The sequence below is a fragment of the Agrobacterium bohemicum genome, from assembly GCF_001562555.1.
GTDB lineage: Bacteria > Pseudomonadota > Alphaproteobacteria > Rhizobiales > Rhizobiaceae > Agrobacterium > Agrobacterium bohemicum.
In genome coordinates this window covers 227254-281674 of record NZ_KQ961029.1, presented here as the reverse complement: position 1 = coordinate 281674, position 54421 = coordinate 227254, and the positions used below count along the sequence as shown (strand labels likewise).

Here is a 54421-nt window from a genome sequence, read left to right as displayed (position 1 = left end):
GTCAGGCTCATAACCTGAAGGCCGCAGGTTCAAATCCTGCCCCCGCAACCAAAAATTCCCAAAAGCCAAATAAAGCCCAATCACGTGGCTTTCTGTGTTCATGACTACCGGATTGATCAGTGCGGCATATGAGGTCTTCCAGAAAAGGTCCGCTCGCTGAGAAAATCCGGACCCCTCTTGCCAAATGCAAACGTCACGATCATCACTTTCTTATCCTGCACCAACACACGAGCAAAAAAGACTGGCCATGCGATTGATCAAAGTCATCCAGAACGTTCTGGAAAGGCGACAACGTTGGTTCAAGAAGTAACCCAATCCCGACCCGGGGCGGCTCGTGTGTGCATCGGCGAAACCTGGGCCACTATAAATATGGCCCGTACTCATGGGCTATACCGCAAAGCGAGCAGTTGCGGATGGGTTTTTCTCACGGTTGTCGCAAGACGACGACAGTGGTTGCCGGCCGACGCAATACGGGAATGGTCGCGCCACTTGTTATCGACGCATCGATCAACGGTGAATTGTTCAAGTCGTATGTCGCTCAGGTTCTGGCTCCGACATTGAAGCCGGGTGACGTCATCATCCTCGATAATCTGTCCAGCAGCAAACAATCGAGAGCAAGCAATTGATCGAAGCGGTCAGCGCGAGGATGATATTCCTTCCGTGCTACAACCCGGATTTCAATCCCATTGAGAATAGAGTTTTTCAAGCTTAGAGCTCTCCTGCGAAAAGCAGCCGAGAGAACAGTCACCGGGCCGGGCGATCACACGAGCGTTTCGGTTTATTCGTCCAGTGTTTGAAGGAGAGTTTGTAGCGACAAGCGTATGCCGCTGCCCTGTTCGGCGCGAAATTTTGCAACGTCTATATCGCAGCAGCCGATCTGATGGTGATGGTATTGAAATGCTACGGCGCTGATAATTATGCCTGATCTCAGCTCAACCTGATACCGAGTTCCGTTCGCACTTTTTTGGTCAATCCACACGCTACCAACTCATAAGACCGGCGGACATAGTGTTCTACCTCCATTGGCTCTAGCGGAGCATCATCGGAAATGGAAATCCATTTGCGCTTCGCAAAATAGGGTGCCTGACTTACTCCATGCATTTGGGTGAGAATTTCGAAGCTTTCTTCAGAGCATTTAACGACGAGACGCCAGTTCTCTCGCTCTCCTAGAACTGCGAATACCTTCCCTCCGACTTTGGCAACATGAGAATCCCATTGGTCGACAAAACTGACGCCCGGCCATTTTTCCAAGATCAAATCGAAATTTTGACGGTCGAACAGGCTCATGAGATTTTTTCCGCGATCAATGCTGCAAGGTTTCTTGCCACTTCATGTTTGTCGAGATCTGGCCAGATGTCTGTTCCGGTTCTGGAAATAATCTTCACTCTGTTCCTGTCACCGCCCATTACGCCACTGGCGGTGGACACGTCGTTGGCTACGATGATATCTGCACCCTTTCTTTCCAGCTTTAAGCGTCCATTTTTTTCAATATCCTGTGTTTCTGCCGCGAAGCCGATGACGATATTCGGCCTGTTTGCGTGATGACCGACGATTTTGAGAATATCGGGATTTTCCGTCAATTGCAGAGCCATGGGTTGGTTCATGGACTGTTTTTTAATCTTCTGATCCACAGATGTTGTCGTACGCCAATCGGCAACTGCTGCGACCATCACAGCAATGTCGGCAGGCAAATGTGACAAGACGGCGTCAAGCATTTCTTCGGCGCGCTCAACATGGATGGTCGCAACTTGTTGAGGATCATCTATCGCCACCGGGCCGGATATGAGTGTTACATTTGCACCGAGCTCGGCTAATGCTACCGCGATAGCATGGCCTTGCTTGCCTGAAGAGCGGTTGGCAATGTAGCGCACTGGGTCGATCGGCTCATAAGTGGGGCCGGAGGTAACGATGGCTTTTTTCCCCGCTAGCGGTTTGGGTCTGTCATCCAGCACTCTTTCGGCGGCCTCAACGATCTGCAGCGGCTCTCCCATGCGGCCAAGGCCAGCCTCCCCCTTTTCAGCCATCTCACCCGCCATGGGCCCGGTGAAGTGGACACCATCGGCTTTTAGCGTTTCAGTATTGCGTTTTGTCGCTTTTGCGGCCCACATTTTGGGGTTCATCGCAGGGGCAACCAGTACCGGGCGGTCCGTCGCAAGCAGGACTGTCGAAGCCAGATCGTTTGCCAATCCGTTTGCCATTTTTGCCATCAGATCGGCGGTCGCGGGCGCGACGATCACCAGATCACAATCTCGCGCCAATCTGATATGACCGACATCCTGCTCATCCTGCCGTGAAAACAAATCTGTGAAGACATGGGTGGCGGACAGAGCGCCGACGGCGAGTGGAGTGATAAATTCCTTTGCGCTCTCCGTCATCACCGGGGTGACCTTCGCGCCACGCTCTCTCAGGCGCCTGATAAGATCGAGACTCTTGTAGGCCGCGATGCCGCCGGAAATGATAAGGAGGATGTGTTTGCCTGAAAGTACCATAATGCCGGTCCGTTTCCCGTTTGAGGGCGAACCTAAGCCCTTGGCTTTCAAAGTGCAATCTCGCTATAGCTAAAGCGCTTAGCCAACACGCCCTTGTATGATGGGGGGTACTGTGACTGGGACAGGCGACATTGAGAATGCATTTAAAACGGTAACGATCGCGCGCTCGGCGTCCTGTTCTGTCGCGGCATGGACGATGGCCATTGGCTGGCCTTTTTCCACACGCTCTCCCAAGGGCAGAATGTCAGAAATACCGACCCTATGATCGATTACATCCTTCGGAAGACGTCTTCCACCGCCGAGCTCGACAATGGCCATGCCGATGTCTCGGGTTTGACAGGATGAAAGCCACCCTGTGACTGGAGCTGGAACAGGCAAGATGTGAGGCGCGCGTTGAATATACTGGCCAGGCTTTTCGACGAAATCCTTCGGCCCACCAAGAATGGCGACCATACGGCCGAAGTGCTCTATTGCCGCCCCGCTTGCCAGCGCATGCCGAACTTTTCTTTCGGCATCAACCAGATTTGAAACGACATCAGACTGAACCAGCATGTCGGCTGCGAAGGCGAGAACCAGTGTTTCGATGCGTGTACCACCCTTTTTGCCATCGAGAAAATCAAGGCAATGAATGATTTCCAGTGCGTTTCCGGCTGCATCTGCCAATGGTTGATTCATATCTGTCAGCAGAGCCGATGTTTGCACGCCCGCACCATTGGCCACATCCACCAATGAACGGGCCAGCATCTCGGCGTCCTCGGTGCTCTGCATAAATGCGCCATTGCCGAATTTGACATCCAGAACCAATGTCTCAAGTCCCGCAGCTAGCTTCTTCGACAGGATGGAGGCTGTGATCAATGGGACTGAATCGACGGTCGCCGTTACATCGCGAATGGCATAGAGACGCTTGTCGGCGGGAGCGAGATCGCCCGTCTGGCCGATAATGGCGCAGCCGACCTCAGCGACTGCGCGGCGAAACAACGTTTCGTCGGGCATAACGTTGTAGCCGGGAATCGCTTCCAGCTTATCGAGCGTACCGCCGGTGTGGCCAAGCCCCCGGCCCGAAATCATCGGCACGGCCAATCCGCAGGCTGCGACGATGGGTGCAAGCATGAGCGAGACATTATCGCCAACACCCCCTGTGGAGTGCTTATCCGCGATCGGCTTGCCGATTCCTGCCCATGAAAGAATATCGCCACTATCACGCATGGCGAGGGTTAGAGCGATCGTTTCGTCACGGGTCATCCCACGAAAGAAAACCGCCATGGAGAAAGCTGCTGCCTGTCCCTCGGAAATTGCACCGGTGGAAAGAGCTGCGATAAAGTCTCCAATTTCGCCCGCCGTCAGTATCGCGCCATCGCGTTTGCGGCGGATGATTTCCTGTGGGATCATGCGTTCAATATCCGCTGGACGCTTTTGCCGGCTCGTCCCCTGCGAGAACATTCAAGATATCGTCCAGAATTCCGGAGGCACCGAAACGGAATGTCGACGGCATCGCCCAATTGGGCTGCATGATCGTCTCAGCAAGGCGCAGATACAACGTAGCATCCGCAACCGTCCCGATACCACCAGCAGGCTTGAAACCCACCTTCTTTTTGCTGTCTCTGATGGACTGCAACATGATGTCTGCCGATTCCAACGTGGCATTGATGTTCACCTTGCCGGTAGAGGTTTTGATGAAATCAGCACCCTCGGCTATGGCGATTTCGGACGCCCGCCTGATCAACGACTTGTCTTTTAATTCGCCCGTTTCGAGAATGACCTTGAGTAAAACAGGCGTTGTGCAAGTCTTGCGTACTGCAGCTACCATCGTTGAGACCGCAGCTTCATCGCCTGCGATGAATTTTTTGTAGGGAATGACGAGATCGATTTCGTCGGCGCCATCAGCGATCGCGCGCCGCGTTTCTTCAACGACCGTTGCCACGTCAGAATCGCCAGCCGGGAAATTTACGACAGTTGCAATGCGAATGGTGTGATTGTTGCCGAAGGCCGCGCGTGCCTGAGCGACAAATCGCGGCCAGATGCAGATGGCAGCGGTGGTGCCATATTGCGTGTGGGCCCTCTGGCACAAAGCAGCAATCTGCTCCGGCGTGCAGTCTTCCTTCAAATTTGTGAGGTCCAATAGGGACAAGGCGAGAGCGGCAGCTTCACGCGGGCGCTGAAGTTCCATGCTCAATTTCCTCCAGAAATCATTTCCGTTAAAATCGCGGCCAGTCTCTTGCCGCCAATCGGCGCCATGTCTTTCGTTTCGTCATGACTTAATTCTTCGCCAGTCATTCCGGCACCGTAATTGGTAATAACCGAAGCGGCCGCAACGCGCATCCCGAAAAATCGTGCGAGAATGGCTTCTGGCACGGTTGACATGCCGACCGCGTCTGCACCGAGCGTTCGGGCCATACGGATTTCCGCAGGCGTTTCGAAACTTGGACCAGAAAACCACATATAAACGCCGGTGAATAAAGGAACAGTGGCGCGAATGGCAGCATTGCGCATGGCAATCGAAAGTTCCGCGTCATAGGCACTGGTCATACCCACGAAGCGCCGATCGGTTTCTTCACCGATCAGCGGGTTCATGCCGGAATAATTGATATGGTCGGTAACCTGCATGACCGACCCCGGTGGCATGTCTTGTCTGACGGAGCCTGCCGAATTCGTCAGAATGAGCGATTGTACGCCGATGCCTGCGAGAGCTTCAATGGCTGACCGCATGGCCGCCGCATCGCCTTTTTCATAATAGTGGACACGGCCTGCAAGCATGAGGACGGGCTGTCCGCCGAGATATCCCGCCACAAGTTCGCCCGCATGACCGGAAACGGCACTCTCCGGAAAGCCAGGAATATCCGAATAGGGGACACGGATAGCGTCTGAGACCTCGTCCACCAGAGAGCCGAGCCCGGAGCCGAGGATAATGGCGGTTCGTGGCACAAGCCCGTTCAGCCTGTCAACGAGAACGTCGATCATCGCATGATCCATCAAGCAAGCTCGGTCTTGAAACTGAAGGGCAAAAGCTCTTCCATGGTCATGACCTTTTGAACGCCAGCCTCATCACAAAGATAGATTTTAGTATCGGCAGAGGCGAATTCTGCGATTTTCTGGCGGCAGCCACCGCAGGGTGGGCAAAGAGCCAGCTTTTCGGCGATGACTGCGATCTCTGCGATTTTCTTGGCGCCACCCATGATCATGGCGCTGATGGCGGATGGTTCCGCACACCAGCCTTGTGGAAAGGAAAGGTTCTCGATGTTGGTGCCTTTGTAAATCCTGCCGTCTTCGGCGCGGATGGCTGCACCGACCGGAAACTTGGAGTAAGGCGCGTGCGCAAAGCTCATAGCATCGCGGGCTGCTTCGAAAAGCTCGTGAGACATGGACTAACGCTCCTTTGAATAGGCGACGCCACCGGCCTTCGGCGGTTTTGCAACGCCAATGAACCCGGCCAGCAGAATACAGGTGAGGATATAAGGCAGCGCCTGGAAGATTTGAACAGGAACTTCGCCAATGCCGGGTATTGTTTTGCCCTGCATGAAGTTCGCTATCGCGTCCAGAAAGCCGAACAGCAGGCACGCAAACATGACTGGAACGGGCTTCCACTTGGCGAAGATCAGCGCGGCCAACGCAATATAACCCTTACCGGCAGACATGTTGGCAATGAAGGCTGCCGATTGCGCGACCGCGAGATAGGCTCCTGCAAAGCCGCAGAGAAAACCGGCAACAATGACGGCGCGGAAGCGCATCCATGCCACGGAAATGCCTGCCGTATCCACAGCGCCGGGGTTTTCACCGACGGCACGAAGACGAAGACCAAAGCGCGTGCGGTAGAGAACCCACCAGGAAATAGGCACGGCGAGAAAGGCGAGGTAAGTCAGGATATTGTTGCCGGAAATGACGTTGGCGTAAAGCGGCCCGATAAAAGGCACTTCGCGCATCATATCCACGCCCGGCAGTATGATGGGAGAGAAGCGGCCTTCGCCGGGGATTTGCGGTGTACGACCGCCTTGCCCGAACCATGCCTGTCCCAGAACCACCGTCAGACCGGCGGCAACGAAGTTCAGCGCCACGCCGGAGACGATCTGGTTGCCGCGATTGGTAATGACAGCAAAGCCATGTACCAGCGAGAAAAAGATCGCGGTGCCAATGCCTGCGGCAAGTCCAGCCCATGGATTTCCCGTAAGATAGGCAACGCAAGCAGACGCGAAAGCCGCAGCCAGCATCTTGCCCTCAAGGCCGATATCGAACACGCCTGCGCGTTCGGAAAACAGTCCGGCCAGTGCCGTAAAAAAAAGCGGGATTGTCAGACGAACGGTCGAACCGAGAATGCTGATCAGCATATCGAAGGTTTCCATGGGCCGTTACCTCTTCACGAATTGCTGATAGATGTGCACGAGCGCGGGGCGATACATAAATTCAAGCGCGCCCGCAAAGAGGATGACGAGGCCCTGAATGACGACGATCATCTCGCGGGTGATATTAGGCATTTCAAAGGAAAGATCTGCGCCACCCTGGTAGAGTATACCGAAAAGCAATGCCGCAAATACGATGCCAAGCGGGTGGCTGCGCCCCATCAGCGACACGGCAATGCCGACGAAACCGGCACCCCCCACGAACTCCACTTGCAGCCGAGCGGACGCACCCATGACCGGGTTCAGCGCCATCATGCCCGCCAGACCACCGGAGATCAGCATGGCGATGATGACAGTGCGTGAATAGGGAATGCCAGCATAGACCGCAGCGGAGGGGCTGATGCCGAGCGTACGCATCTCATAACCCAGTTTGGTGCGCCAGATGAGCACCCAGACCAGAAAAGCCGCAACCAGCGCAATGATGAATGACACGTTGAAGGGGGCAGGTCCAAGTTTCAGACCGAACATTGCCATCAGCCAGTCCAGTTTCGGCAATTGTCCACCTGGCAGAAAAGTACGGGTTTCAGGGGCCATCTTACCTGGTACGATCAGCACATTCACCAGTAGGTATACCATCAGAGCCGCGGCTATGAAGTTGAACATGATGGTGGTGATGACGACATGGCTGCCGCGTTTCGCTTGAAGCCAGCCCGGAATGAAGGCCCAGGCGGCGCCGAACACCGCGGCACCGATGACGGCAAACGGCATGGTTACGTACCAGGGCACGTAGCGGTCCAGTGCAAGTGCCACAAGTGCTGCGCCTAAACCGCCAATGTAAGCCTGACCTTCGGAGCCGATGTTGAAGAGCCCAGCATGAAAAGCGACGGCCACCGACAGGCCGGTGAAGATGAAGCTCGTTGTGTAGAATAGTGTGAAACCAATGGCATCACCCCGGCCCAGCGCACCTTCGATCAAAAGCTGCAGGGCGGCAAAGGGATCTTCGCCGATGCCCCACACGACGAGACCGGAAATGACGAATGCGGTGAGAATATTCAAAAACGGCAGAAGGCCGTAGGACATCCAGTTGGGAAGAGGGACGGAAGCTGTACTCATGAGCTTTAAAGCCTTTGCCTTATGCGGCGATGCCGGCCATCATCAGGCCCAGCGTCTGTTCTTCGGCTTCCGCCGTTTTCTCTCCAACGACCCGGCCCGCGAACATCACCAGAATACGATCCGACAACGACCGTATCTCATCAAGCTCCACGGACACCAGCAGAATTGCCTTGCCGGCATCACGCATTTCGATGATGCGGCGATGGATAAACTCGATGGCACCGATATCGACGCCACGTGTTGGCTGGCCGATGATCAGCATGTTTGGATCACGCTCAATCTCGCGCGCAACGACGATCTTCTGCTGGTTGCCACCTGAGAAATTGGCAGTTTTCAAATTCGCATTTGGCGGGCGGATATCGTATTTCTCGATCTTTTCGATAGCATCCTTACGAATGGCTTCTGGATTGAGGAACGGTCCCTTGCCGTAACGCTCGTCGCGGTGATAGCCGAGGATGGAGTTTTCATACTCCTCGAACTTCAACACCAGCCCCATGTGATGACGATCTTCCGGAATATGGGCCAAGCCCAGCTTGCGCAGCACTGCGGGATCGACCTTGTCGACCGTCTTGCCGCCCATCAGAATTTCACCGGAATACGGTTTGCGAATACCAGCGATGGCCTCCAGCAGTTCCGACTGGCCGTTGCCAGCCACACCGGCAATGCCGACGATTTCGCCAGCGCGCACATCGAAAGATACGTCATCCACCATGGTCACACCACGGCTATCCTTGACAGTCAGATTGCGCACGGAGAACAGAACGTCGCCAGGATTGGCTTCTCCTTTTTCAACGCGCAGCAGGACACGGCGACCAACCATGAGTTCAGCGAGTTCTTCGACCGTGGTCTCGGACGTCTTGCGGGTCGCAACCATTTCGCCGCGACGCATGACGGAGACGTCATCGGTGATGGCCATGATTTCGCGCAGTTTGTGGGTGATGAGAATAACTGTTTTGCCCTGATCGCGCAGCACGCTCAAAATCTTGAAAAGATGATCGGCTTCGGCGGGTGTCAAAACCCCTGTCGGTTCATCCAGAATAAGGATTTCGGCACCACGATACATCGCCTTGAGGATTTCCACACGTTGCTGCAATCCAACCGGCAAATCCTCGATGATCGCGTCAGGATTGACCTCAAGGCCGTATTCGTCTTCGAGACGCTTCAATTCCTTGCGGGTCGCAGCTGTGCCTTTTGCAAGCAAAGCGCCGCCTTCGGCACCCAGCATGATATTTTCAAGCACCGAGAAATTTTCGACCAGCATGAAGTGCTGGTGAACCATGCCGATGCCTGCATCGATCGCCGCCTGGCTGTCTCTGATATTGACGGGTTTGCCGTCAATGCGGATTTCTCCTGAATCGGCAGAATAAAATCCATAAAGAATCGACATCAGTGTCGATTTTCCGGCCCCGTTTTCACCGATGATGCCATGGATCGTTCCCTTGGCAACGGTGAGATTGATATTTTTATTGGCATGCACGGTGCCGAATTTTTTATCGATACCGACAAGCTCGATTGCAGGTTCCATCGTCAACCCAAATGTCTCCGGAGGCTGGATATGAAAAGGGCGCAACGCGAAATCCGCGATGCGCCCGTCTTCTACAAATCACATCACTTTGGGCAAGACTTGTCCGACATGTAGTCGTGAACCTTGACAGTACCGGCAATGATGTCCGCCTTCGCCTTTTCAACGGCAGCAGTCATTTCAGGGGTAATCAGAGCCTTGTTGTTGTCATCAAGCGCGTAAGCAACGCCGTCTTCCTTGACGCCGAGAGACGTGACGCCAGCGGTGAACTTGTCGTCCTTGGTGTCCTTGAACGCGTTATAGACAGCAAGATCGACGCGTTTGACCATCGATGTCAAAACCGAACCGGGGTGCAGGTGGTTCTGGTTGGAATCGACGCCAATCGAGTACTTTTTGTTATCGGCCACCGTCTGGAGAACGCCGAGACCGGTGGCACCTGCCGCTGCGTAAACGACGTCAGCACCCTGGTCGAGTTGGTTCTTTGTCAGCTCACCGCCACGAACCGGGTCGTTCCAGGCGGCACCCGTTGTACCGGTCATGTTCTGGAAAACTTCGATCTTGTCGTTGGCGGCCTTGGCACCTTGCGCATAACCGCAAGCGAACTTGCGGATTAGCGGAATATCCATGCCGCCGATGAAGCCAACTTTGCCGGTCTTGGACGCCATACCGGCTAGAAGGCCGACGAGGTAAGAGCCTTCCTCTTCTTTGTAAACAACGGAGCGCACATTCGGCAGCTCGACGACGGAGTCGATAATCACGAACTTGGTGTCGGGAAACTCGGCAGCCACCTTTTCCATAGCGGATGTCCAGGCAAAAGACACAGCAACGACTGGATTGAAGCCACGGCTCGCGAAGTTTCGGATCGCCTGCTCACCCTGTGTATCGCTGGTCGGCTCGAAATCGCGGTATTCGGTGCCGGTCTCCGCCTTGAATTTTTCTGCGCCTGTCGCGGCGGCTTCGTTGAACGACTTATCGAATTTACCGCCCGTGCCATAGACCAGCGCAGGCTTGATATCCGCAGCCAAAGCGGAAGCCGACATCGCGGCCAGCGCGAAAAGCGTCAGAAGGGATTTTTTCATTGTGCAGCCCTGTTGTTACAGTTTGGTTTTTTAAAGGGTCCTCCCGCAAACCCGGTTACGGGCATGTCTGCGGAACTGCCAGCCTTTTCTAGACTGTGCGTGGGCATATCCTTGCACGGCTGCAAGAAAAATTCATCCGGTTTTTTTTACCCGGTGGAAAAACCCTTAACTGCTGCTTTCTAGAGCAATAGGCTTAAAAAAAGGGATGCGGCGTTGCGATAACGATAGGCAGCACGGGTGAGGCGAGAAAGCCCTGCGGGGAAACCCGCGAACCCAGTCGCCTCACCGCTGATCGGTGCGCAGGCCTAGCTGATATTGCAGCTCACACCGGTTCCGCGTAGCCCGCAATATCCGCCGGGATTTTTTGCCAGATATTGCTGGTGATAGTCTTCTGCATGATAAAAAATATCCAGTGGCCCGATTTCCGTAGTGATCGCTTGCCCGTGGCCGGCATCCTTCAATGCCTGCTGGAATAGGTCTCGGGCCGCCTTGACCTCAGCCAGCTGCGACTCGCTGGTGGTATAGATGGCGGATCTATAGGTGGTACCGACATCATTGCCCTGGCGCATGCCCTGTGTCGGGTCATGCTCCTCGAAGAATGTCTTGAGCAATGCGGCCAACGACACCTTCGCCGGATCGAATACGACCTTCACCATTTCCGTGTGACCTGTCAGCCCCGTGGTCGTTTCCTGATAGGTAGGATTTCGCGTGATACCCCCGGCATAACCGACAGCCGTGACCCACACGCCCGGTGTTTTCCAGAACAGACGCTCCGCCCCCCAGAAGCATCCCATTCCAAGATAGATCGTCTCCAGATTATCGGGGTAGGGGCCTTTCAACGGATTGCCGTTGACGAAATGATGTTCCGGGATCGGCAGAGGCTCATCACGGCCGGGATAAGCGGTCTCCGGTGTGGGCATGACGGTTTTTTTAGACATCGTGTCAAATCCGAACATTGCAGTCTCCTTGCGCGCCCGAACGGGGCCGCCCTCTGGTTTCAGCATGAATATGCGTGACGATGGCCGCATTAAGCGGCAAAGCGGCCAATGGCTCTTTGCTTCTTGTACCCAGCCATCCAAAACAGCAGTGACAGGGTAAGAAGAACTGCAAAAGCTGGAACCATCGACAGGCCATTTTCGACCCAACGCCACGCTTCGGGATGAATATAGTGCGCGACCCCGCCTTCTACCATGGTGACCGAAGCAGGAAAAAATTTGACCCACGCGTCTTGCGTGCTCATCAAGTCGACGGACGACGTCGAGACGGAGCGGATCGAATCCAGAACGCCGACGCCAACTGCCGCAGCCAGAAATAAGAAACTGATGAACCGGAAAACCGTTTTCATGGATGGCTGCTCCGATGATTATTGCAAAACTGCGAGCCGATTGGCACGCTGGGCTTTGGCCCAGAACTCACTGGATAATGTGGCTAAACCGCCTTTGCAATCCACATCGGTACCAAGCAATTGTTGCACAAATAAAAAAACTGTCAGATTCGGGTTGATCCCAGCGAATTCATCGGTATATATCGCGCCGTTCCAGTGATTTGCAGTTTTCACAAAATGCAGATGTTTAGACGGACAGGTGGCCGAGTGGTTTAAGGCGCACGCCTGGAACGCGTGTGTGCGTGAAAGCGTACCGTGGGTTCGAATCCCACCCTGTCCGCCATCCCTTCCAGATATCAAATCAGCTATACAAGCGTTATTCGTTTATGCGGTCGTTTCTTTGAACAGAACGTTCTGGTCCAGAAGATAACGTGAAAACAACGGCAGGCTTGCGCCACCGATTGCACGTGCCTGGCTGCCAACAGCACCCTCTCGTATTTCCGGCACGACGACGCCTTGTAGGTCGTGCAAATCCAGCGCCTTTTTGGTTGCCGCAACGATCCGTGCGCGTACCCAGCTGGGAAAGCCGCCATCAATGATGACGGAAGCGAAATCGATGATCGATGCCGCGGCGAGTACTGCCTGGGCGAGGGCCGCGGCGGTGTTTTGTATCCATCGCTCCAGTGGCTCTCCGAAGTCGATCCAATCGTCAGGGGAAAACCACAGGGGCTTCGGGTCTACGTGATGTTCACGCAACATGTCTTCCAGCACGAAGATCGACGCGATCTTGAGTAATGGGACAGTGGAGCCATCCCGCCCCTGAACGGGTAGCGGGCCGATAGCACCCGCTGCACCGGTTCGCCCGGAAAACAGGGCGGAGTTCAGCACCACGCCTCCGCCGATAAACGATCCTATGAAAACGTAGAGAAAATCAGGATAATTCTGGCCGGACCCGAAAACCAGTTCTGCACCGCAAGCGCTGGTCGCATCGTTTTGAAGGAAAACAGGGTAACTGACCTGATCGGCGATTTCCGCCCTCAAATCCACGCCACGCCAGCGGTCCATTTCTTTTTGTGGCGCACCGACCTCCTGCGCCCAGCTCCACATCTCGAAGGGCGCGGCGATGCCGATGCCAGCAATCCTCTCTCGTTCATCCTCTGACAGCCGTGCCTCAAGCTCCGCCATGCCATTGATGACGAAAGGCAATATCCATTCCGGCATGGGGTAAGGGTAGGTGTTGCGGAGCTTCAGTCTGATCCGGCCGACGAAATCCATCAAAACGAGATCGACGCTACGTCGACCGATCTTGACGCCGAATGAGAAAACCGCATCGGGATTCAGCCGCATGGGGGTGGACGGTTGACCGACCTTGCCACGCAAACGCTCACCGCGAACAAGAAGCCCGTCGCTCTCAAGTGAGCGCATGATGACAGACACCGTTTGCGCTGAAAGGCCGCTCCTGCGGGCAATTTCCGCTTTCGAAAGCCCGCTGTGTCGCCGCACAAGGGAGAGAACAAGGCGCTCATTGTAGGCGCGCACACGGACTTGATTGGCTCCCCCACTCAAATCTGGTGCGTTCGCTGGCGTGTGCCGTGTGGCTTCCGCTGAGCGTGTCATAATTTTCCTCCTCAGTGACGACATTGACGTCGTCAGCCTCTGTACTGCGCAACCACCGTTTAAGCGAAAAGCAGTTCCTCCAAACACACTTTTCAACGGTTACTAAAATTATAACATGCCACATGGAATTAATAATTCAATTGGATTTATTTATTGACACGCTGTTGTTTTGATGTTTCCATCTGCGCCAGTGGCACCCGATCTAGGAGGAGAAGGGCCGCATAAGTCGCTTCAACGAGAAGCACTCATCACTGGGAGGACTACATGAAAAGCACCGTTTCCGCCTTTCTCGGCGCGCTCGCGCTTGGCGTTTCTTTTGCATCTTTTGCATCCGCTGCCGATGTTTCGGCCTGCCTCATCACCAAAACCGACACGAACCCCTTCTTCGTAAAAATGAAGGAAGGCGCGACAGCCAAGGCAAAAGAACTCGGCGTTACGTTGAAATCCTATGCCGGTAAGGTCGATGGCGACTCCGAGAGCCAAGTTGCCGCGATCGAGTCCTGCATTGCCGATGGCGCAAAGGGTATCCTGATCACTGCATCCGACACCAAGGGTATCGTGCCGACTATCAAGAAAGCACGCGACGCTGGCATTCTCGTCATCGCGCTCGACACCCCGCTCGACCCCATTGCGTCTGCCGATGCGACCTTCGCAACAGACAACCTGCTCGCAGGCAAACTGATCGGTGAGTGGGCAAAGGGAACCATGGGCGACAAGGCAAAGGACGCTAAAGTTGGCTTCCTCGACCTTACCCCTGACCAGCCAAGCGTCGACGTTCTGCGCGACCAGGGCTTTATGATCGGCTTCGGCATTGACCCGAAAGACCCGAACAAGATCGGCGACGAAGTCGATCCCCGCATCGTTGGCCATGACGTGACCAACGGCAATGAAGAAGGCGGCCGTAAGGCTATGGAAAACCTTCTCCAGAAGGATCCAGGCATCAACGTCATTCACACCATCAACGAACCTGCCGCGGTTGGCGCTTATCAGGCCCTTAAGGCAGTCGGCATGGAAACGAACGTGCTCATCGTTTCCGTTGACGGCGGTTGCCCCGGCGTTAAATCGGTCCAAGACGGCGTGATCGGCGCGACATCTCAGCAATATCCTCTGATGATGGCAGCGCTTGGCGTGGAAGCGATCAAGAAGTTCGCCGACACAGGTGAAAAGCCAAAGCCAACCGAAGGCAAGTCATTCTTCGACACAGGCGTTTCGCTTGTCACCGACAAGCCGGTTTCCGGCGTTCCAGCCATCAGCGTCAAGGAAGGCCTTGCCAAGTGCTGGGGTTGATAGCCTCTATCGATTAATGTGGGCTGGTCGGGATCAAGTCCCGGCCAGTTTCGCCAAGAAGATTTCGCTGTCAGATTACCCGGCTCAATAACGGGCGCCTTGAAGGGCTGTGCTGGCGGGCGGCAGGAGGAAACATGAGCGGAATACAGGAATTCGAGAAAGTGCTGGATTCAAGCGACAAGAATGTCGCTTCATTCGACCAGCAAAAGATTTCACCCTTCAAGCGCGCGCAGCACTTCCTGCACTCGACCCCTGCGGCGGTGCCGCTGATCGTGTTGATATTGTCGGTCGCCATCTTCGGTCTCACGATCGGCGGGCGCTTCTTTTCATCCTATACTTTGACCCTTATTCTTCAACAGATCGCGGTTGTCGGCATTCTCGGTTCAGCGCAGACGTTGATCATTTTGACCGCCGGTATCGACCTTTCGATTGGTGTCGTGATGGTCATTTCATCCGTGGTCATGGGCAATTTTGCCGTCACCTACGGCTTGCCGACAGGCGTTGCGATCCTCGCAGGCTTTGTGGTTGGCGGATTGTGCGGCTTCTTTAACGGCTTTCTTGTCGCCGTGGTCAAATTGCCACCCTTCATTGTCACGCTGGGATCATGGAATATCGTCATGGCGACGAATTTCATCTATTCTGCGAACGAGACCATACGCGACACGGATGTAGCCCAGAACGCGCCGCTGCTTCACCTCTTTGCCACGAACTTTCGTGTCGGAACCGCAATCTTCACGCTTGGCGTGATTGCCATGGTCGTGCTGGTCGGCGTCCTTTGGTACGTCCTTAATCATACGGCATGGGGTCGTCACGTCTATGCGGTGGGTGATGATCCCGAGGCGGCGAAGCTGTCCGGCATTCAGACGCGCAAGGTTCTCTTGAGTGTCTACACGGTCGCCGGCGTTATCGCAGCCTTTGCGGCCTGGGTCGCCATCGGTCGTAACGGCTCCATCTCACCGTCCGCTGCGGTGACCGACTATAATCTTCAGGCTATTACTGCGACTGTGATTGGCGGCATCTCGCTGTTTGGCGGGCGTGGTTCCATTCTTGGTACACTGTTTGGGGCCATGCTCGTTGGCGTCGTTTCCATGGGTCTCAACATGCTGGGTGCAGATCCCCAGTGGAAAGTCATGCTGACTGGCTGGCTGATCATCGCCGCTGTCGGAATTGACCAATGGATCAGAAAGGCAGGCGTGTGATGGCCGTGGATATGACAAAGCAACCCATTCTCTCTGCCCATGGCCTGTTTAAGCGCTATGGTCGTGTGACAGCTCTCGACAACGCCGATTTCGATTTGTACCCAGGCGAAATCCTCGCAGTCATTGGCGATAACGGTGCTGGCAAATCCTCCCTGATCAAGGCTCTCTCCGGTGCTGTCCGCCCGGACGAAGGTGAAATCAGGTTGGAAGGCAAGCAGGTACAGTTCAAGACTCCATTGGAGGCCCGCGACGCCGGTATCGAAACCGTCTATCAGAACTTGGCGCTTTCACCCGCGCTGTCGATCACTGATAACATGTTCCTCGGGCGCGAACTCAGAAAGCCCGGCTTCATGGGCACAGTGCTTCGCAAGCTGGACCATGCTGCAATGGATAAGTTTGCGCGCGAAAAGCTCTCCGAACTCGGGCTGATGACCATTCAGAACATCAACCAGTCGGTGGAAACCCTCTCAGGTGGCCAGCGGCAAGGTGTAGCTGTTGCAAGAGCCGCAGCTTTCGGCTCCAAGGTCGTTATCCTCGACGAACCGACGGCGGCCCTGGGTGTCAAGGAAAGCCGGCGCGTGCTGGAGCTTATTCTGGACGTTCGCTCCCGCGGTATGCCTATCGTCCTCATCTCGCACAACATGCCGCATGTGTTTGAGGTCGCAGACCGCATTCACATTCATCGGCTCGGAAAGCGCCTCTGCGTGATCAATCCGAAGGAATACACAATGTCGGATGCTGTCGCCTTCATGACGGGTGCCAAGGAGCCTCCAAAGGAAACTATGGCCGCATGACTATGACACTCGGTGCGCTGACCGATGCTATCGTGCAGCGCGCGTCGGGAAATTCCCGCTTCATCGTCGCCATTGCCGGTCCCCCAGGGGCCGGCAAATCCACTTTGGCCGATGCACTTTACTGTGAACTGACCAAGCGTGGCGAAAAAGCCGAAGTTCTGCCCATGGACGGGTTCCATATGGACAACGGCATTTTACGTGAGCGCGGCCTTCTTGCCCGTAAAGGCGCTCCCGAAACGTTCGACGTGCGCGGTTTCTTCGATATCGTCAACGCGGTGCGAAAGGCAGATCAGGACGTTCTGGTACCGGTTTTCGACCGCGCCCGGGAAATCGCCATCGCATCTGCACGCTCCGTCTCTTCTGAAACGCGGTTCATTCTCGCGGAAGGGAACTATCTTCTGTTGAATGAGCAGCCGTGGATTCAACTGAAAAACAGCTTTGATCTTTCCATTTTCGTCGGACCAAGCGTGGAGGTTCTCGAGCAGCGCTTACGAGATCGCTGGATCGGATACGGATTGGACGAAGCGGGCATTGCCGCAAAACTCTATGGCAATGATTTGCCAAACGGCAAGCGCGTGGTTCAGAACGCGCAAGAAGCTGATATCAAGATCGATATATGGGAGTAGGGACTTCCTCCCTCAGATACTGCTCTGTTCGTGAAAATTCGTTCCGCTTTTCCAGCGCATGCTGTAGGTCATGAGCGATTACGATTCTGGAAGCGGCATGACCAGCAAGGTTTTTCTCACAAGGTTGAAACTGAACGCATTTCGCAATTATGCGGAGGCTTCACTGCGACTTGACCAGCGGCATGTGGTGCTGACCGGCGACAATGGTTCCGGCAAGACCAACCTGCTGGAGGCGATTTCCTTTTTATCGCCGGGACGGGGTTTGCGTCGTGCGACCCTGTCCGATGTTACGCAGGTGGGTGCGGAAAACATCGGCTTTTCGATCTTTGCCGAGGTGACCGGCATGGATGGCGACGTCGCGATTGGTACAGGCGTCGAGGGTGAAGGCGAAACCCTTTCCCGCCGGTTGCGACTGAATGGGACGCCGGTTAAATCCGTGGACGAATTGACCGACCACCTCCGTGTCTTGTGGCTTACGCCCTCCATGGACGGGCTTTTCACCGGCTCCTCGTCTGACCGGCGCCGTTTTCTCGACCGGCTGGTCTTGTCACTCGATCCCAGCCATGGACGCCGTGCGAGTGATTTTGAGAAAGCCATGCGCGGGCGCAATCGCCTTTTGTCAGATGGCCGTTTCGACCCGCTCTGGCTGGAAGGCATCGAAAAGCAGATGGCAGAGCTTGGTATCTCTATGGCGGTCGCGCGTCACGAGATGCTGGGTTTGCTGAGAGCACTGATTGAAAGCCGTGAGAACGATGCCAATTTCCCGACCGCATCGCTGACTTTGTCTGGCTTTATGGACGGCGAATTTCACCGTCCTGCCGTCGATCTGGAGGATGAATATCTCGCATTGTTGAAGGACAATCGTTACCGCGATGCCGGTGCCGGGCGTACGCTGGAGGGTCCGCACCGTGCCGACCTCTATGTTCGTCACGCTGAAAAGGACATGGACGCCGGTCGTTGCTCCACGGGTGAACAGAAGGCGTTGCTTGTTGGGTTGATCCTGGCTCATGCGCAACTAACGGCCAATATGACGGGCCATGCGCCGGTGTTGCTGTTGGATGAGATCGCTGCCCATCTGGATGAAGGCCGCCGCGCCGCACTGTTCGATCTCATTCACGCACTCGGCGGTCAAAGCTTTATGACCGGAACGGATGCATCGATGTTTTCAGGGCTGCAGGACAGGGCGCAGTTTTTCAACGTTTCCGATGGAAGCATCGGTTGATAATGCTTACATCCTCTTGAAAATCACCGGAGACGCGATCTTGGACCCCTTGAGCCCAGAGGAAATCGAACGCTATAAAAGACATATCCTGCTGCCGGAAATCGGCGGCGTTGGCCAGCAGCGGCTGAAAGCAGCGAAGGTACTGGTCATAGGCGCGGGCGGTCTGGGGGCGCCAGTGCTTTATTATCTGGCAGCAGCGGGCGTTGGAACGCTCGGCATCATCGATGACGACATTGTTTCATTGTCCAATCTCCAGCGTCAGGTCATTCATGACACAGGCACGATCGGGCAGCATAAAACGGAGAGTGCCCGTCGGTCTATTGCTCGGCTCAACCCACATGTGCGGACAATTCATTTTGAGGAGCGCTTCTCCCTAGTATGGGCACATGACCATCTGAAGTCTTTCGATCTGGTCATCGATGGCTCCGACAATTTCGATAGTCGCTATGCCGCAGCGGATGCGGCAGAGACAGCCAAAGTGCCTCTGGTGACGGGGGCGGTGGGTCGATTCGATGGTTCCGTTACCGTTCTCAAACCCTATGAGACGGGATCGGAGGGCATGCTATTACCCGGCTACCGGGATTTGTTCCCAACGCCTCCGCCGCAGGGCGTTGTGCCGTCTTGCGCCGAAACGGGTATCATTGGGGCGCTGACCGGTGTCATCGGCACGATCATGGCGATGGAAGCGATCAAGCTTATCACGCAGACCGGTGAGCCACTTATAGGACGCCTGCTTCTATACGATGCGCTGGCGTCCTGCTTCGACACGGTTCGCTACAAGCGGCGGCAGGAAAACGCCTGATGAACATTGTCAGAATAGACCAGAGCTTTGGGCGCTTCGATGAAGTACTGACGTTGATTCGATCCTCTTTCGCTTATATGGATGGCGTCATTGATCCTCCGTCTTCTGCGCATCACCTCACATCAGCAAGGTTGATGCAAAAAGCGAAGGACGAAATTGCGTTCATAGCGCTTGAAGATGCAAGCATGTTGGGCTGTATTTTCTGCCGACCTGAAGCAACGAGCCTGTATGTCGGCAAGCTTGCAGTTTCTTTGACAGCACAAGGGAAAGGCGTGGGACGCGCGCTATTGACCAAGGCCGAAGACACTGCGTCCCGCTTGGGCCTCATGGCACTGCGGTTGGAAACACGCATTGAACTGACCGGGAACCACCAGAGGTTCTCGGCGTGGGGTTTTGCCAAGACGGCGGAGAACTCCCACCCTGGCTATGACAGTATCACCTCTATCGAAATGACCAAACGTCTGGACTGAAGCTCTTCAGCTGCGGCCCGGAAGCACCCGGTTGGGTGGACGGTGGCCATCGTAAAAAGCGCGGATGTTGATGATGACCTTGTCACCCATATCGATCCGGCCTTCGATGGTTGCCGAGCTCATATGTGGCAGCAGAACCACCTTGCCTTCTTTCGCAAGCTTGATGAGCTTCGGGTTTACGACAGGTTCATTTTCGAAAACATCAAGCCCTGCGCCCGCAATCTTGCCATCCCGCAAGCATTGGATCATGGCGGCTTCGTCGATGATATCGCCGCGCGCGGTGTTGACGATGTAGCTCGTCGGCTGCATCAGCGCCAAATGACGTGCGGAAATCAGGTGATACGTTGCCGGTGTCGAAGGGCAGTTGACCGAGACGATATCGACCCGCGCGAGCATCTGATCGAGACTGTCCCAATAGGTCGCTTCGAGCTCGGCTTCCGTTGCCGGGTTGACGCGCTTGCGGTTGTGGTAATGGATGGAAAGACCAAAAGCCTTGGCGCGGCGGGCGACGGCGGTGCCGATACGTCCCATACCGACGATGCCGATGCGTTTTCCAGACAAACGCCTGCCCAGCATCCACGTGGGTGACCAGCCGCCCCATTCGTCGGATCCGTTGGCTAGCACGCGGGTTCCTTCGACCAGTCTGCGCGGAACAGCCAAAACGAGGGCCATTGTCATATCGGCGCTGTCTTCCGTCAGAACGTTCGGGGTGTTGGTTACGGTAATTCCCTTGCGGGCGGCAGCATCAACATCGATGTGATCGGTTCCGTTGGAAAAACCGGCGATCAGTTTCAGTTGCGGGCCAGCCTGATCAATCATCTCAGCCGTGATCCGGTCTGTCACGGTCGGCACCAGAACGTCCACTGTCTGCATCGCCGCAACCAGTTCCGTCTTCGTGCGCGGAGCATCTTCGATGTTCAGTTCCGCGTCGAACAACTCGCGCATGCGGGTTTCGACCAGATCCGGTAATTTGCGTGTCAAATAAACGGATGGTCTCTTTTTATTCGTCATCGTCAGCAGGCACCTTGTTCAGAGGTCATTAACCAGAAAGAGCGATAATTTCATTTACCACGGGCGTTTCTACCAGACCCAACGACGAAGACAAACAAATCTCGCATGTCGCAGTCGCAGCCTTTAGAAACGATGTCCATGATCACTATTCTCTATTGCTAAAAAGCAAGGAACGGAAACCGGCATGCGTAGCATTGTTTCGATTATCTGCATTGCATTGTCGCTGGGTTTTATCGATGCCGCAAGCGCGCCCGCATATGCGCAGGGTGCAGCCAAGGGTGCGAGTGGCCTGCCGCTACCTCGATTCGTCAGTCTCAAGTCGCGACGCGTCAACATGCGCATCGGGCCCAGCACGGATTATGCGGTGTCATGGATGTACATGAAATCAGGCATGCCTGTGGAAATTATCCAGGAATACGAAAACTGGCGGCGCATTCGTGATGCGGATGGCACAGAGGGCTGGGTCAACCAGGCACTTCTGTCTGGCGAGAGAACGGCTGTCGCCGCGCCCTGGATGCGCGGCAAGGGTAAGGACGTATTTGTTAACATGCGCCGCGAAGCGCAATCCGGTGCTGCCGTCATTGCCCGGCTGGAGCCAGGCGTTCAGATCAGCATCGGCGAGTGCAATGGCGACTGGTGCCGCGCCCATACCGGTCAGGTGACAGGATGGGTTTCGCAAGGTGAAATTTGGGGTGCTTATCCCGGCGAGGCCTTTAAATAAGGCCGTGCTTTGCTGCTAATGCTTTCAGCGAGGACATAGGTCGCGGGCCCACTTGCTGAATGACGGCGGCGGCGGCGAGGCAACCCAGCTTGCCGCTGTCCTCCAGTGAACGACCCTGCGTGTAGCCGAACAGGAAGCCGGAGGCGAAGAGATCGCCCGCACCCGTGGTGTCCACAACATCGTGCACGGGATAAGCCTCGACTTTCACGCGCTCGTTTCCACGAATGATCGTGGCACCTTCTTCGCTCATGGTCACGGCTGCGATCTTGCAGTCAGCCGCAATTTTTGTCAGCGCAAGCTCAAAATCATCGGTTTCATAAAGAGAGAGCGCTTCCTGCTTGTTTGCAAACACAATATCTACCGTGCCTGAGCGCATCAGGTCCAGAAACTCATCGCGATAGCGACCAACGCAGAAGCTGTCAGAGAGCGTCATGGAGACTTCTCGACCGTTTTCATGGGCAATGCGGGCGCAATCGCGAATAGCGTCTTTGGCGCGCGGTGGGTCCCATAGGTAGCCTTCGAAATATGTGACCTGGGACTGTGCAACGACAGCTGGTTCGACATCTTCAGGGCCGAGATCGACGCAAGCGCCGAGATAAGTGTTCATCGAGCGTTCGCCGTCTTCGGTGACGAAAATCATCGAGCGTGCCGTCGGCGGGAATGTGCCTTGCGGTTTGGTTTCGAAATAAACACCTTGAGCGCGGATGTCGTGCTGGAAAATCTCCCCGAGCTGATCTTCGGCCACCTTGCCGAAATATGCCGCACGCCCACCAAAATTCGCGATGCCCGCTGCCGTGTTTCCGGCGCTGCCACCTGATGCCTCCAATGCCGGGCCCATCAGCGAATAGAGCAGTTCGGCACGCTCCGCATCGATCAGGTTCATAGCGCCCTTGGTGATGCTATTGACATTGAGAAAAGCATCATCGCAGCGGGAAATGATGTCCACGATGGCGTTGCCAACGGTCAGTACGTCGAATTTTGTCATGTGCCTCTCGTCCGAACCGCATCGACCGATGCGTTATCCAGAACTCGGTCTTAAAGATTTCTGCCGACATGAAAAGCCAAAACCTCATTCTGGAGGGCGTCCGGTACATTCTTGACGTTAAATTTCGTCGTCATGCACCTGTCATTGAGCATTGTTATAAAACGCGCGTCGCTTCGCCACGGATGTACTGGCACAGCGTGCGGGATGAAGGCGGGGGTAACCCCGCTTTTTTCTTGCGCTCTTTTTCGTCGCTGTTCGATTGCGAGGAGTAAGGCAAAATCATTTGTTTGCCTGTGCCATATGCGTTAGACCGAACGCATCCCTGTAAGGCCCGCGAAAGTCCTCCCCCATGTACGCTGTCGCCGTCAATGTCGCGCCGATCTTTCTTCTCATCCTCATTGGCTGGCTGACGGTCAAAGCGAAGCTTTTCAAGGCGGAAGCTGGCGACGTCCTGAGCGACTTCGTGTTCAAGATCGCAGTCCCAACCCTGATTTTCCGGACGCTGGCGGCTGCCGATTTTCACGGTGCATCACCCTTCAAGCTCTGGCTTACCTACTTTACCGGTGTAGCCATCACCTGGACGGCAGGGCAGTTGGTGACGCGGCATATGTTCAAACAGGACCTGCGGGTTAGCGTCATTGCCGGTATCTCATCGGCGTTCGCCAACAATATCTTCATCGGTCTCCCACTTGTCGGACGCTCCATTGGCAGTGACGGTATCGTTGCCATTTCCATTCTTCTTGTGGTCCATCTGCCAATCATGATGATTGCAGGAACCATTTTAATGGAGAATGCGACCCACAAAGTCACCGGTGGAGAAAAACGTAGCGCATTTGCCGTCTTGAAGCAGGTAGGGCGCAATCTCGCGCAGAACCCGCTGGTGATCGCTCTCGCGTTAGGTCTTGGCTTCAATATGATAAGTGTGCCTATGCCCACGGTGATGATGACTGTTATCGATCAGATCGCTGGCATGGCGGCCCCGGCCGCATTGATCTCGCTCGGTATGGCGCTAACCAAATATCCCATTCGCGGCAATCTGCGCATTGCGGTCACGATGACAGCTTTCAAACTGGTTCTAATGCCGGCCTGCGTATGGTTGACCGCACATGCGCTGGGGTTAAGTCCTGCATGGACCGCGGCACTGGTTCTGACGTCCTGCGTGCCAACGGGTATCAATTCATGGCTGCTGGCCAACCGCTTTGGTATCGGCCACAGCATCGCTGCCTCCACGATCAGCATTTCCACCTTGTTTGGTGTGCTGACCGTGTCGTTCTGGGCATGGCTGCTCAGCTGATCATTTTTGTGCGCTCAGCACCTTGAAGCGGGAGTTGCGGCACACTTCCTGGCTGGAACGGAATTCAGTCGACAAAACCGTCTCATAGGGCATGCCGCGATTGGCAACCAGCAACAGCTTGCCGCCGCTACGCAAAGCGGTTGCGGCAGTTTTGATCAGCGCCTGACCAAGAGCGGGCTCGGACGCCTGTCCGGTTGTGTGGAATGGCGGGTTCATGATGATAAGGTCGTATTTTTCCTTCGGCGGCTCGGCGGCCAAATCCTGCCAGAAGAAACGTGTCGCCAAACGCGGGCAATTTTCCAGCATGTTGGTTTTTGCATATTCAAGAGCGTTCCAGTCAGCCTCGAACAGATCGATACGCGCTGTACGCGGTGACTTTTCAGCCAGCATAACGGAAAGGTAGCCCCAGCCGGCGCCGAAATCTGCCGCATTGCCGTCGAAGTCAGCGGGGAAACGCGAGGCCAGAAGTTCCGAGCCACCATCCACACGGTCATGCGAGAACATGCCGGGCAGGGCCGTGAAGCGGTTTTCGATCGTTGCAATTTCCTGCTTGAGCTTGGAAACGGCCGTTGAGACCTCTTCCGGTCTTTTGAACCAGATGGCAACGCCGTGATATTTGGGTGTCGAATCTGCTTCGATGCCGAGTTTAGACAGGGTCTTGCGCAGGGTGGCGATGCCGTCTTCTTTGGAACCAGCAGCTACGATCATGCCACCGGCTTTCACACGGCTCAGAGCTTCGGCAACCCGATTTTCATTTTCACCACGATGCTTGCCGCACAAGATGAGTGCGCTATCGAAATCCTCGCCGGAAAGGTCGGGTGTGACCTCGGCACCTTGGGCCTGCAACGCGCGGTAAAGCGGACGCTGGCTTTGGACTGCGGTAATCGTGGCATCAAAGCCTTCCAGACGCGGCGCGCCTGCTTCTGCGCCTAGAAACAATACGCGCTCCCCTTGACCGGGTGCATCCAGCATCTGCGCAGCGAAGGGGTGGAACAGGGTTTTAATGGCGTCACGGCTCATGGGGTGGTTCCTAAGGTCAAATAGAAAAAAGGCGCGGGGAAAAATCCCGCGCCTCGATATCGGATAGCGCTAGCCGCCTTATTCGGCAGCTTCGCCTTCGCTCTTTTTCTCAGCCGAAACTTCCTTGCCGGTTGTCTGGTCGACAACCTTCATGGACAGGCGAACCTTGCCGCGCTCATCGAAGCCCATCAGCTTGACCCAAACCTTGTCGCCTTCCTTGACGACGTCTGAGGTCTTGGCAACGCGATCGGATGCCAGCTGCGAGATGTGAACGAGGCCGTCGCGTGCGCCGAAGAAGTTGACGAAAGCGCCGAAGTCAGCGGTCTTAACGACCGTACCTTCGTAGATCAGACCAACTTCAGGCTCTGCAACGATGGAGTGGATCCACTTGCGAGCTGCTTCGATTTCCTTGCCGGAAGAAGAAGCGATCTTGACGGTGCCGTCATCTTCGATGTTGATCTTCGCGCCGGTCTTTTCGACGATTTCGCGAATGACTTTGCCACCAGAACCAATGACTTCACGGATCTTGTCGACCGGAATGTTCATCACTTCGATGCGTGGAGCGAATTCACCGAGCTGCGAACGACCTTCGGTAATGGCGTTGGCCATTTCGCCCAGGATGTGCGTACGACCACCCTTTGCCTGCTCCAGAGCGACCTTCATGATCTCTTCGGTAATACCGGCGATCTTGATGTCCATCTGCAACGAGGTGATGCCGTCAGCAGTACCTGCAACCTTGAAGTCCATATCGCCGAGGTGATCTTCGTCACCCAGGATGTCGGACAGAACGGCAAAGCGTTCGCCTTCAAGAATGAGGCCCATGGCAATACCGGCAACTGGCTTGGCAAGCGGAACGCCTGCGTCCATCAGAGCAAGCGATGTGCCGCAAACGGTTGCCATTGAGGACGAGCCGTTGGACTCGGTGATCTCGGAGACGACGCGCAGCGTGTAAGGGAACTGTTCGACCGATGGCAGCATCGGGCGGATTGCGCGCCATGCTAGCTTGCCGTGACCGATTTCGCGGCGGCCCGGGGAGCCCATGCGGCCTGTTTCACCAACCGAGTAGGGAGGGAAGTTGTAATGCAGAAGGAAGCGTTCCTTGTACATGCCCGTCAGGCTGTCAACGTACTGCTCGTCTTCGCCGGTGCCGAGTGTGGCAACAACGATGGCCTGGGTTTCGCCACGTGTAAACAGCGCCGAACCGTGGGTGCGTGGCAGCATGCCGACTTCAGAAACGATCGGGCGAACGGTAGACAGGTCGCGACCGTCGATGCGGCTCTTGGTGTCGAGAATGTTCCAACGAACGATCTTCGCCTGCAGGTGCTTGAACACCGCGCCGATGACTTCGTTGGTGTACTTTGCCTCTGCGCCTTCAGGGAAGAAGTGAGCCTTGACCTTTGCCTTTGCCACGTCAACGGCTGCGTAACGGGCAGCCTTTTCAGTGATCTTGTAGGCGTCGCGCAGTTCAGCTTCGGCAACGCCGAGCATTTCTGTTTCGAGAGCGGAAAAATCTTCCGGTTCGAATTCGCGTGGTTCCTTGGCAGCAACTTCAGCCAGCTTGATGATGGCGTCGATGACCGGCTGGAAACCGCGATGACCGAACATCACAGCGCCGAGCATGATTTCTTCGTTGAGTTCCTTGGCTTCGGACTCGACCATCAGGACGGCGTCCTGCGTACCGGCAACGACCAGATCCAGAACTGATTCGTCCATCTCGTCGAGATGTGGGTTCAGGACGTATTCGCCGTTGATGTAGCCGACGCGTGCGCCGCCGACTGGGCCCATGAAAGGAACGCCAGACAGTGTCAGGGCAGCAGAGGCCGCAACCATCGACAGAACGTCCGGGTCATTTTCAAGGTCGTGCTGAATGACGGTAACGACAACCTGTGTGTCGTTCTTGTAGCCTTCAGGAAACAGCGGGCGGATGGGGCGGTCGATCAGACGGGAAACCAGAGTTTCCTTCTCGGAAGGACGGCCTTCGCGCTTGAAATAACCACCTGGAATCTTGCCAGCGGCGTATGTCTTTTCCTGGTAGTTGACGGTCAGCGGAAAGAAATCCTGACCAGCCTTTGGAGACTTTGCGGAAACAACGGTCGCAAGAACCATTGTCTCGCCGTAGGTTGCGATAACCGCACCATCGGCCTGACGGGCAACTTTGCCTGTCTCAAGTCTCAGAGGGCGGCCTGCCCATTCGATTTCGACGGAATGTTGATTGAACATATCTTGTCCTTAAATGAAGCCTCGGTTCTCACATTGAAGGAAAACCCGGGGCTTTAACACGTCACGGGCAAGACAGCTGGAGGCTTTGGAGCGTCATATCCATCGATATGTGGTGACGTTGCACTTCGTCACAAAAGCATCCGGCAATCCTGCCCCATGACAGGTCATCGGTTTGGTTTAGATGGCACCGGCCCATCCGGCCCATCTTCGTTTTCGGCGTCCAGTTAAGAACTGCCATAAGAAAAACCGGCGGAAATTTCTTATCGAAACCCGCCGGTGTCAGTTTTTAGCGGCGAATGCCGAGGGCACCGATCAGCTTGGTGTAACGGCTCTCGTCCTTCTTCTTGACGTAGTCGAGAAGCGAACGGCGGCTGGAAACCATGGTCAGAAGGCCACGACGCGAGTGGTTGTCCTTCTTGTGATCCTTGAAGTGGCCTGTCAGGTTGTTGATCCGTTCGGTCAAAATTGCGACCTGAACTTCCGGCGAACCGGTATCACCTTCCTTAATGGCATATTCCTTGATAAGGGCGGCTTTGCGCTCTGCAGTAATCGACATCGGACGATCCTTTCTATTTAAGGAAAAACAGGACGCCAAGCACCGGGATGTCGTCCAGCACTGGCCATTCATTAGCGCGGGCGCTGCCCAAGCTGCCGCTGCCTATAAACCAATTGGTCTATAAAGGAAAGAGGCGATTACCACCGCCCCTTTCAGCCTATCGAGCATTCGGCACACTAGCCGAAAACGCGTTTGGGACGGAATTCGCCTTCTGCGATGTCACCGATGGCAACCAGCTTACCGCGCGCCGTGGCATAGGCATCCGTCTCCTGTGTCGGTGCATCGCGGCCACGCAACAGGATCGGATTGCCCATTTTCAGGCGATGTGCCTGATCATCGTTGATGATGAGGTGGGGCAGGGAAGACAATGCTTCCGACGTATCGATCAGATAGGCATCAAGCGCCGCCAGTCTCTCGTCGCGGTCTTCGATGGCTTCGAACTCGACGAGCTTTTCGAGTGGCACCATCGCGTCCTCTGCGAAGGGCGCAACCATCGAACGGCGAAGCTGTGAAATGAAGCCGTAGCAGTCCAGGTCACGCCCAAGATCGCGTGCCAATGCACGGACATATGTGCCTTTGCCGCATTCTACTTCGAAATGCGCAGTGTCTGCATCTGGGCAGGCGAGGAGAGTAATCCGGTGAATTTCAACTTCGCGGGCTGGGATTTCGACCGCTTCACCACTGCGAGCAAGATCGTAAGCGCGTTCACCAGCTATCTTGATGGCTGAAAACTGTGGTGGTGTCTGAAAGATGGTGCCGGTGTAGTTGGGCAGCAAATCTCGGATAGCCTGTTCATCGGGACGGTTGGTTGACGAGTTCAGAACATCGCCTTCCATATCGTCGGTGGTGCGTTCTTCGCCCCAGGTCACGGTGAACTCATAGATTTTACGGCCGTCCATGACATAAGGAACGGTCTTGGTGGCATCACCCAGCGCAATCGGCAGCATGCCGGAGGCCAAGGGATCAAGCGTACCAGCGTGACCGGCCTTCTGGGCGTTGAACAGCCATTTTATCTTGGAGACGGCTTCGGTCGAGCCGAAATCAAAAGGCTTATCGAGAATGATCCAGCCAGAAATCGGCCGTCCCTTGGGTTTGCGGTTCTGCTGTTTACGTGGTTTGGACATGCTTCAATTCTGTTCGTCGTCTTTATCGTTTGAAGGTCCCAGATCGCGCTGTACCTCCGGCGAGCGCAGAAGCGCGTCTATCTTCTTGTAGTTGTCGAAGCTGGTATCGTCGCGGAAACGCAGTTCCGGCACATATTTCAGCTGCCGCAAATTCGGGCCGAGCCGACCGCGAAGAAACTTGGCGTGGCGGTTCAATGCCGTGATCGTATCGGTGTGGTCGTCAACGCCAATCGGCGTCACATAGGCGGTTGCGATCTTGAGGTCGGTAGACATGCGCACTTCCGAAACGGAAATCACCGTCTTTTCGATCAGATCGTCGTTCACTTCTCCGCGCTGCAGAATCTGTGTGATCGCAGCGCGCACCTGTTCGCCAACACGCAGCATGCGTTGCGAAGGCGCGGATGATGTTACTTTTGCCATTTTTATCAAGCCTCAAACAGAGCGAGCGCCGGTTAAGCCGGCGCCCGACAGTTTTCTTGTGTTGCGGCGAAACGCTTAGAGCGTTCTGGTGATGTGCTCTACGCGGAAGCACTCGATGGTATCGCCCGCACGGATGTCTTCGTAGTTCTCGAACGCCATACCGCACTCCTGACCAACCGGCACTTCGCCGACTTCGTCCTTGAAGCGCTTGAGCGTCTTGAGCTTGCCTTCGTGGATGACGACGTTGTCGCGCACCAGACGAACGCCAGCACCACGTTCCACCTTGCCTTCGACCACACGGCAACCGGCAACCTTGCCGACCTTGGTAATGTTGAAGACTTCTAGGATTTCGGCGTTGCCGAGGAAGGTCTCGCGACGTTCCGGAGACAGAAGGCCCGACATTGCCGACTTCACGTCATCCACCAGATCGTAGATGATGTTGTAGTAGCGAATTTCGATCCCAGCCCGTTCAGCCGCCTGACGTGCCTGCACGTTGGCACGAACGTTAAAGCCAATGATGGCCGCGTTCGATGCTTCGGCGAGCGAAATATCCGACTCGGTGATGCCACCGGCACCCGAGTGAATGATGCGAGCGCGAACTTCGTCTGTGCCGAGCTTGTCCAGCGAACCGATAATGGCTTCGATGGAGCCCTGCACGTCGCCCTTGATGAGCAGAGGGAAGTCCTTGCGGCCTGTCGACTGCAACTGCGTCATCATCTGTTCGAGCGAGCCGCGCTGACCGGTCTGACGGGCAACAGCCTTATCGCGGGTCAAACGCTGACGGTACTCTGCGATTTCGCGGGCACGGCTTTCGTTTTCAACAACCGCGAAGCGATCACCGGCAGACGGTGTACCCGAGAGACCAAGAACCTCGACCGGCATGGCCGGACCAGCTTCCTTGACGTGTTCACCCTTATCATTGACGAGGGCACGAACACGGCCCCACTGGTCGCCGGCAACGATGATCTGACCCGGACGCAAGACGCCCTTCTGAACCAGAATGGTAGCAACGGAACCACGGCCACGATCAAGCTGAGCTTCGATGACCGTACCTTCAGCCGTGCGGCTCAAGTTAGCCTTGAGGTCGAGAATTTCGGCCTGGAGAAGAACGGCTTCGAGAAGCTTGTCGAGGTTGAGCTTGTTCTTGGCGGAGACTTCCACGTCAAGAACTTCACCACCCATGGATTCCACGAAAACTTCGTGCTGCAACAGCTGCTGGCGAACCTTTTCAGGGTTTGCTTCGTGCTTGTCGATCTTGTTGATCGCAACGATGATCGGCACACCAGCGGCTTTCGCGTGGTTGATCGATTCAATCGTCTGCGGCATCACGCTGTCATCGGCTGCAACCACCAGAATGGCGATGTCGGTTGCCTGTGCACCACGCGCACGCATGGCCGTAAAGGCAGCGTGGCCGGGAGTGTCGATGAAAGTGATCTTGTGACCATTCTTTTCGACCTGATAGGCACCGATATGCTGGGTAATGCCACCGGCTTCACCTGAAACAACGCTGGTCTGACGGATAGCGTCGAGCAGCGATGTCTTGCCGTGGTCGACGTGACCCATGATGGTCACGACAGGAGGACGCGAAACCAGTTCGCCGCCGCCATCTTCGTCGGAGACGTTGAAGATGCCTTCTTCGATGTCGGATTCAGACACACGCTTGACGGTATGGCCGAATTCGCCAGCGATGATTTCAGCCAGATCGGCGTCGATGACGTCGCCCGGCTTCATCATCTGACCTTCCTTCATCAGATACTTGATCACATCGACTGCCCGTTCAGACATGCGCTGCGACAGTTCCTGAATGGTAATGGTCTCAGGCAGAATAACTTCGCGCATGACCTTTTCGCGCGTTTCCTGCATCTGGCCGCGACGGAATTTCTCCTGGCGACGGCGCATCGCAGACAGCGAGCGGCCACGGGCCTGACCATCTTCTTCCAAGTTGGACGTAACGGTCAGCTTGCCACGGCGGCGTTCTTCTTCCGTCTTGAGGCGAGCGGCAGGCTTGGCTGGAACCGGCGCGGTTATCTTGCCGCGAACCGGTACACCAGTGCGACGAGCGCCACGATCATCTTCTTCTTCGCCAGCGCGGCGACCACGTGGGCCTGCACTGTCGATTGGTGCAGGGGCAGCAGGTGCCGTGCGTGTCGTCTGAGGACGTGCATCGGGACGACCCGTGCTCGTAGGTGTTCTGGCGGCAGCAGGAGCCGGTACGATTTCGGCGGGGGCTGGAGCAGGAGCAGGTGCCGTCTTTGCTGCGAGGGCTTCCTCAGCGGCGCGACGTACAGCCTCTTCCTTTTCGGCCGCTGCACGGGCTTCGTCTTCTACCTTGCGGCGGGCTTCGTCTTCGGCACGCTGCTTGGCTTCAACGATGTCGCGCGCCTGAGCGTCTGCCAGAGCCTTACGGCGCGCATCCATTTCGCCAGCCGAAAGGTCATGCAGGACGGCGCCACGCGGGCGGTCCGGCTGACGCTGTGGCTGCGAAGATGGCGCAGATCGGTTCTGGTTGTTATTGTTGTTCTGATTGCCGGACTGGTAAGGTCGCTGCTGCTGAGGCTGCTGCGGACGCTGTGCTGCTGCAGGCGTTGCAGCAGGTGCTGCTGGCCGGGCAGGATGCGGCGCTGCGGACACTGTCGGCGTGATGGGCTTTTCGTCTTCAGGACGCAATGGGCGGCGTTTGCGTGTCTCCACGACAACCGCGTTGGTGCGACCACGACCCATATCCTGACGCACAGTTCCCGTCGACGCTCCGCTCGGCTTGAGAGTGAGAGTCTTCTTGGGCTGTGCGTTGAGTGTCTTGTCGTCGTTGTTCTCGGTCATTCCGTTCCCGTTCCTTCGGACGAGAGCCGGATGACATTCATCAGGCCCTGTCTTTAACTAGCTGCATCCGAACGCGGTGGCGGATATCGTCCGATGACCGCGTCATTGTTCTGTCCGGGCAGCGTCTAAATCCGCTTGAGGTTGATCGCCATTGCGATACCGCTCGAGCATCTTTGCGCGCTTCACTACACCTTCACCCGCCTGTCCTGCAAGCGCGCAGGCATGGATAAAAGCATTCTGGCCCATCAGTCCGTCCATTTCCTGCTCACTGAAGAGCAGAAAGGACGGTATTTCACTCTCGGCTCCTGAGCCAAGGGTCCAGGCCTTGCGGGCCTGGTTTATCTTTCTCACACCATCCGGTGCTGCATCCGTGGCGTGAAACACCGCAATGGCCTTTCCCGATCGCACGGAAGCATCGACTTTCGTAGCGCCGGAGATGAACTGACTGGCTTTGCGTGCCATGCTGATCATCCCGGTCAGTTGTTGTGCCATCAACCGGTCCATCATATCCAGAAGGTCCGGCCCGGCTTTCACATCCGTCTTCAAGGCGCGTGCGAAGAGTTTTTTCGCAATGGCCTTTTCGATCAGGGCGCGCTCGGGTTTGACCCAGCAACCGCGCCCCGGCAATTGGCGTTTCAGATCCGGAACCACTGTCTGGTCCGGGCCTGCGACAAAACGGATCAGCTCATCAGGCGATCCGATCTGCCGCGTCACAATGCACATCCGCTCGCTTGCGGTGCCTTCGAACTGCTCGTCATCGATCAGCTCGTCCGGCTCATGCGTTTGCGACATCATTCCTGATCGGCGGCATCCGCCTCCTGCGTCGCTGCTGCTGCTTCCTGCTCGGCAGCAAGGTCTTCAGCGGTGATCCAGCCGGCCAGAAGGCGAGCCTGAACGATCATGTTTTCAGCTTCTACGCGGGAAACGTCGAGCTTGGAGAACGTGCCTTCAAACTTCTTGGTCTCGCCGTCCTTGCGTTCGCTCCAGCCGACAAGATCGTCGGCGGCGCAGCCTGCAAAGTCTTCGATGTTCTTGACGCCTTCTTCACCCAGTGCGACCAGCATCGGTGATGTGAGGCCATTGATCTGGAGAAGCTCGTCGGAAACACCGAGTTCCTTGCGCTTTGCGTCCATCTCGGTTTCGATACGCTCAAGATATTCCTTGGCGCGCGTCTGGATTTCGACAGCTGTGTCTTCATCGAAGCCGTCGATGGACGAAATTTCGCTCAGATCCACATAGGCCAGTTCCTCGACCTGCGCGAAGCCTTCGGACGCGAGAACCTGGCCAACCATTTCGTCCACATCCAGCGCTTCCATGAAGATGCCGGTGCGTTCGTTGAATTCCTTCTGACGACGCTCGGACTCTTCGGCTTCCGTCATGATGTCGATGTCCCAGCCGGTCAGCTGCGAAGCAAGACGCACGTTCTGGCCGCGACGACCGATGGCCAGCGAAAGCTGTTCATCCGGCACGACGACTTCGATACGCTCGGCTTCTTCATCGAGAACGACTTTGGAAACTTCAGCAGGCTGAAGGGCGTTGACGATAAACGATGCCGGATCCTGTGACCAAGGAATGATGTCGATCTTTTCGCCCTGAAGCTCACCGACCACAGCCTGAACGCGCGAACCACGCATACCGACGCAAGCGCCGACCGGATCGATCGAGCTGTCGTTGGAGATAACGGCGATCTTGGCGCGCGAACCGGGGTCGCGGGCAACCGACTTGATCTGGATGATGCCGTCGTAGATTTCCGGCACTTCCATGGTGAAAAGCTTGACCATGAACTGCGGATGCGTACGCGACAAGAAAATCTGCGGGCCACGCTGCTCGCGGCGCACGTCGTAAACGAAGGCACGAACGCGGTCGCCGTAACGCAGGTTTTCGCGAGGAATCATCTCGTCACGACGGATGATGCCTTCACCGCGACCCAGATCGACGATGACGTTGCCATATTCGACACGCTTGACGGTGCCGTTGATGATTTCGCCGATGCGGTCCTTGAACTCGTCATACTGGCGATCACGCTCGGCTTCACGAACCTTCTGGACGATGACCTGCTTCGCAGACTGTGCAGCGATACGACCAAAATCCATCGGCGGCAGTGGATCGGCAATGTAGTCACCGATCTTGGCATCGACGTTGCGGTCGCGTGCCAGTTCCAGTGGAATCTGCGTGCCGTAGTCTTCGGCCTTTTCCACCACTTCGAGAAGACGCTGCAAGCGGATTTCGCCGGTCTTGGAGTTGATGTCGGCACGAATATTGGTTTCGGAACCGTAACGCGAGCGGGCAGCTTTCTGGATGGCATCAGCCATCGCGGCCAGAACGATTTCGCGGTCGATGACCTTTTCACGCGCGACGGCGTCGGCGATCTGCAGAAGCTCAAGCCGGTTAGCACTTACTGCCATTTTTCTGTCTCCGTAAATCGCAAGTTGCGTTCTAACCCTCATCTCAGGGCTTACGTGGTAATTAGAATCAATCTTCGTCTGCTTCTTCGTTCTGGTTGGCGGCAGCTGCGGCCTTGGCCTGCTTATCCGCCTTCAACGCGTCACGAATGAGGTCATCCGTCAAAACCAGTTTTGCGTCCGAAAGCGTGTTGAACGGGATCAGAACCACAGGCTCCTCACCATAGGCTATCTGGTCACGTTCGAGCTTGAAGCCGTCGGCTTCGATCTCAGCAATCTTGCCACGGAAACGCTTGCGGTTATCCACCAGGATCGATGTCTCGATCTTGACGATATGGCCCTGCCAGCGAGCAAAATCTGTTTTACGGACCATCGGCCGATCAATGCCGGGCGACGATACTTCCAGATGATACGCCTTCTCGACGGGATCTTCCACATCAAGAACAGGTGAAATGGCCAGAGAGACCGCTTCGCAGTCCTGAACGGTCATGGTGCCGTCTTCGCGCTCCGCCATGACCTGCAACGTCGAACCGTTCTGGTTGGAAAGGCGCACCCTGACCAGCAAAAAGCCCATGCCAGCCAATACCGGCTCGATGATTTCGGCGATGCGCTGGTCTACGCCCGTTTCGGTTATCAGTCTTGGTTCGGCTTCAGCCATTCTGGTCTTCCGGTCTTATTGTCTAACCGGAAACGTTTCGCACCGGTTTTTAGGGCGCCTAACGAAAAAGAGCGGAGCCTTTCGGCCCCACTCTTCATCAGACGATCAAGAATTTGATTGCTCGTATAACTGCTTATGCCCGACATTGCAAGGAAAAGCCGGAATGCGATGAAATTGGCTTTCGTCACAATTTCAGCACAGGGCAGTCGGAAACAGTAGCGTCCTCGTGATCGGCGTCTATACTGCCGCTCTGGACAAACAACAATTGCATCATTGGACTGCTCGTGCCCGATAGAAAATCTCCGCTCGCGCCATTGCGGCACCCCACTTACAGAACAATCTGGTTTGCGAGCATAGCATCGAATTTCGGCGGGCTCATTCAGGCGGTGGGTGCGGCATGGATGATGACGGCGCTGTCGTCATCGGAAAACATGATTGCGCTGGTGCAGGCGTCGACGTCATTGCCGATCATGCTGTTTTCGTTGGTTTCAGGTGCTCTCGCCGATAGTCTTGACCGCCGCCGCATCATGATTTCGGCGCAGTTTCTGATGCTGGCCGCATCGATCTTACTGACAGTATTTGCATGGGCCGAATGGCTGACGCCCTGGCTGCTGCTGTTTTTCACCTTCATGATCGGCTGCGGCACGGCGCTCAACAACCCCTCATGGCAGGCATCCGTTGGGGAATTGGTGCCGCGTGAAGACTTGCCCGCGGCGGTGACGTTGAACAGTGTGGGTTTCAACATAACCAGAAGCGTCGGCCCTGCTATCGGCGGTGTCATCGTCGCGATCTCGGGCGCTGCTGCCGCTTTTCTCGTCAACACATTCAGCTATTTTGCGCTTCTTTACGCGCTGTTCAAATGGCAGCCGCCGAAAAACACGTCCAGTTTGCCCCGCGAACATCTGTTTGCCGCCATTTCGGCCGGCATGCGCTATGTGGCGATGTCGCCGAATATCGGTAAGGTTCTCGTGCGCGGTTTCCTGTTCGGCCTGTCTGCCAGCGCCATTCTGGCACTGATGCCGCTTGTGGCACGAGATTTGGTGCAGGGTGGTCCGCTGACATACGGCATTATGCTGGGTGCTTTTGGTGTCGGTGCCATTGGCGGCGCTTTGATCAGTGCGCGTCTTCGCGAAACATTGAGCAGCGAATGGATCGTACGCGTTGCATTTTTAGGCTTTGCCTTCAGCGCGGCCGTTACGGCTGTCAGCACAAGTGCGATCCTGACCGCGCTCGTGCTGACCATTTCCGGCGCAAGCTGGGTTTTGGCGCTTTCGCTTTTCAACACGATTGTTCAACTCTCCACCCCCCGCTGGGTGGTGGGACGGGCGTTGTCTCTTTACCAGACCTTGACCTTCGGCGGCATTGCCGTAGGCAGCTGGCTCTGGGGCTCGCTTGCCGAAAATTACGGTCTGTCCTACTCGCTGCTCTGTTCGTGCCTGCTGATGCTGCTAGGTGTTCTCGTCGGCCTTAAGCTAACCATGCCAGCCTTCGCGTCACTCAATCTCGATCCGCTCAATCGGTTTGTGGAGCCGAACCTGCGGCTTGACGTCAAACCCCGAAGCGGCCCGATTGCCATTCTGGTTGATTACGAGATCGATGATAGCGATCTGCCGGAGTTCATGACGATCATGGCTGAGCGGCGGCGGATTCGGCTGCGAGATGGTGCGCAGAACTGGACATTGATGCGAGATCTGGAAAACCCGGATATCTGGACAGAAATCTACCACGTGCCGACATGGGTGGAATATGTTCGGCATAACCATCGCCGAACGCAAGCGGACGCCAAAAGCTGGGACAGTATTCTGGCCTTACATAGAGGTGCAACGCGCCCGCGCGTCCACCGCATGATAGAGCGTCAGGCCATCCCGCCGCAGGACGACATCTTTCACAAAGCGCATATCGATCCGCATTGAGGAAGGGTGCTTACCCGCGGAGCGCCTCTGCGGGGGATTGACGATAAGCTAGCCACGCTGGAAGAATTGCGAGACCGGCGGCCACCGCAAGCAGCAACGCCGCCTGTGTCAGGTCGGCCTTGGCAAACTCCACAGGCATAAGGACGCCGCTTTTCGCAACAAGCATGCCCGTGATGATTTTTGCAGCTGCAAAACCAATAGCAAAACCCAACGCGATGCCTGTGGCAAAGAGCGCGAAGAGTTCTATCCAAACGATCAGCGATATGGATGATCTGGGAGCACCGAATGCGCGCAAGGCTCCGATCTGTTTTCGCCGCTGAACGATGTGGGTTAGCGTCACGAGAATAAGGGATGCGCCCACCAGCCCCTGAGCACCGATGGCGACAACGGACAGAACCTGACGCGCGTCGCCCAAGGTGGCGTAGAGTTTCGTCAGTACCTCGCCCGGAAATACTGCAAGCGTGTTGCCCTTCCGGTATTGCTGGCGAAGCTTGTAGGCGTCGGCAATGGTTTTCGGTTTTACCAGAATGGCTGGCACGCCGGGTGTTTCTGCTGTGAAAGTCTCGTTCAGTCCGGCTTCCTCGCCTTCTTTATGGGAATGCGCGTGTCCCTCACCCTCTGCTTCATGGGCGTGGTCGTGACCATCCTCATGCGCTTCCATGCCGTGAATGTGCCAGACAGAGCTGATCGGCACCAGAATGGCGCGGTCCCATGGCGTGCCTGTGGGCTTCAGGCGACCCTGAACGTGATAGACGATCTCGGTATGGGTATGACCACCTTCTTCCGCCGTTCCATGCATCGGCTTGATTTCCGCGCCGATGGGCAGATCGACCGCAGAACCGATAACGGCGTCTTCCCCGTCGGCAAAGCCTTGCCCCTCCAAGAAGCCACCTGAGGTGTTGTCGATTAGCGACGTCGTCGTTCCGACAATTGGATAGCCGGCAAAGGAATCTCCGAAACCCACTGGCCCTGCCCATGCAACGCGCGGGTCTTTGGCCAAGGACGCCAGCGTTTCGCCACTGACCAGCGGCAGAGGTGCGGCTTGAAGGAAGACCGAGGACAAGACTAGCTGCGTTTCGCTGCCCGCCGCGCCGATGACGAGGTCGAATTTATCTGCCGCGCGCGCCGTCCCCAGGCGCAATGCACGTTCCTGCAAGGTGACAGTGACGCCGAGGGCCGTTGCCAGGGAAACCAGCAAGACGACGACCAGAGAACCGGCCCAGAGGCGCTTCAGATCGGACAGGATAAAACGGATCATATCAAAGGTTCCCGGCAATGTCGGTCATGATACGGCCATTGCCAAGTTCCAGACGGCGGTCGAGGCGCTGCGCCAACAGCCTGTCATGGGTGATGACGATGAGCGTCGTGCCTTCGGCCCGCGCCAGATCGACCAGCATGCGACCGATGGCCTCGCCATTGTCGGGGTCCAAACTTGCGGTGGGCTCATCGGCGACAATGACACCGGGCTTTCGCAGAAGCGCGCGCGCAATTGCCACGCGCTGCATCTCGCCCCGCGACATGGTGTTTATATTCTGATCGGGCCTACCTAGACCGGTTTTTTCAAGCAATTCGGCTGCACGTTTGCCATAGCCACCAGACATGGCGCGACTGAGATGAACTGGCAACAGGACGTTTTCAATCGCGGACAGGCCGGGCAGAAGATGAAACTCCTGCATGACAAGCCCGACATTTTCGCCCCGCCAGCGGTCGCGTCTGGTCTCGCTTAATCCGGCAATGTCCTGATCACCCCAGACCACCTTTCCCTCACGCACCCGTTCCAGACCGGTGATGATATTGACGAAGGTGCTTTTGCCGGAACCGGATGGGCCCGTTATCGCGACCATCTCTCCGGCTGCGACAGTCAAAGCATCGATATGCAACACGGGCGCAGCGAGCCCGGCGTAGGAGACGGTGAGACCGGAGATGGTTAGAGACAGCATGTTCAAGACACCGAATATTGAGCATCTCTGATGCGCACGAGGCTAACGAAACCCGTCTCCGGGTCGGTCCATGAACCGTGCTCCAAAGTTCCGGTCACTTCGATCGTCGTGCTGGGCTGCACGAAGGTCTGTTTTTCCGAGAGGTAGACGACGACGATATTATCCGGCCAGTCGGAATCCGACGAACAGAACGGACAAAGCGCCATCGGGATTTCTGTCAGCACAAAGAATGCAGCTTCGGCTTTCAGGGGCGGAGCCATGAAGCCCTTCATGCGGATTTCCCTGCCGCTCAATTGCTTCAGTTTATCGGAATACTCCAGACCCAACACGCCGATCTTGCCATACATCTCATCGAAGGTCAGCGGCGACGGCGCTGCAAATGACTGCCGTGCGCTGAGTGAAAACACAGCTAGGCTGGCGAGTTGAAGCGACTGTCTGCGTGTGAGCATGCGGGAACGGTGCGCCATGACGATCTCCGATTCGACCTGTCCGGGTTCTTCTAAACGATGCAATCCGGCCCGCTGTTTGCGAGCCGGATCACGATCAGTCAGTGCAGTGTTTACTGCGTCTGCTTTGTGCCGAGGGCGAAGGTATCGGCCAGCACGCGGTACACGTCGCTCTGTTCCATGTAGCCCTTGAACTCTTCTGAGCCTGGGCCTGTGGACTGAAGAACGATATCATCAACGGCGTGAACGCCGCTATCACCGTCCTTTGGAATGTTACCCTGCACGAAAACGGCGCCGGGTACGTTCTTGTAGGCTTCGTTGGCGATGTATTCCTTCTTCTCGTTCTGGATGGCCGGAACGAAAGGACCGTCCATCTTGGGACGGAATGTTTCGTAATGGTCAGGACCATTATTGGCGTTCAGGAACAGGCGGCGGGTAACATCGACACGGTCAGGATAACCGTCGCCATCCTTGTCTTCGTAGTTCGGAAAGCCGGCTTCGGCGTAGGTACCGACCTTGGCGCGCATTTCATCGCCCGGCTTTTCGTCATCGACGGTGCCGATGATGGAGACGCCATGGGTGTGGTCGCCGGTGACGACGATCAGCGTATCCGGGTTCTTCGCCGCGAATTCGCGGGCAACGCCGACGGCCTTGTCGAACTCGATGGTTTCGATGACGGCGCGATCCCAGTCCAGCGGATGGGACATTTTATCGATGTTGGCAGCTTCGACCATCAGGAAAAAGCCGTCCTGATTTTTCGACAGTTCACCGAGGGCCGCCTTGGTCATATCGACCAGACCGGGCTGATTTGGAAACTTGTCGACCGTGCCCTTCTTAAGGAAGTTGCGGTCGAGCAGCGTATCCATGTTGCTGGTGTGAAACAGGCCAAGGAGCTTTCCGGTGTTTGAACCTTCAGCTTTTTCAAGCTCGCTCTTGTCGGTGGCCAGCGTGTAACCGGCCTCCTTGAAAAGCTTGATATAGTCCTTGTCATCCTTGCGCTTGGAACCGGGAGTGTCCTTACCCAGGAAGTACGCCGAACCACCGCCCAGAACTACGTCTGGCTTGACGTCGAACATCATGCCTGTGATCTCGGCCTTGTCGGCGCGCTTGCGGGTATGGGAAACGACAGCGGCTGGCGTCGCATCCTGCAATTCGGACGTCGTGACGATGCCGATCGACTTTTTCGTCTGGCGGCGAAGGGCTTCAGCCAGCGTTTCGACCTTCGGGTCGTCAAGGCTAGAAGGTGTGCGGTCACCATAGACGCCAAGCGCGTTCACGGCGGTCTTGTGACCCGTCATGTAAGCCGACATGGTGTTGGCACTGTCGGTAGCGACAGCTTCTGTCGACGATGTGCCGATGAACGCCATATGGTCCATCTCGTCCATGTTGAGGCGGCCGTTCGCCTTACCTTCGGTCATGCCCTTGGACACGATGCGGGCAGCCGTACGGTGCGCAACGGAAAGGCCGTCACCCAACAGGAAGATAACGTTCTTAGCTTTTGGTGCTTCACCGGTGCCGTAAACAGTCCATGTGACGTTTTTCGTCTCGGCGCCAGCAGAAACCTCAACTTTGTAATCGCCAGCCTGTGAAATCTTCAGCCCGCGCAATGTGACGGCAGAACCGAGGACCTTGTCTTCTTTGCCCTTTTCTTCCGCTGTGAATATGACGTCGGAACCGAAGACCGTCTTGTAATCCTGGCCATTGACGGTGATCTTGACGTCCTCAGGCTTTACGACGCTCTTGAACTCTACCTTGAAATCAAAAGGGGAGCCGGTGAGAATCGTCGCACGATCAAGGGGATAAACGGTCGCAGCGTGTGCTGTACCGGCAAGAATGGTGGTGGCAACGAATGCAGCATAAAGTTTGCGCATGATAACCTCTATGGCGTTATGTTTTATGGAAATGCTTCCCGCCTATAGGCATCACGCATGACAGAGACATGACGATTAACGCGAATCTGTTGGACTCATGCAACCTGGTTGTCTGGCGATCTTGGGGCATACGGAGTGGCTGTGACGCCCCGTATGTTTTTTCTGAAGCTGCATTTCTTGATTTTTGCAGCGATGGACACATCTATCTGCCTTGCAGCGGGAAAAATCGCTCCTTATATACCCCCCAGAACAGCATTGAAGAATGCTGCACAAACACGAAGACCATCCAAGTCAAGGAGTTGTCAGTGGAATGCCTCACGGGGTTCCGACAGCTCGCTTCAAGGAGAGAAGAAAATGGCAAAAGTAATCGGTATCGACCTTGGCACGACCAACTCCTGCGTCGCAGTGATGGACGGCAAGGATATTAAAGTTATTGAAAACGCCGAAGGCGCGCGCACGACCCCGTCCATGGTTGCGTTCAGCGATGATGGCGAGCGTCTGGTCGGTCAGCCTGCGAAGCGTCAGGCTGTTACCAACCCTACCAACACATTGTTTGCCGTAAAGCGCCTTATCGGTCGCCGTTACGAAGACCCGACTGTCGGCAAGGACAAGGCTCTTGTTCCGTTCGAGATCGTCAAGGGTGACAATGGCGATGCCTGGGTTCAGGCGCAGGGCAAGGGTTATTCCCCTTCGCAGATTTCCGCCATGATCCTTCAGAAGATGAAGGAAACGGCTGAATCCTACCTCGGCGAAAAGGTCGAGAAGGCCGTTATCACGGTTCCCGCCTACTTCAACGACGCACAGCGCCAAGCCACCAAGGATGCTGGCCGCATTGCTGGTCTTGAGGTTCTGCGCATCATCAACGAGCCGACGGCTGCTGCTTTGGCATATGGCCTCGACAAGAAGGAAGGCAAGACGATTGCCGTGTACGACTTGGGCGGCGGCACCTTTGATATTTCCGTTCTGGAAATCGGCGATGGCGTTTTTGAAGTGAAGTCCACCAATGGCGATACGTTCCTTGGCGGTGAAGACTTCGACATGCGTCTGGTCGAGTATCTGGCTGGTGAATTCAAGAAGGACCAGGGCATTGACCTCAAGGGCGACAAGCTTGCGCTTCAGCGTCTGAAGGAAGCCGCTGAAAAGGCGAAGATCGAACTGTCGTCGTCGCAGCAGACCGAAATCAATCTCCCGTTCATCACCGCAGATGCAACCGGTCCAAAGCACCTGACACTGAAGCTGACTCGAGCCAAGTTCGAAAGCCTTGTGGACGATCTGGTTCAGCGTACGGTTGCACCGTGCAAGGCTGCGCTCAAGGATGCTGGCCTCACCGCAGCCGAGATCGAAGAAGTCGTTCTCGTCGGTGGTATGAGCCGCATGCCGAAGGTCCAGGAAATCGTCAAGCAGCTGTTCGGCAAGGAGCCACATAAGGGTGTGAACCCGGATGAAGTTGTTGCCATGGGTGCCGCCATTCAGGCTGGCGTTCTGCAGGGTGACGTAAAGGACGTTCTGCTTCTCGACGTAACGCCTCTGTCGCTCGGCATCGAAACACTGGGTGGCGTGTTCACACGTCTGATCGACCGTAACACGACGATCCCGACGAAAAAGAGCCAGACCTTCTCTACCGCCGAAGACAGCCAGTCTGCCGTGACCATTCGCGTCAGCCAGGGTGAGCGCGAAATGGCTGCCGACAACAAGTCGCTCGGCCAGTTCGACCTCGTTGGCCTGCCGCCGGCACCCCGCGGCGTTCCGCAAATCGAAGTTACTTTCGATATCGACGCCAACGGCATCGTGCAGGTTTCCGCTAAGGACAAGGGCACTGGCAAGGAGCAGCAGATCCGCATCCAGGCATCTGGTGGTCTGTCTGACGCCGACATCGAAAAGATGGTGAAGGATGCCGAGGCCAACGCCGAAACCGACAAGAAGCGTCGCGCCGGTGTAGAGGCCAAGAACCAGGCCGAAAGCCTTATCCACTCCACCGAGAAGTCGGTGAAGGAATATGGCGACAAGGTTTCTGAGACGGACCGCAAGGCTATCGAGGATGCCATTGCCGCACTGAAGACCTCGGTTGAAGCGGCTGAGCCGGATGCTGACGATATTCAGGCGAAGACGCAGACCCTCATGGAAGTGTCCATGAAACTGGGTCAGGCCATCTACGAAGCCCAGCAGGCTGAGAGTGGCGAAGGCGCCGCTCAGGGCGGCAAGGACGATATCGTCGATGCCGACTATGAAGAAATCAAGGACGACAAGAAGTCCGCATAAGCGTGGCTTTTGAACTCCAATTGATGCTTGACTGAAATCCGGCTGCCTTGTGCAGCCGGAAATCCATTTCCGGGGCTTGTAGTTAATGGCGAAAGCAGACTTTTACGAAACACTTGGCGTTGGCAGAACAGCTGACGAAAAAGAGCTGAAAAGCGCCTTCCGCAAACTTGCGATGAAGTATCATCCAGACAAGAATCCTGGTGACGCCGAGTCTGAAAAGAAATTCAAAGAACTCAACGAAGCCTATGAGACACTGAAAGACCCGCAGAAGCGGGCCGCCTATGATCGTTTCGGTCACGCAGCCTTCGAGCAGGGCGGCATGGGCAATGCAGGCGGCGGTTTTGGCGGTGGTGCCGGCGGTGGTTTCTCCGACATTTTCGAAGACATCTTTGGTGAGATGATGGGTGGCGGACGTGCACGTCGCTCCACCGGCGGACGCGAACGCGGTGCCGACCTTCGCTACAACATGGAAATATCGCTGGAAGAAGCCTTCGCGGGCAAGACAGCGCAAATTCGTGTGCCGACGTCCATAACCTGTGATGTTTGCACTGGTTCCGGCGCCAAGCCCGGCACGCAGCCCAAAACCTGCGGCACTTGCCAGGGCTCAGGCCGCGTACGCGCTGCGCAAGGGTTTTTCTCCGTGGAGCGCACCTGCCCCACCTGTCACGGTCGTGGCCAGACGATTACCGACCCATGCACGAAGTGCAACGGTCAGGGCCGTATTACGGAAGAGCGCTCGCTGTCGGTCAATATTCCCTCGGGTATCGAAGACGGCACACGCATTCGCCTTCAGGGCGAAGGCGAGGCGGGTATGCGTGGTGGTCCCTCGGGCGACCTCTACATTTTCCTGTCTGTGCGACCGCATGAGTTCTTCCAACGCGATGGTGCCGATCTTTATTGCGCGGTGCCGATCTCCATGACGACGGCGGCGCTCGGTGGTACGTTCGATGTCACGACGCTGGACGGAACTAAATCCCGTGTGACGGTGCCGGAAGGCACACAGGCGGGTAAGCAATTCCGTTTGAAGGCTAAGGGCATGCCCGTGTTGCGTTCCGCGCAGCAGGGTGATCTCTATATTCAGATCCAGATCGAAACGCCGCAGAAACTGACGAAGCGTCAGCGAGAATTGTTGCAGGAATTCGAGGAACTGTCGTCCAAGGAAAACAACCCTGAATCCACCGGCTTCTTCGCCCGGATGAAGGAATTCTTCGACGGCTGATCCATCTCCTTGACGCTTAAGACAAAGCCGCGCTTCGGCAGAATGCGCGGCTTTTCTATGCCGAAGCCCCAACCGGATCAGCCGGCAAACCCACCCTTTTCCAAAAAGAGTTTTTCTTCATCTGTGCTGTCGCGCAACAGGATTTCGTTGCGATGTGGGAAACGTCCGAAGCGTTCGATGATGTCGCGATGTTCAATCGCGAAAGGCAGGTAGCGCTCGCCCAGTGGTTCGCAGAGTTTGCAGCATAGGTGCTGATCCCCCAGGTCTTCCGAATGCATCAGAGGCAGATAGAAGAAAATGCGAAGCTCTGGATCGATCGTACGGTCATGGCCGCGCCGCAGGGCCTCCTGGGTATATTGGCGGGCAAGCGGGTCGGTCGCATACATGTGCGCCGTGCCCCTGAAGCAATTGCGTGGAAACTGGTCCAGCAGCAACAGCAACGCCAGACTGCTTTCCGCGCCGTCGAACCACGTTTTCAGTTCGCATCTTGCGGCTGCGAAATGCAAATCCCTGAAACGATCATGGAACGTCGCGTCGAAATGCGCGTCTTTGTCGAACCACTTTTCGGGTCCGGCATCTTTCCAGAAGCTCAAGACATCTGAAGCCGATGGAGCGGGGTGGACAACACTCATAGCGCGCTCCTCAATAATGCGGCGGCTTGGTTATGGCAGGTGCTTCGAGCGATTGCTCCTCGAGGTTCAGGAACCGGTCGGTCAATCGATCCAGCTTGGCGCGGGTCTGCTCAACGACTTTCCATTGTTCCGTCAGCTGATCGGACAGCTCTTCGATGGTTTTTGCCTGATGCGCCACGGTTTCTTCGAGCGCAATGATACGGTTTTCGCTGTTGTCGGCCATAGGCATCTCCTGTCAATGCCCTGCTTTGCCAGCTTTGCATCTCACAGACAAGACAAAGGCCGGACATGATGCCCGGCCTTTGAAGCTTTCCCTATCGTCGCGGCGGATCAATCTTCTTCCTGGAAGACTTCTTCGCGCTTCTTCTTGACGCTTGGCAGGAAGACGACGACGAGAACGGCGATGGCGATCAGCAACAGGGTTGCGCTTATGGGGCGGGTGACGAAGGTCGTCGCATCGCCACGCGAGAGGATCATCGCACGCCGAAGGTTTTCTTCCAGCAACGGCCCCAGCACGAAGCCCAGCAGAAGCGGTGCCGGTTCGCACCGCATTTTAACGAGCGCATAGCCGATGAGCCCGAAGAAGGCGACGGCATAGAGATCGTAGACGTTGGAATTGACGCTGTAGACCCCGATGGCGCAGAACGCCATGATGATGGGGAACAGCACGTAGTAAGGAATGGTCAGCAGCTTCACCCACAACCCGATCAGCGGCAGGTTGAGGATGACAAGCATCAGGTTGCCGATCCACATGGACGCGATGATGCCCCAGAACAGCGCAGGCTGCTCGGTGGCGACATTGGGTCCGGGAACGATGCCCTGAATGATCATGGCGCCAATCATAAGTGCCATGACGGGGTTGGCGGGAATGCCGAGCGTGAGCAGCGGAATGAACGAGGTCTGCGCACCGGCATTGTTCGCTGACTCAGGGCCGGCCACACCGGCAATAGCGCCGTGGCCGAACTCTTCCGGGTGTTTGGACACACGCTTTTCGACTGTGTAGGAGGCAAAAGCCGCAAGAATGGCACCACCACCCGGCAGGATACCCAGTGCCGAGCCGATGGCCGTGCCGCGCAGAACCGGGCCCACCATCTGCTTGAACTCTTCCTTGCTTGGCAAGAGGCCACTGACCTTTGCCATCAAGACGGAGCGGGTCTTTTCGCTTTCGAGGTTGCGCAGAATTTCGGCAATACCGAAGACACCGACGGCAACCGCCACGAAGTTCAGGCCATCGGCATATTCGCGGATGCCGAGGGTAAAGCGCGGCGTGCCGCTATAGATATCCGTGCCGACAAGGCCGAGCAGCAGGCCGAGAACCACCATGGCCAGCGCCTTGATGATGGAGCCATGGGCAAGTGCAATGGAGGAGACAAGGCCAACGACCATCAGCGAAAAATATTCGGCGGCACCGAAATTCAGCGCGATGGCCGTGAGTGGTGGTGCGAAGATCGCGACCAGAAAGGTCGACACCGTACCCGCGAAGAATGAGCCAATGGCTGCGACCGAAAGCGCCACGCCCGCCTTGCCCTTGCGCGCCATCTGGTAGCCATCAATAGCGGTGACGGCAGACGAGGACTCGCCCGGCATGTTGATGAGGATCGCGGTGGTCGAGCCGCCATATTGCGCACCGTAATAGATACCGGCGAGCATGATGAGGGATGACACCGGCTCCAGCTGGAATGTGATGGGCAGCAGCATGGCAATGGTCGCCGTGGCACCGATGCCCGGCAACACGCCGATCAATGTTCCCAGAATGACGCCGATAAAGCAGAAGAACAGGTTGTCGAGAGAGGTTGCGGTGGAAAAACCAAGCGCGAGATTATTGAACAGTTCCATCATGCACCTCAGAAATTGAGCCAGGGGCCGAAGCGCTGGAAGGGCAGACCAAGACCGTAGTCGAAGACTGCGACGGAAAAGATGGTGATGCCAACCGACAGGATGAGCGCCATCAACGGTGTCATCTTCTGCGATGCAAAGGATGCGATCAGCGCGCTGATGAACAGGGCAGGCACGAAGCCGAGGCCGCGCACCGTCATGCCGAAGATGATCGGCGCTGGCAGAATGAGGAAGATGCCACGCCAGGCAATAGGCCCCAGCGGTTCGCCCTGAAACTTGCCCGCCCGTACGAGAATGAGTGTGCCAAGCCCCACGAGAATGAGCGCCAGCACCAGCGGGAAATATCCCGGACCCATGCGAAACGCCGTTCCCAGCTCAAGGCCGTAGGATTGCCAGGCAAAGAAAATGCCGAGCACCATGAAGAAGCCGCCGCAAGCCGCCTCCGTTGCGTCGAAAGATAATGATTTCATTTGTTTGTTACCCCGCTGACGAGTGAAAACCGGTGGCCCGTGAGGCCACCGGTTGATTGCTTGAGAGCAGGCCTAGTCGGCGTACTGGCCAGCGGCCTCGATGACCGTCTTCCAGCGTGTGATTTCGCTTTCAAGCTTTGCCTTCAGCGCCGCAGGCGTGCCTTCTTCCGCCGAAGACGGCGTGGTGCCGAGCTCGGCGAAGCGGGCTGCGACATTCGGGTCTTTCAGTGCGACCTGAAGTGACTTGGAAAGGCGCTCATTGACATCGGCAGGTGTGCCCTTTGGCGTGTAGACGCCATGCCAGACGCCCACTTCGAAGTTCGGCAGACCGGCTTCAGCTGAGGTCGGCACGTTTGGCAGCACGTCCAGACGCTTCGGCGTGGTAACGGCGTAGGCTTTGACCGTGCCGCCCTGGATCTGCTTGGTGGTGTTGGTCGTCTGGTCGCACATGATATCGACCTGACCGCCGAGAAGATCGGTCATGGCAGGGCCGGTGCCCTTGTAAGGCACTGTCACGAGCGGTGTCTGTATGGCGCTCATGAACAGCATGCCGCAGAGATGCGAGGCGGCGCCGATGCCGGCATTGGCAACAGTGACCTTGTCCTTGTTGGCCTTCGCATATTCGATGAGGCCCTTGAGGTCTGTGGTTTCAAGCGTCTTGCGCGACAAAATGGTCATCGGCACTTCGGTGACGAGGCCGACATAGTCGAAGGCTTCGAGCGTGTTATAGGCCAGCTTGCGGTAAAGCGTGGCGCTGGTGGCCATGCCGATATGGTGGAGTAGAACGGTGTAGCCATCCGGATCAGCGGCTGCGACACGGCCAGCACCGAGCGTGCCACCAGCACCGCCGACATTTTCCACGATAATCTGCTGCCCAAGATCCTTGGACATGGATTCGGCAACGAGGCGGGCAACGGTATCCGTCGGGCCGCCTGCGGCAAAGGGAACGACCATGGTGATGTTGCGCTGCGGATAGGTTTGCGCAGCAGCGGACAAAGCAAACAGCGATACGGCAGCGGCAGCCACGGCACCTGTGACGGTCTTGAGAATTTTCATCTTTTCCTCCCGATGAAATATAGCCTCATCGACCGGCGCACTCCTATTGCGGTCGGTCGGGGTGAGGCTATTTGCAATCGGTATCGGGCGCGAAGCAATGCTTTCAAGAGGAACCCAAGAACAAATTGGGGTTCTGCCACCCATAATGGGTGGATTTCGAAACACTTGCCACTGCCGATGGGTGAAAATCCACCCATCCAAATATCGGGTGCAGTTTTTTACGACTCCCAATCGAGACGCCCGCCGCGATGAGACGGCGGGCTTCAGGACAATTGCATGTAAATCGAGAGTTTACTTTGAGCGGCAACGACCGGTCTTGGTCGTTTCTTTATCGCCATCGTCATAGGCAATGCCGATCTTCTCACCCGCCAGCGACGCGATCTTGCCGGAATACCAGCTTCCCGCACCCTTGTAGTTGCATTCAACCTTGGTACCAATCATCCAGTCATAAGGACGGACCGCATTGATTGCGACAGTTTCCCGGTCACCGTCATCGTAGCGAATGGTGATCTTGTCGCCAGCAAGTTTCTCAACCACGCCAGGAAACCAGTAGCCTGCGCCCTTGTAGTTTCCAAGAACCCAATCACCCTTTGTTTGGGCGCTGGCAGAACCTGCACCCAATGCAATCAAAACTGCAGCAATTACAATAGAACCAAACTTAAGCAAATCCATATCCCCCAAATCAGACCGTAATTGGACTGAGTGGAGATAGGAATATACAATGCGAATGAATACTGAATGAACTGTTTTGTATTTTAGAAATTTTAATGTGTAGTTGTGCAATGCACTTGTAAATCAAAGGTATATTTCGTCTGAATATAGTTTAGGGTTCATCCCCAAACTCTTGTTTCGTCAGTGCGTGTTTTTGCATTTTTTCATAGAGTGTTTTGCGCGATATTCCGAGTGTCTCGTAGACGGCTTTGAGATTGCCTTTGTTGAGGGCAATCGCTCTTGTCAAAACAGACTTCTCGAATTCTGCGACCTTGGCGGAAAGGCTTGTAGCGTTATCTGACGTTGTCCGCGGCCCATCAGAGGCGCTGCCATCTAACCCCAGCACCAGCCGATCTGCAGCATTTCTCAGTTCCCGAACATTGCCCGGCCATTCCCGCATGGCAAGCGTTGATACGATATTGGAGGGTACATCGAGATCATCCCGGCCATAACGCGCGGCCGCCTCGCGCACCAACTGGAGGAACAGAAGCGGGATATCGGATCGGCGCTGCGCCAGCGAAGGCACATGAACGGTCGCGACATTGAGCCGGTATAGCAAATCCTGCCGAAAACGGCCCGCCACCGCCTCTTGTGCCAAATCAGCCTTGCTGGTCGCGATAAAGCGGACATCGAGCTCCACGGTCTCGTTGGAGCCAAGACGAGTGATCGTACGCTCTTGCAGCACCCGCAACAGCTTGCCTTGCATGTCTGATGGCATGGAGCCGATTTCATCCAGCAGCACCGTGCCGCCACGGGCATGTTCGAACTTGCCGTAACGCGGGCGCAGCGCGCCGGGAAAAGCCCCCGCCTCATGGCCAAACAGCTCGCTTTCGATAAGGTGCTGCGGCAACGCGGCGCAATTGATAGCGACGAAGGGTTTGTCTGCACGGGCGCTGACATCGTGGAGCGCGCGCGCCACCACTTCCTTGCCCGCACCGGTATCGCCGATGATCAGCGTATCGGCGTCGGCCGCACCAATCGCGCGGATGCGATAGCGCAGATCGACCATGACCTGCGTGCGCCCCGGCAGTCGCGTTTCCAGATCATCGCGTTTTCCAGCAACTGCACGAAGACGGCGGTTTTCCAGAACGAGTGAGCGCCGGTCTATCGCGCGTTTGATGATGCCAGCAAGATATTGAACGCTGAACGGTTTTTCGATGAAATCATAGGCGCCGTTGCGCATGGCGCTAACGGCAAGCTGCACATCTCCATGACCGGTGACCAGAATGACAGGGATTTCCGCATCCAGTTCCCGGACCTTTTGCAGCAGGGTCATTCCGTCCATGCCAGGCATTCTGATATCGCTGACGATGATGCCATCGAAACTGTAGCCAATGAGTTCGAACACATGGTCGGCATTATCGACGGTGACGACGTCTAGACCAGCAAGCTCCAGCGCCTGTGCGGTGGAAAGCCGCAAGTCCTCTTCGTCATCGATCAGCAAAACACGCGAGACATTCATTCGGCAGCAATCTCCATCGGTACGTCGGCGTCCAACTCAATATCGAAACGCGCCCCACCCTCGGGCAGATTGGTGACGCTCAGACGCCCGCCGAAATCCTTGACGATGTTGTAGGAAATGGAAAGCCCAAGGCCCAACCCCTTGCCGACGCCTTTGGTGGAAAAGAACGGATCGAAGATACGCTCCATGATGGCGGGTGGAACGCCGGGACCGTGGTCGCGAATGGAGAGGATAACTTTTTCGCCCACCTGGCGCGCTGTAAGACCAATCTGTCGATCGCCCAGCCCCTCCACAGCATCGGCTGCATTTGAGATGATGTTGACCAAGACTTGCTGGAGCCTGACAGGGCCTGCTTTGACCTGAAGCGGCACGGGTCCCAAATCCACCGTCAATCGCGCGTCTGCTGCCTTCAGTCGCGCGTTGACGATCTCAAGCGTATCGCTGACCACGGCATCCAGCGGGACAGGCCCGAGCTTTTCATTAGGTTTGCGCGCAAAATTGCGCAGATGCTTGCCAATGGCTGCCATACGGTCGATCAGCACCGAGATACGTTTCAGATTATCCGAGGCTTCGCCCACCCGTCCGCGCTCTATCAGTAAAGATGCGCTCTCGGCGTATGTCTTGGCAGCAGCCAGTGGCTGGTTGAACTCGTGGGAAAGGGCGGCCGACATCTGGCCGAGCGCTGCCAGCTTGCCAGCCTGGATCAAATCCTTCTGCGTCTTGCGCAACCGTTTTTCGGTCTGCCTGCGCTCGGCAATCTCATGCTTGATGTCTACATTGACGCGTGCAAGATCGGCGGTGCGTTCCTCCACGCGTCTTTCAAGTTCGGCCCGCGCTTCCGCCTGGTGGACCAATCTGTCCTGGAGGCTCTTGCGCCGCTGTAACATGGCGGCAACCAGCGCGCCGGCGAGGCAGAGGCAAAGAACGATCGCGATCATCGTTGTTTTGACCTGCGTGCGCACCGAGCTGGTGTCCATCAATACATTCACCGTCCAACCAGCATCGGGCATCGGCTGGGAGAGGAAAAGATATTCCTTCTCCTGCTCGCCCTCGCGAATCGTCATCATGTCATGCGCACCAAAAGTGCCGCGTGTCAGGCCCAGCGGCTTCAGATCCGCGTCGGAATACCGTCGTGAGCTTTCCGTCTTGGCAATGCGTTCGGGGGTGAGTGGCTGGATGGCGGCGTAAAGCCATTCCGGCGTTCCCGTCATGAAGATGATGCCTTCGGGATCATTGACGAAAATCCGGTTCTCGCCATTGCCGAAGGATGCCTCGATGCCTTCGATGTCGACCTTGAAGACGATGACGCCCTTGATCTCTTCGTTGAAGAAGATGGGTGAGGCAAAATAATAGCCGCGTTTGTGCGAAGTGGTGCCCAGCGCAAAGAATTTCGATTGCTGGCCCTTGGCGGCATCCTGAAAATATGGGCGGTAGCTGAAATTCTGGCCGACGAAGCTCGCCGGTCCATCATAATTGCTGGCAGCAATGGTCTCGCCATCCAGCGTCATAATGTAGATATCGGATGATTTCAGCAGATCGTTGATGGATTTCAGGTAGATATTGGCGCGCAGTCGCAACGCCTGATCCTGCGGGTGAACAACCAGCTCCTCAATATCGTCATGATCTGCCATCAGCGCGGGCAGCGGCTCATAGCGACTGAGATGTCCGCCCAGTGCAGAGACTGCCAGCCGCAACGTAGTGCCACCTTGCGCCGCTACCTCATCGAAGTAGCTTTCGGCAACGAGATCGCTGCCCTTGGTCAAGGCAACGCCGCCAAGGCCCAAGCAAAAAAGCACGATACCGATCCAGCGATATGTCACCGCTCTTCCCCTCCGCATTCCCAGGTGCAAGTCTAAGTGGAGGCGCTGGAATTTCCAAGCACGATCGAAGTGCACTTGGATAAAACAAAAAAGCCGACCCAAAGGTCGGCTTATTCGTCAATCAAAGACTGCGCAGAAATTATGCGCTTTCTTTCGGTGTCAGAACCTGACGACCACGGTACATGCCTGTCTTCAGGTCGATGTGGTGTGGACGGCGAAGTTCGCCGGAGTTCTTGTCTTCAACGTAAGTTGCAGACTTCAGGCCATCGGCCGAACGACGCATGCCGCGCTTGGACGGGCTTGTTTTTCTCTTTGGTACTGCCATTTTGTGTAACTCCACTGAAGCGGCGAAACACGGGAACCAGCCAGGACCCAGGCCGAATGTCACATGTTTCTATATCTGAATTTTGGCGCGCTTATACATGCCTCACTGGGCTTTGACCAGCCCCGGTGCACATTTTTTCGAGAATGGCCGAATCACAATCAATGTTTCCGCGCCAAAGCATTTCCACATTGACTATCAGACAGGATCGAAAACGATCAATTCCTCAAAATGCTTCATATCGCTGAATTCACAGAATGCTGGTGCTCGCATTTCCAGAACCGGAACAGCAGACTGCAGTTCTTCAAGGCATTCGTCCAGCATTCTTTGCCACGGGGGCAGGCAGTCGGGTTCGAACCAGCGCATGACGTAGGCGAAGGTGATGTGAAACTCGTAGGTATCGTGGTCAGGGTGCCGATAACCGAAGGCATCGGCAAATGCATTGCGCCATGCGGCCACGATGCGGTCGTCCTCGGGCGTCACGCCTTTCAGCGTGAGGCCGAGAGGGCCGACATGGGTCACCTGCATGAAAAAGGGCGGAAGCTTTGGAAAGCTCTCAAGTTTTTTTTGATAAAATTCTGTCATCTGGGCGATTGAGGAATCACCGGGCATGTTCTTCGGCCAATAAGGCCAATCGCGGCGATATTCGATGACGCCCTGAAAGACTGTCATGTGCAGACTGGAAATCGGTGTGAAGGCCAGATGGCTGTGCGCCTCTGGCATTCCTATGATTTTCTCGCGCGCCTTGATGATCGCACTTTGCGTGCGCGACCCCTCTGCCAGATGGCAGACCACAGTATTGCCCGGCTCATGCAGGAACTCGCCGTTCGAATCGTAACGGGTTCCTAAGTGGCGTGGTGGTGCCTCTCTTTTGTCTGTGGAAAACGCAGTCAGCTCAGGTGAAACGACAGGCGCGTGCATATGTTGAAGGCTCCCTAAAACGAGGTAGCCTCACTTACTACTGGCAAACGACACTTCCATGACAAGGACGCGTCAGTGCGCCTCGTCCCAGTTGGCGGCTGCGCGCGCATCCACTTTCAAGGGCACTTTCATGTCGATGGCAGGCATGGCCGCATTTTCCATGATGGACACGACAACCGGCAAGGTCTTGTCGATCTCGGCCTCTTCCACTTCAAAAATAAGTTCGTCATGCACCTGCAGAAGCATACGCGCAGAAAGCCGAGCCTCGCCCAATGCCGGTTCTATACGGATCATGGCACGACGGATGATATCGGCGGCAGAGCCCTGAATAGGCGCATTGATCGCAGCGCGTTCGTTGAAGGCGCGCACCGATGGATTGGACGACTTTATTTCAGGGTAATTGATGCGGCGACCGAAGATGGTTTCGACGTAGCCAT

At 56.1% G+C, this 54421-nt stretch carries 51 protein-coding genes, 1 tRNA gene and 1 pseudogene (1 of these 53 cut by a window edge); 14 read left to right on the top strand and 39 right to left on the bottom strand.

The genetic code is table 11. The annotated features are described in order from the left end of the window. Positions 1-200: 200 nt before the first annotated feature. A pseudogene (locus ATO67_RS23465) lies at positions 201-761 on the top strand (transposase); the annotation flags it as partial. A 166-nt stretch (positions 762-927) separates the two neighbouring features. On the opposite strand, the gene ATO67_RS13535 reads toward ATO67_RS23465, so the two are convergent. The 12 genes from ATO67_RS13535 to ATO67_RS13480 all read right to left on the bottom strand — a co-directional run bounded on the left by ATO67_RS13535 (position 928) and on the right by ATO67_RS13480 (position 11879). Further along, positions 928-1287 (bottom strand): MmcQ/YjbR family DNA-binding protein, encoded by a 360-nt coding sequence (locus tag ATO67_RS13535; RefSeq protein WP_067649796.1) that lies wholly within the window; start codon positions 1285-1287, stop codon positions 928-930. Further along, positions 1284-2489 carry a bifunctional phosphopantothenoylcysteine decarboxylase/phosphopantothenate--cysteine ligase CoaBC gene (coaBC, locus tag ATO67_RS13530; protein WP_067649793.1) on the bottom strand — a complete coding sequence of 402 codons (1206 nt, stop codon included), beginning with the start codon at positions 2487-2489 and terminating at the stop codon, positions 1284-1286. The genes ATO67_RS13535 and coaBC overlap by 4 nt, the downstream gene beginning before the upstream one ends. A 78-nt stretch (positions 2490-2567) precedes the next feature. Then, positions 2568-3878, bottom strand: coding sequence for a thymidine phosphorylase (gene deoA / locus ATO67_RS13525; protein WP_067649791.1), 1311 nt, complete (start codon positions 3876-3878; stop codon positions 2568-2570). A gap of 4 nt (positions 3879-3882) precedes the next feature. Beyond that, positions 3883-4656 (bottom strand): deoxyribose-phosphate aldolase, encoded by a 774-nt coding sequence (gene deoC, locus ATO67_RS13520; protein WP_067649789.1) that lies wholly within the window; start codon positions 4654-4656, stop codon positions 3883-3885. 2 nt (positions 4657-4658) lie between these two features. After that, positions 4659-5447 carry a purine-nucleoside phosphorylase gene (locus tag ATO67_RS13515; protein ID WP_425352211.1) on the bottom strand — a complete coding sequence of 263 codons (789 nt, stop codon included), beginning with the start codon at positions 5445-5447 and terminating at the stop codon, positions 4659-4661. An 11-nt stretch (positions 5448-5458) separates the two neighbouring features. Further along, positions 5459-5848 (bottom strand): cytidine deaminase, encoded by a 390-nt coding sequence (locus ATO67_RS13510; protein WP_067649786.1) that lies wholly within the window; start codon positions 5846-5848, stop codon positions 5459-5461. 3 nt (positions 5849-5851) lie between these two features. Then, complete coding sequence (locus ATO67_RS13505) at positions 5852-6823, bottom strand: ABC transporter permease (RefSeq protein ID WP_067649783.1); 972 nt, start codon at positions 6821-6823, stop codon at positions 5852-5854. Positions 6824-6829: 6 nt separating this feature from the next. After that, positions 6830-7933, bottom strand: coding sequence for an ABC transporter permease (locus tag ATO67_RS13500; protein WP_067649780.1), 1104 nt, complete (start codon positions 7931-7933; stop codon positions 6830-6832). A gap of 19 nt (positions 7934-7952) precedes the next feature. Next, positions 7953-9458 carry an ABC transporter ATP-binding protein gene (locus tag ATO67_RS13495; protein WP_067649777.1) on the bottom strand — a complete coding sequence of 502 codons (1506 nt, stop codon included), beginning with the start codon at positions 9456-9458 and terminating at the stop codon, positions 7953-7955. Positions 9459-9541: 83 nt separating this feature from the next. Beyond that, positions 9542-10534 (bottom strand): BMP family lipoprotein, encoded by a 993-nt coding sequence (locus ATO67_RS13490; protein WP_067649774.1) that lies wholly within the window; start codon positions 10532-10534, stop codon positions 9542-9544. A 305-nt stretch (positions 10535-10839) separates the two neighbouring features. Beyond that, positions 10840-11490, bottom strand: coding sequence for a peptide-methionine (S)-S-oxide reductase MsrA (msrA, locus tag ATO67_RS13485; RefSeq protein ID WP_067649902.1), 651 nt, complete (start codon positions 11488-11490; stop codon positions 10840-10842). Positions 11491-11561: 71 nt separating this feature from the next. After that, positions 11562-11879 (bottom strand): hypothetical protein, encoded by a 318-nt coding sequence (locus ATO67_RS13480; protein ID WP_067649771.1) that lies wholly within the window; start codon positions 11877-11879, stop codon positions 11562-11564. A gap of 232 nt (positions 11880-12111) precedes the next feature. On the opposite strand from ATO67_RS13480, the gene ATO67_RS13475 reads away from it, so the two are divergent. After that, positions 12112-12201 (top strand) — tRNA-Ser (locus tag ATO67_RS13475). Between the two features lie 41 nt (positions 12202-12242). On the opposite strand, the gene ATO67_RS13470 is transcribed toward ATO67_RS13475, so the two are convergent. Next, positions 12243-13475 carry an ROK family transcriptional regulator gene (locus ATO67_RS13470; protein ID WP_067649768.1) on the bottom strand — a complete coding sequence of 411 codons (1233 nt, stop codon included), beginning with the start codon at positions 13473-13475 and terminating at the stop codon, positions 12243-12245. 264 nt (positions 13476-13739) lie between these two features. Between ATO67_RS13470 and ATO67_RS13465 the strand changes: the two genes are divergently transcribed. From ATO67_RS13465 to ATO67_RS13435, 7 genes are all read left to right on the top strand, one after another. Next, positions 13740-14762: a sugar ABC transporter substrate-binding protein gene (locus ATO67_RS13465; RefSeq protein ID WP_067649765.1), complete on the top strand. Its 1023-nt coding sequence runs from the start codon at positions 13740-13742 to the stop codon at positions 14760-14762. Positions 14763-14896: 134 nt separating this feature from the next. Next, positions 14897-15961 (top strand): ABC transporter permease, encoded by a 1065-nt coding sequence (locus tag ATO67_RS13460; RefSeq protein WP_067649763.1) that lies wholly within the window; start codon positions 14897-14899, stop codon positions 15959-15961. A gap of 11 nt (positions 15962-15972) precedes the next feature. Continuing rightward, complete coding sequence (locus tag ATO67_RS13455; protein WP_067649899.1) at positions 15973-16755, top strand: ATP-binding cassette domain-containing protein; 783 nt, start codon at positions 15973-15975, stop codon at positions 16753-16755. Continuing rightward, entirely contained in the window at positions 16752-17381 is a 630-nt protein-coding gene (locus tag ATO67_RS13450) for a nucleoside triphosphate hydrolase (protein ID WP_067649760.1), read from the top strand. Before ATO67_RS13455 ends, ATO67_RS13450 begins: the two co-directional genes overlap by 4 nt. A 97-nt stretch (positions 17382-17478) precedes the next feature. After that, positions 17479-18603 (top strand): DNA replication/repair protein RecF, encoded by a 1125-nt coding sequence (gene recF / locus ATO67_RS13445; RefSeq protein WP_067649896.1) that lies wholly within the window; start codon positions 17479-17481, stop codon positions 18601-18603. Between the two features lie 40 nt (positions 18604-18643). Beyond that, positions 18644-19405: a molybdopterin-synthase adenylyltransferase MoeB gene (locus tag ATO67_RS13440; RefSeq protein ID WP_067649893.1), complete on the top strand. Its 762-nt coding sequence runs from the start codon at positions 18644-18646 to the stop codon at positions 19403-19405. Continuing rightward, on the top strand, positions 19405-19875 hold the full coding sequence (locus ATO67_RS13435; RefSeq protein WP_067649757.1) for a GNAT family N-acetyltransferase: 471 nt from the start codon (positions 19405-19407) through the stop codon (positions 19873-19875). Before ATO67_RS13440 ends, ATO67_RS13435 begins: the two co-directional genes overlap by 1 nt. Before the next feature lie 6 nt (positions 19876-19881). Here the strand turns inward: ATO67_RS13435 and ATO67_RS13430 are convergent, their stop codons facing one another. After that, positions 19882-20886 carry a 2-hydroxyacid dehydrogenase gene (locus tag ATO67_RS13430; RefSeq protein WP_067649754.1) on the bottom strand — a complete coding sequence of 335 codons (1005 nt, stop codon included), beginning with the start codon at positions 20884-20886 and terminating at the stop codon, positions 19882-19884. A 184-nt stretch (positions 20887-21070) separates the two neighbouring features. On the opposite strand from ATO67_RS13430, the gene ATO67_RS13425 reads away from it, so the two are divergent. Continuing rightward, complete coding sequence (locus tag ATO67_RS13425; protein ID WP_067649752.1) at positions 21071-21607, top strand: SH3 domain-containing protein; 537 nt, start codon at positions 21071-21073, stop codon at positions 21605-21607. Here the strand turns inward: ATO67_RS13425 and ATO67_RS13420 are convergent. After that, on the bottom strand, positions 21600-22592 hold the full coding sequence (locus tag ATO67_RS13420; RefSeq protein ID WP_067649751.1) for an adenosine kinase: 993 nt from the start codon (positions 22590-22592) through the stop codon (positions 21600-21602). The genes ATO67_RS13425 and ATO67_RS13420 overlap by 8 nt on opposite strands. A gap of 349 nt (positions 22593-22941) precedes the next feature. Here ATO67_RS13420 and ATO67_RS13415 point away from each other — a divergent pair, with 349 nt between their 5' ends. Continuing rightward, positions 22942-23886, top strand: coding sequence for an AEC family transporter (locus ATO67_RS13415; protein ID WP_067649749.1), 945 nt, complete (start codon positions 22942-22944; stop codon positions 23884-23886). Here ATO67_RS13415 and ATO67_RS13410 read toward each other — a convergent pair whose 3' ends face one another. From ATO67_RS13410 to rimP, 9 genes are all read right to left on the bottom strand, one after another. Then, positions 23887-24906 (bottom strand): class I SAM-dependent methyltransferase, encoded by a 1020-nt coding sequence (locus ATO67_RS13410; RefSeq protein WP_067649747.1) that lies wholly within the window; start codon positions 24904-24906, stop codon positions 23887-23889. It lies immediately after the preceding gene. Positions 24907-24984: 78 nt separating this feature from the next. Then, positions 24985-27126, bottom strand: coding sequence for a polyribonucleotide nucleotidyltransferase (gene pnp, locus ATO67_RS13405; protein WP_067649744.1), 2142 nt, complete (start codon positions 27124-27126; stop codon positions 24985-24987). Between the two features lie 286 nt (positions 27127-27412). Then, positions 27413-27682 (bottom strand): 30S ribosomal protein S15, encoded by a 270-nt coding sequence (rpsO, locus tag ATO67_RS13400; RefSeq protein ID WP_067649741.1) that lies wholly within the window; start codon positions 27680-27682, stop codon positions 27413-27415. Between the two features lie 176 nt (positions 27683-27858). Next, positions 27859-28806, bottom strand: coding sequence for a tRNA pseudouridine(55) synthase TruB (gene truB / locus ATO67_RS13395; RefSeq protein WP_067649739.1), 948 nt, complete (start codon positions 28804-28806; stop codon positions 27859-27861). 3 nt (positions 28807-28809) lie between these two features. Beyond that, the gene (gene rbfA, locus ATO67_RS13390; protein WP_067649736.1) at positions 28810-29226 is read right to left on the bottom strand and encodes a 30S ribosome-binding factor RbfA; all 417 of its coding nucleotides are present in this window, start codon (positions 29224-29226) and stop codon (positions 28810-28812) included. Between the two features lie 75 nt (positions 29227-29301). Beyond that, positions 29302-32046, bottom strand: coding sequence for a translation initiation factor IF-2 (gene infB, locus ATO67_RS13385; RefSeq protein ID WP_067649733.1), 2745 nt, complete (start codon positions 32044-32046; stop codon positions 29302-29304). 102 nt (positions 32047-32148) lie between these two features. Further along, a complete protein-coding gene (locus tag ATO67_RS13380) occupies positions 32149-32841 on the bottom strand; it encodes an RNA-binding protein (protein WP_067649730.1) in 693 nt (230 codons plus the stop codon). After that, on the bottom strand, positions 32838-34451 hold the full coding sequence (nusA, locus tag ATO67_RS13375) for a transcription termination factor NusA (protein WP_067649727.1): 1614 nt from the start codon (positions 34449-34451) through the stop codon (positions 32838-32840). The genes ATO67_RS13380 and nusA overlap by 4 nt, the downstream gene beginning before the upstream one ends. A gap of 67 nt (positions 34452-34518) precedes the next feature. After that, positions 34519-35106, bottom strand: coding sequence for a ribosome maturation factor RimP (gene rimP, locus ATO67_RS13370; protein ID WP_067649724.1), 588 nt, complete (start codon positions 35104-35106; stop codon positions 34519-34521). A gap of 284 nt (positions 35107-35390) precedes the next feature. Here rimP and ATO67_RS13365 point away from each other — a divergent pair, with 284 nt between their 5' ends. Further along, the gene (locus ATO67_RS13365; protein ID WP_067649721.1) at positions 35391-37019 is read left to right on the top strand and encodes an MFS transporter; all 1629 of its coding nucleotides are present in this window, start codon (positions 35391-35393) and stop codon (positions 37017-37019) included. 10 nt (positions 37020-37029) lie between these two features. On the opposite strand, the gene ATO67_RS13360 is transcribed toward ATO67_RS13365, so the two are convergent. From ATO67_RS13360 to ATO67_RS13345, 4 genes are all read right to left on the bottom strand, one after another. Then, a complete protein-coding gene (locus ATO67_RS13360) occupies positions 37030-38277 on the bottom strand; it encodes an FtsX-like permease family protein (protein WP_067649717.1) in 1248 nt (415 codons plus the stop codon). A 1-nt stretch (position 38278) separates the two neighbouring features. Next, positions 38279-38959 (bottom strand): ABC transporter ATP-binding protein, encoded by a 681-nt coding sequence (locus ATO67_RS13355; protein ID WP_067649714.1) that lies wholly within the window; start codon positions 38957-38959, stop codon positions 38279-38281. Between the two features lie 2 nt (positions 38960-38961). Then, a complete protein-coding gene (locus ATO67_RS13350) occupies positions 38962-39408 on the bottom strand; it encodes a hypothetical protein (RefSeq protein ID WP_067649890.1) in 447 nt (148 codons plus the stop codon). 110 nt (positions 39409-39518) lie between these two features. Next, positions 39519-41276: an alkaline phosphatase gene (locus ATO67_RS13345; RefSeq protein ID WP_067649711.1), complete on the bottom strand. Its 1758-nt coding sequence runs from the start codon at positions 41274-41276 to the stop codon at positions 39519-39521. Between the two features lie 354 nt (positions 41277-41630). Here ATO67_RS13345 and dnaK point away from each other — a divergent pair, with 354 nt between their 5' ends. After that, entirely contained in the window at positions 41631-43535 is a 1905-nt protein-coding gene (gene dnaK, locus ATO67_RS13340) for a molecular chaperone DnaK (protein ID WP_067649708.1), read from the top strand. A gap of 85 nt (positions 43536-43620) precedes the next feature. Beyond that, a complete protein-coding gene (gene dnaJ / locus ATO67_RS13335) occupies positions 43621-44754 on the top strand; it encodes a molecular chaperone DnaJ (RefSeq protein WP_067649705.1) in 1134 nt (377 codons plus the stop codon). Between the two features lie 77 nt (positions 44755-44831). Here dnaJ and ATO67_RS13330 read toward each other — a convergent pair whose 3' ends face one another. The 11 genes from ATO67_RS13330 to polA all read right to left on the bottom strand — a co-directional run. Then, a complete protein-coding gene (locus ATO67_RS13330; protein WP_067649700.1) occupies positions 44832-45386 on the bottom strand; it encodes a DUF924 family protein in 555 nt (184 codons plus the stop codon). A gap of 10 nt (positions 45387-45396) precedes the next feature. Further along, the gene (locus ATO67_RS13325; protein WP_067649694.1) at positions 45397-45609 is read right to left on the bottom strand and encodes a SlyX family protein; all 213 of its coding nucleotides are present in this window, start codon (positions 45607-45609) and stop codon (positions 45397-45399) included. A gap of 107 nt (positions 45610-45716) precedes the next feature. Continuing rightward, entirely contained in the window at positions 45717-47222 is a 1506-nt protein-coding gene (locus ATO67_RS13320; RefSeq protein ID WP_067649691.1) for a tripartite tricarboxylate transporter permease, read from the bottom strand. An 8-nt stretch (positions 47223-47230) separates the two neighbouring features. Continuing rightward, positions 47231-47692 carry a tripartite tricarboxylate transporter TctB family protein gene (locus ATO67_RS13315; protein ID WP_067649688.1) on the bottom strand — a complete coding sequence of 154 codons (462 nt, stop codon included), beginning with the start codon at positions 47690-47692 and terminating at the stop codon, positions 47231-47233. Between the two features lie 72 nt (positions 47693-47764). Beyond that, on the bottom strand, positions 47765-48748 hold the full coding sequence (locus tag ATO67_RS13310) for a tripartite tricarboxylate transporter substrate-binding protein (RefSeq protein WP_067649686.1): 984 nt from the start codon (positions 48746-48748) through the stop codon (positions 47765-47767). A 291-nt stretch (positions 48749-49039) separates the two neighbouring features. Further along, positions 49040-49420: a tudor domain-containing protein gene (locus tag ATO67_RS13305; RefSeq protein WP_067649684.1), complete on the bottom strand. Its 381-nt coding sequence runs from the start codon at positions 49418-49420 to the stop codon at positions 49040-49042. Between the two features lie 151 nt (positions 49421-49571). Beyond that, positions 49572-50921: a sigma-54-dependent transcriptional regulator gene (locus tag ATO67_RS13300; RefSeq protein ID WP_067649682.1), complete on the bottom strand. Its 1350-nt coding sequence runs from the start codon at positions 50919-50921 to the stop codon at positions 49572-49574. Next, the gene (locus ATO67_RS13295) at positions 50918-52741 is read right to left on the bottom strand and encodes a sensor histidine kinase (protein ID WP_067649679.1); all 1824 of its coding nucleotides are present in this window, start codon (positions 52739-52741) and stop codon (positions 50918-50920) included. The genes ATO67_RS13300 and ATO67_RS13295 overlap by 4 nt, the downstream gene beginning before the upstream one ends. Before the next feature lie 139 nt (positions 52742-52880). After that, positions 52881-53066, bottom strand: a complete 186-nt coding sequence (rpmF, locus tag ATO67_RS13290) for a 50S ribosomal protein L32 (RefSeq protein WP_003507205.1) — start codon at positions 53064-53066, stop codon at positions 52881-52883. A 195-nt stretch (positions 53067-53261) separates the two neighbouring features. After that, positions 53262-53984, bottom strand: coding sequence for a DUF1868 domain-containing protein (locus tag ATO67_RS13285; protein WP_067649676.1), 723 nt, complete (start codon positions 53982-53984; stop codon positions 53262-53264). Between the two features lie 72 nt (positions 53985-54056). Then, on the bottom strand, positions 54057-54421 hold the end of the coding sequence (polA, locus tag ATO67_RS13280) for a DNA polymerase I (protein ID WP_067649887.1). Its footprint extends 2626 nt past the window's final position; 365 of the gene's 2991 nt are visible here — the last part of the coding sequence; its start codon lies beyond the right edge, outside the window — the gene reads right to left on this strand; its stop codon occupies positions 54057-54059.

Coding starts and splice junctions, on each gene's coding strand:
- rbfA (WP_067649736.1), bottom strand. CDS start 29,226: ATGGCAAAAGTAACATCATCCGCGCCTTCGCAACGCATGCTGCGTGTT.
- ATO67_RS13470 (WP_067649768.1), bottom strand. CDS start 13,475: ATGACACGCTCAGCGGAAGCCACACGGCACACGCCAGCGAACGCACCA.
- ATO67_RS13490 (WP_067649774.1), bottom strand. CDS start 10,534: ATGAAAAAATCCCTTCTGACGCTTTTCGCGCTGGCCGCGATGTCGGCT.
- ATO67_RS13300 (WP_067649682.1), bottom strand. CDS start 50,921: ATGAATGTCTCGCGTGTTTTGCTGATCGATGACGAAGAGGACTTGCGG.
- rpsO (WP_067649741.1), bottom strand. CDS start 27,682: ATGTCGATTACTGCAGAGCGCAAAGCCGCCCTTATCAAGGAATATGCC.
- ATO67_RS13495 (WP_067649777.1), bottom strand. CDS start 9,458: ATGGAACCTGCAATCGAGCTTGTCGGTATCGATAAAAAATTCGGCACC.
- ATO67_RS13285 (WP_067649676.1), bottom strand. CDS start 53,984: ATGCACGCGCCTGTCGTTTCACCTGAGCTGACTGCGTTTTCCACAGAC.
- ATO67_RS13360 (WP_067649717.1), bottom strand. CDS start 38,277: ATGATCCGTTTTATCCTGTCCGATCTGAAGCGCCTCTGGGCCGGTTCT.
- ATO67_RS13465 (WP_067649765.1), top strand. CDS start 13,740: ATGAAAAGCACCGTTTCCGCCTTTCTCGGCGCGCTCGCGCTTGGCGTT.
- ATO67_RS13420 (WP_067649751.1), bottom strand. CDS start 22,592: ATGACAAAATTCGACGTACTGACCGTTGGCAACGCCATCGTGGACATC.
- ATO67_RS13305 (WP_067649684.1), bottom strand. CDS start 49,420: ATGGATTTGCTTAAGTTTGGTTCTATTGTAATTGCTGCAGTTTTGATT.
- ATO67_RS13515 (WP_425352211.1), bottom strand. CDS start 5,447: ATGATCGACGTTCTCGTTGACAGGCTGAACGGGCTTGTGCCACGAACC.
- ATO67_RS13410 (WP_067649747.1), bottom strand. CDS start 24,906: ATGAGCCGTGACGCCATTAAAACCCTGTTCCACCCCTTCGCTGCGCAG.
- dnaK (WP_067649708.1), top strand. CDS start 41,631: ATGGCAAAAGTAATCGGTATCGACCTTGGCACGACCAACTCCTGCGTC.
- ATO67_RS13425 (WP_067649752.1), top strand. CDS start 21,071: ATGCGTAGCATTGTTTCGATTATCTGCATTGCATTGTCGCTGGGTTTT.
- ATO67_RS13315 (WP_067649688.1), bottom strand. CDS start 47,692: ATGAAATCATTATCTTTCGACGCAACGGAGGCGGCTTGCGGCGGCTTC.
- ATO67_RS13535 (WP_067649796.1), bottom strand. CDS start 1,287: ATGAGCCTGTTCGACCGTCAAAATTTCGATTTGATCTTGGAAAAATGG.
- ATO67_RS13325 (WP_067649694.1), bottom strand. CDS start 45,609: ATGGCCGACAACAGCGAAAACCGTATCATTGCGCTCGAAGAAACCGTG.
- ATO67_RS13480 (WP_067649771.1), bottom strand. CDS start 11,879: ATGAAAACGGTTTTCCGGTTCATCAGTTTCTTATTTCTGGCTGCGGCA.
- ATO67_RS13455 (WP_067649899.1), top strand. CDS start 15,973: ATGACAAAGCAACCCATTCTCTCTGCCCATGGCCTGTTTAAGCGCTAT.
- recF (WP_067649896.1), top strand. CDS start 17,479: ATGACCAGCAAGGTTTTTCTCACAAGGTTGAAACTGAACGCATTTCGC.
- rpmF (WP_003507205.1), bottom strand. CDS start 53,066: ATGGCAGTACCAAAGAGAAAAACAAGCCCGTCCAAGCGCGGCATGCGT.
- deoA (WP_067649791.1), bottom strand. CDS start 3,878: ATGATCCCACAGGAAATCATCCGCCGCAAACGCGATGGCGCGATACTG.
- ATO67_RS13320 (WP_067649691.1), bottom strand. CDS start 47,222: ATGGAACTGTTCAATAATCTCGCGCTTGGTTTTTCCACCGCAACCTCT.
- ATO67_RS13350 (WP_067649890.1), bottom strand. CDS start 39,408: ATGCTCACACGCAGACAGTCGCTTCAACTCGCCAGCCTAGCTGTGTTT.
- ATO67_RS13505 (WP_067649783.1), bottom strand. CDS start 6,823: ATGGAAACCTTCGATATGCTGATCAGCATTCTCGGTTCGACCGTTCGT.
- pnp (WP_067649744.1), bottom strand. CDS start 27,126: ATGTTCAATCAACATTCCGTCGAAATCGAATGGGCAGGCCGCCCTCTG.
- ATO67_RS13380 (WP_067649730.1), bottom strand. CDS start 32,841: ATGATGTCGCAAACGCATGAGCCGGACGAGCTGATCGATGACGAGCAG.
- ATO67_RS13430 (WP_067649754.1), bottom strand. CDS start 20,886: ATGACGAATAAAAAGAGACCATCCGTTTATTTGACACGCAAATTACCG.
- ATO67_RS13415 (WP_067649749.1), top strand. CDS start 22,942: ATGTACGCTGTCGCCGTCAATGTCGCGCCGATCTTTCTTCTCATCCTC.
- truB (WP_067649739.1), bottom strand. CDS start 28,806: ATGTCCAAACCACGTAAACAGCAGAACCGCAAACCCAAGGGACGGCCG.
- infB (WP_067649733.1), bottom strand. CDS start 32,046: ATGACCGAGAACAACGACGACAAGACACTCAACGCACAGCCCAAGAAG.
- deoC (WP_067649789.1), bottom strand. CDS start 4,656: ATGGAACTTCAGCGCCCGCGTGAAGCTGCCGCTCTCGCCTTGTCCCTA.
- ATO67_RS13435 (WP_067649757.1), top strand. CDS start 19,405: ATGAACATTGTCAGAATAGACCAGAGCTTTGGGCGCTTCGATGAAGTA.
- rimP (WP_067649724.1), bottom strand. CDS start 35,106: ATGGCTGAAGCCGAACCAAGACTGATAACCGAAACGGGCGTAGACCAG.
- nusA (WP_067649727.1), bottom strand. CDS start 34,451: ATGGCAGTAAGTGCTAACCGGCTTGAGCTTCTGCAGATCGCCGACGCC.
- ATO67_RS13310 (WP_067649686.1), bottom strand. CDS start 48,748: ATGAAAATTCTCAAGACCGTCACAGGTGCCGTGGCTGCCGCTGCCGTA.
- ATO67_RS13510 (WP_067649786.1), bottom strand. CDS start 5,848: ATGTCTCACGAGCTTTTCGAAGCAGCCCGCGATGCTATGAGCTTTGCG.
- ATO67_RS13345 (WP_067649711.1), bottom strand. CDS start 41,276: ATGCGCAAACTTTATGCTGCATTCGTTGCCACCACCATTCTTGCCGGT.
- dnaJ (WP_067649705.1), top strand. CDS start 43,621: ATGGCGAAAGCAGACTTTTACGAAACACTTGGCGTTGGCAGAACAGCT.
- ATO67_RS13355 (WP_067649714.1), bottom strand. CDS start 38,959: ATGCTGTCTCTAACCATCTCCGGTCTCACCGTCTCCTACGCCGGGCTC.
- ATO67_RS13450 (WP_067649760.1), top strand. CDS start 16,752: ATGACTATGACACTCGGTGCGCTGACCGATGCTATCGTGCAGCGCGCG.
- msrA (WP_067649902.1), bottom strand. CDS start 11,490: ATGTTCGGATTTGACACGATGTCTAAAAAAACCGTCATGCCCACACCG.
- ATO67_RS13460 (WP_067649763.1), top strand. CDS start 14,897: ATGAGCGGAATACAGGAATTCGAGAAAGTGCTGGATTCAAGCGACAAG.
- coaBC (WP_067649793.1), bottom strand. CDS start 2,489: ATGGTACTTTCAGGCAAACACATCCTCCTTATCATTTCCGGCGGCATC.
- ATO67_RS13330 (WP_067649700.1), bottom strand. CDS start 45,386: ATGAGTGTTGTCCACCCCGCTCCATCGGCTTCAGATGTCTTGAGCTTC.
- ATO67_RS13500 (WP_067649780.1), bottom strand. CDS start 7,933: ATGAGTACAGCTTCCGTCCCTCTTCCCAACTGGATGTCCTACGGCCTT.